This is a genomic window from Actinophytocola xinjiangensis (assembly GCF_001921215.1).
GTDB lineage: Bacteria > Actinomycetota > Actinomycetes > Mycobacteriales > Pseudonocardiaceae > Actinophytocola > Actinophytocola xinjiangensis.
The window spans coordinates 1-56,381 of sequence record NZ_MSIF01000023.1 but is presented as its reverse complement, the minus strand read 5'-3'; the positions used below and the strand labels follow the sequence as shown (position 1 = coordinate 56,381).

Genomic DNA, 56,381 nt, shown 5'->3' with positions numbered 1-56,381 from the left:
GCGGCCCGCGACGACCCGCCCGTCGGCCACGACCGGCGCGGCCACCGGCACCCCGACCTCCACCTCGAACTTCTCCGTCAGACCGCCCACGACCACGTGCCGGTAGAACAGGGCGCCGGCGGGCGGGATGTTCCGCTCCGCCAGCCAGCCGTACACCTCGGGGATCAGGGCGTTGACCGAACCCCACTCCCGCAGCGTCGCCCGGATCGGGATCGCCGCGTAGTGCTGCTCGGGTCGTTCCACGAAATCACTCATGCTCGTTGGTACGGATCGGCGCCGGCAAACTCATCGGCAGGCCGTAGAGCGGGAACGCGTGCGCCAGGTCGAGGTAGGTCGTGCACGAGGTGATCGACTCGGCGGTGACCTCCAGCACCACCAGCGCGAACGGCTCGTGTTCGGCGCCCGTCCAGCGGTACTGGCCGAACGCGGGCGACCCGCTGGCCATCGTCGGCACCAACCGAGCGTTGTCACACGTACCGTCACTGTGGCTGAGCGCCGCCGCGATGTGCTCACGGCCCCGCAGCCACCAGGCGAACGGCGGCATCGACATCGTCGCGTCCTCATGCATCAGAGCCACCAGCGCGGGCACGTCGTAGCGTTCGAAAGCGGCGACATACCGACCCAACAACTCGTGCTGTTCAGGTCCCAACGGCTCCGCCGGCGCCGGCGCCCGCACCGACAGGGTCGCCCGCGCCCGCTGCAACGCGCTGTGCACCGACGCCACCGTCGTGTCCAACAGCCGGGCGACCTCGGCCGCCGGAAACCGCAACACCTCCCGCAGGATCAACACCGCCCGCTGCCGCGCCGGCAAGTACTGAAGCGCCGCGACGAACGCCAACCGGACCGTCTCCCGCAGCACCGCGACCTCCGCCGGATCGCCCGCCACCGCGCGACCGTCCGGCACCGGCTGCACCCACGCGCCCTGCGGCAACGGAGCGCCCAGATCGGGCCCCGGCTCACTGGCCGGCCCGAGATCCATCGCCAGCGCACGCCGCTGCGCACTCCGCAGCATGTCGACACAGACGTTCGTGGCGATCGAGTACAGCCACGCACGCAGCGAGCCCCGCGCCGGGTCATAGCCGGCCCGCAACGCCCGCACCAGGGTCTCCTGCACGGCGTCCTCGGCCTCGAACCCGGAGCCGAGCATGCGGTAGCAGTAACCGGTCAGCTCCACCCGATGGGTGTCGAGCCACTCACCAGTGTCAACCGCCATGGGCCCGAGCATCGCACACGGTCAGCCCACACCCACAATGCCTGGTGGGCCGGGGCCGGCCAGGCGGGACCGGGGTGCGGGTGGAAGGTGCGACGGTCTCGGGTGGGCGGCCGTCAGCCGAACCCACGGAAGAGTGGTTGTCGCCAGGACGGGGCGAGGCCCAGGTGGTAGACGGCGGCGCCGGTGGCGCCGGCCGCGCGCAACCGTCGCCAGTGGTCGGTCAGTGCCGCCGGTTCGGTGGGTGACAGCACCGTCACGTACGCCTCGACCGGCGCCGAGGTGCGGCGCGCGCGCACGATCAGGTCGGTGGTCGCCGGGTCGGTGGGCCAGGCGGGCACCAGCAGGGCAGCGACGTCGCCGGCGGTGGACGGGGTGAGGCCGGGGGCGGCGCCGGTGGCCCACGGGTCGGGGTGGGCGTGCAGGGTGACCGGCACGTCCACCTCGGCGAGGACCTCGGCGCGCAGGGCGTCGGTCGCCGCGTGGCGGGTGGCGAGCAGTTCGGCGGCGAAGGGGACCTCGGCGCGGGTGCGGATGGCGTGCCGCAGGGTGGCGGTGACCTCGTCGGGGTCCAGGCCCCGCGCCGCCCACGCCTGACGGCACGCGGGGCAGCAGCACACCGACAGCCAACGCTCGGTCGCCGGGGAGAACGCGCCGTCGGTCTTCTCGTGGTGGGACAGGTGGGTGACGCCCAGCTGGCCGCAGGCTTCCAGGGACACCGCGTCGGCGCCGGCGGCGGCTTCCCTGGCGAGGGTCGCGGCGTACTCACGGACCTCCGCCGAGGACGGGCACAGCGCGTACGGGTAGGGCTCGCCGAAGCAGTTGACCACGGCGAGGTCCGGGAACTCGGTGCCCAGCCGCGTGTTGTGCGTGAGCACGACCCACGCCGAGACGCGTAACCCGGCCGCACGTAAGGTTTCCGCCGCCTCAGCAAAGGAGTCCTGTGTGGACATCCACTCAGGACCGAGTGGCCGGAGTCGCCGCGAGGCCCAGACCTGCTGGCGGACCGGCCGGTACAGCGCGGCGTAGCGGGCGTGCACCAACTGGTGGTCGGGGTGCAGCGGGGTGGCGGCGCGGGTCGAGTGGTAGGCCGCCGCGAGGGCCACCGCCGACACCCCGGCGGCGATCGCCCGGCCGGCGAACGACGGGTCGCCGAGGACGTCCCAGGGATAAGCGTGTCCGGTGATCACTTCGCCTCCGGCCCAAACGCGCAGAAGTCGCCACCCAGGAAGGTTTTCTGCGCGGCGGTGGCCGGGGTGACCGAGTCGGCGAACACCTCGGCGTCGTCGCGCGGCTCGTAGCCCAGGGCGCGCGCCCCGTCCAGCGACCACCGGGCCCTGGTGTTCGCCGAGATCCCCCACACGACACGGAAACCGGGCTTCGGCGCGCTGATCGCGGCCTCGACGAGCCGCCCGCAGTCGTCGGGGGACAGCCAGGTGCCCAGGCCGCGTTCGTCGCCCGGGTGTTCGGCGCAGGTGCCGATCCGCAGGCAGACGACGTCCAGGCCGTGGCGGTCGTGGTAGAGACTGCCGAGCGCCTCGCCGGCGGCCTTGCTGACGCCGTAGAACGTGTCGGGGCGGGGCACGAGGTCGTCGGGGGCGTCCTGGCCGGCCGGGTGGTAGCCGACGGCGTGGTTGCTGGAGGCGAACACGACGCGCGGCACCCCGGCCTGCCGCGCGGCCTCGAACACGGTGTGCGTGCCGTCGATGTTGACGGCGAGGATCTCCGGCCAGGTGTTCTCGCCGGGGTGTCCGGCGAGGTGCACGACCGCGTCGACCCCGGCGCTGGCCTCGAGCATGACGTCGGGGTCGGTGACCGAGCCCGTCACGACCTCCTCGCCGGCCCCGGCCTCCAGGGGTCGGCGGTCGAGCAACCGGAGCACCCGGCCGTCCCTGGCCAGGCGCGGGCGCAGGATCGCGCCCACCCTGCCGGCGGCTCCGGTGATCAGGACGCGTTGGGTCATGCTGGCTCCTTCAGCCTGGTGACGAGCTGTGTCGGGTTCACGAATCGCAGCGCGATCACCAGTAGTACCAGCATCGAGCCGGTGTAGATCACGGCCATGGCGTCGACCGCCTGCTGGGCACGGATCCCGGCGGAGAACATGGCCTCGTAGAGCGACACGACGAGTGTCTGGCTGCCGGGCCCGGCGGTGAGGAAGGTCAGTTCGAACATGCCGACGGTGCGCACCAGCACCAGGATCGAGGCGGCGAGGATGCCCGGGACCAGCAGCGGCGCCAGCACGCGGGTGAACACCGACAGCGTGCGCGCGCCACACATCCTGGCGGCGGCCTCGATCCTCGGGTCGATCTGCTCGATGAACGGCGTCATGGTGAGCACCACGAACGGCACCGACGGCACCAGGTTCGCGACGATGACGCCGACGATCCCGCCCGCGAGGTCGAACTTGTAGAGCACGGTGGCCAGCGGAATCCCGTAGGTCATCGGCGGCAGCATGATCGGCAGCAGGAACAGCAGCGTGACCAGACGTTTGCCGGGGAAGTTCCGCCGGGCCAGCGCGTAGGCGGTGGGCACCCCGATCGCCACCGACGCGACGACCACCGCGACCGAGACCTGCACGGTGACCGCCAGCACCTCCAGCAGGTTCATCTCGCGCCAGGCGGTCGCGTACCAGGCGGTGGTGAGCCCGTTGGGCCACCACGTCCCGAACCACTCGACGGACAACGAGTTCACCACGACAGCCAGCACGAGCCCGAGCAGGTTGACCAGGAAGAACCCGACCAGCCCCCAGACGAGCCAGGCACCGGGCCTCATCCCTTGCCTCCCGTCGCTCCCCGGTAGAGCGTGGACCGCCACAGCAGCACCAGCCCCACCACGACCACCATCACCACCGCCATGATCATCGCGATCGCCGAGCCGAGCGGGTAGTCACTGTCCCGGAAGGCGGACTCGTAGGCCGCGATCGAGATGACCCGCGTCTCCCCCTGGGGAAGGCCCACCAGATAGGCGGAGGGAAACACGGAGAACGCGAGCACGAACGTCAGACAGAACGTGATGGCGAGCCCGGGGGCGAGCAGCGGAAGCGTCACGTACCGGAATCGGCGCCACCAGTCCGCGCCCAACGTGGCCGCCGCCTTCTCCAACGACGGATCAATTCCCGACAGATAGGACAGGGTCAACAGGAACGCGAACGGAAATCCGGTGATGATCAGCGAGAACAGCACACCCCAGTAGTTGTGCACCAACCGCAGGGGTTCATCGATCAGCCCGATCCCCAGGAGGATCTTGTTGAACCAACCCACCGGCCCCAGGTATCCGATCAACCCTTCGGCCGTCAACACGGTCCCGAGAGTGATCGGCACCACGAGAACAGTGGTGAGGAAGCGCTTTCCCCGCACCCGTCCGCGCAACCGGTAAGCCACCGGAACAGAAGCCACCACATTGATCAACGCCGCCGGCAACGCCAACCGCAACGTGATCCAGATCGTGTCCCGCAAATAAGGATCCGCGAAGAACCGGACGTAGTTCTCAAAGAACCCGCCGCCTTCCTTGGGCTGGAAGGAGAGCTGCAACCCGTACAACACCGGATAGGCGAACAATCCCACCACGAACACGAGGCCGGGCACCAACAACAGCAGCACCCGGTCCACGCCACGCTCGGCCAACCAGTGCCGCCCCTTCACGACGCGAACACCAGAACCCGCTGGGCCGGCACGGTCAACGCGACCGGATCCCCCGGCGCCAACCGTGTCCCGGTGCGCACGTGAAACGCGGTGCCGTCGTCCAACCGCACCTGAACGGCCTGCTCCCGCCCGTGGTACTCGACGATCTCCACCACGCCCCGCAGCGCGTTCTCCCCCTCCCCCACCGCCACGTCCGAGGGTCGAACGGCCACCACCACGTCCACGCCACCCCCGACCCCGCCCTGGGCGACGCCCCGCAGCAGGGCGCCCGCCGCCCGCACCACCACCCCGCCGCCGGCCACGGCCGACACCGCCGCCGGAATCACGTTCCGGTAGCCCATGAACCCGGCGACATACCGGTTGGCCGGCGACGCGTAGACCTCCTCCGGGGTCCCGATCTGCTGCACCTCGCCCTCCCGCAGGACGACCAGGCGATCGGCCAGCGCCAGCGCCTCCTCCTGATCGTGCGTGACGTACACGGTCGTCAGCCCCAACTCCTGGTGCAGCCGCCGGATCTCGGTCCGCATCTCCAGCCGCAGCGCGGCGTCCAGGTTCGACAACGGTTCGTCCATCAACACCACGCGAGGCTCCACCACGATCGCCCTGGCGATGGCCACCCGCTGCTGCTGGCCGCCGGAGAGCTGGGCCGGGAACTTGTGGGCGTGGTCGGTCAACCGCACCAACCGCAGTGCCTGTTCGACCCGCCGTTCCCGTTCCCCGCGCGCGACCCGTCGCATCACCAGACCGAAACCCACGTTCCGGCGGACGGACATGTGCGGGAACAGCGCGTAGTTCTGGAACACCATTCCGAAATCCCGCCGCTCGGGCGGTAACAGGTCGATCCGCCGCTCGTCGAGAAAGATCTGGCCGCCGGACAGGGGCAGCAGGCCGGCCAGACAGTTCAACGCGGTCGATTTGCCGCAGCCCGAAGGGCCCAGCAGAGCGACGAATTCGCCGCCCGAGATGCTCAGGTCAAGTCCTCGTAGCGCCGTCTGTTCCCCGAAGACCCGTCGGACGTTCTCCATCCGCAACGAGGCGAACCCATCACTCACCCCTACCACCGCCTTTCACGGAGCGACAGGACACGATCTCGGGTTTGGTCGTGGCACGTCGGGCCTGGTCCTCGGTCGTGGGTTCAGGTTGGGTCGCGGACTCTTCGCGAGGTGGGTCACGGGTGCTTCGAGTTGTCCACAGGCAGAGCCCGAAGCGGGCCCCCAAGACCGCCTTCCGAGTAGAATGGGCCTGAGGGGTGCCCCCGGGAGGGTGGGGGTCTACCTACCTGTTGGGCGGGGTTGGGTTTGTTGGGATTGTGGGTGTTTGAGGGTCTTGGTGGTGGGTGTTGCGCGGGGTGGGTTGGGGGTTGTCGGCGGACTGCTGCGGTACCTACCGGGAATCACCGGGTCTTCCCGCTTCCGATTTCTCGATCCCAGCGTTGGAACGCGGCGACCTGCGCCGGCGCCGGCAACGAGGTCTCCTGCGGATTGTCCGCGATCAACTCGTCGTACTCGTCCCGGCCGAACTCCTCGATGACCTTCCGTGATTCTTCGGGGGCCATCTCCAGTGTCACGCCGTCCACCGCCGGGCCGGGGTAGAAGTACCCGCTGTCGAAAGCCTTCGCCTGCTGTTCGGGGCGCAGCATCCACCGCATCAGAGCCAGGTCGGCCGACAGCACATCCGGCGAAACCCCCCGGGGCACCACCGCGTAATGCGCGTCCGTGACCCAGTGAAAACCTTCCATCGTCGCCACCGACATGCGCGCCGGGACCGTTCCCAGAACGCGAGGGTTGATGTCCCAACCGGTGGTCGTGGCCACCATCGACACGGTTCCGTTGGCCAGGTTCTTCATGGTGTCCGTGGTTCCCGTGGGGTAGTAGTCGACGTACTTCCCCAGTTCGGCCAGATAGGCCCACGTCTTGTCCCACCCGTTGACCGGGTCCTTCGGATCGGAATCGCCAAGCAGGTAGGGCAGCCCCATGATGAACGTCCGGCCCGGCCCCGAGTTCGCCGGCTGCGCGTACTGGAACTTGCCCGGGTTCGCCTTGGCCCAGGTCAGCAGTTCCTCGGCCGATCCTGGCGGATCGGACACCGTTTCCGGGTCGTACTCCAGCAGCGGACCGGACGGGTAGAACGTCACCGTGATCCCCTGCCCCTGCGCCAGCGCGTGCATGTCGGCCGCCGCCGGGAGGTAGTTCTCCTCCAGGGAGGGGAACCGGGCGTCGAACTCGGGCAGCAGCGTGAGGACCAACTCCTGCTCGATCACCGAGGCCAGGCCGTCGGTGCCGGTCAGGACCAGGTGGGTCTGCGACGTTCCGCCGCGCTGCTCGGCCTGTAACTTCCCAGGCATCTCCGGCGCCGTCGCCTTGGTGTAGTTGACCTTCGACACGATGTCCGGGTTCTCCGCCACGAACTCGTCGATCATTCCCTGCGTCAGTTGCAGGTTGCCGGCCACGTCCAGGATGTTCAGCTCCACCGGCGCGGACGGCCTGTCCGGCACCTCCCCCGGCGCGTCGGCCGACGGCGTGTTGTCCTCCGGCGCCCCGCACGCCCCGACCACCAGCGCGGCCGCCATCGCCATCAGGAACGTCCTGCGCATCGCGTACTCCCTCCCGAACGGACCACGAACGCACCGAACCGTCGCGTCAGGACAGAAAGCGACACCACCGTGGCGGTGTTGATCGCGGGCAGGCGTCCACCGAAGTGACGGGACGGTCACACCGATCCATGTCGCACTCCCTGCGTCGGGATGTATTCGGAGCGTAACGAGCGGATCCGACGCCTGGCAAGACCTCAACGGCCGCCCGCCCCCTGAGGAAAACCCTTTCCCCAGCAGGTCCCCGGTCTTGGCCCGCAGCCCGCCGAAAGTCTCGGTTAGATTTCCGCTGGGAGGGTGTCCTCGCCGGCGAGTCGGCTCCGACGTCCCAGTACAACCGAGTCGAACAAGGAGTTGACCATGAGGTATCTGATGCTCGCCTACACCAACGCCCAGGCCTGGGAGGACGCGGTCACGAACTGGGACCCCAACGCCCCGATGCCGGCCGACGTGCAGGAGGCCTGCGAGTTCTACGAGGTCCTCGGCAAGGAACTCACCGAATCGGGTGAATTCGTGACTACGGAGGGTCTCGAACAGCCGTCGCACACCAAGACCATCCGCAAGCGCCCCGACGGCCCCGAGGTCACCGACGGCCCGTACGCCGAGCTCAAGGAGGTGCTCGCCAGCTACGCGATCATCGACTGCCAGAGCTACGACCGGGCCGTCGAGATCGGCGCCAGGATCGCCGACGCGACCGGCGACACGATCGAGATCCGCCCCACCTCGGCCGGGTTCGGTTCCTGACCGTGCGTGACACGGCCATCGAGGACCTGCTGCGCGAACTGGCGCCGCGGGTCCTCGGTGCGCTGGTCCGCCGCTTCGGCGACTTCGCCGCGGCCGAGGACGCCGTCCAGGAGGCGCTGCTCGACGCCGCAATGCAGTGGCCGACCGAGGGCCTGCCGGACAACCCGCGCGGCTGGCTGGTGCGGGTCGCCCACCGGCGGATGACCGACCACCTGCGCAGCGAGATCGCCCGCCGGCGCCGCGAGGACACCGAAGGCGTGCGGATCCCGCGCGACCAGTACCTCGCCCCGCCCGCCGACGCCCCCGACGCGCCGGCCGACGACTCGCTGACGCTGCTGTTCCTGTGCTGCCACCCGGCGCTGGCCCCGGCGGCGCAGATCCCGCTGACGCTGCGCGCGGTCGGCGGCCTGAGCACCGCCGAGATCGCCCGCGCGTTCCTGGTGCCCGAGGCGACCATGACCAAACGCATCACGCGGGCCAAACAGCGGATCCGCGCGTCCGGGATCGGTTTCCGCACCCCGCCCGCCGCCGAACTGCCCGCGCGCCTGTCCGCGGTGCTGCAGGTGCTGTACCTGATCTTCAACGAGGGTTACACGTCCACCGAGGGCGAGGCCCTGCACCGCCCCGACCTGACCACCGAGGCCATCCGGCTGACCCGCCTGGTCCACCGCCTGCTGCCCGGCGACCACGAGGTCGCCGGCCTGCTCGCGCTGATGCTGCTGACCGACGCGCGCCGCCCCGCCCGCCTGTCCCCCGACGGCTCACTCGTCCCGATGGCCGAGCAGGACCGCACCCGCTGGGACCGCGACGCCATCGCCGAAGGCACCGGCCTGGTCGCGGCGTCCCTGGCCGCCACCCCCCGCTTCGGCCCGTTCCTGCTCCAGGCCGCGATCGCCGCCGTCCACGACGAGGCCCCCAGCGACGCCCGCACCGACTGGCGACAGATCCTCGGCCTCTACCGACTGCTGCGCGCCCTCCACGACAACCCGGTGATCGTCCTGAGCCAGGCGGTGGCCGAGAGCAAGGTGCACGGCGCACCGGCGGGCCTCGCCCTCATCGCCGAAGTCGCCGACGACCCGCGCCTGGCCGGCCAACACCGGGTGGACGCCGTGCGCGCCCACCTCCTCGAACAGGCCGGCGACCCGGCCGCCGCCCGCACCGCGTACCTCACCGCCGCCAACGGCACCCTCAGCGAGCCCGAACGCCGCTACCTGCGAGAACGCGCCAACCGCTGCGGTGACGACGGGCCGGCGTAACGTTTCCGTGGCGTGTGACCCGGAGCTGGCACCGATCGATCGAGCCGACCACCGGCGAACGTCCACGCCATCGCCCGGTTGCGGAACCCGCCTAGGACCTGGCCAGCCCCCGAACCACGGGCCCACAACCGCCCCTTTTGCAGCCCTCGGCCCGGCGGGGGCCCCCCGCTTTCCAGGCTACTGCGGAGGACCGACAAAAACTGGGGGTGAGCGGGTGGGCTGTGGATGGGGTGGGCGGCTGCGTCGGGAGCCGGCCGATCTGACGTCTAGAGCCGGCGGACCGACACGATGGCCGCGCCAATCACACGCCATGACCTCATTGCCCCCGAACCGCACGCCCCGATCACCACAGGCACGCCAACCGCACACCAACACCCCACCGCCCGAACCGCACACCCCAACCACCACAACCACGCCAACCGCACACCAACACCCCATCGCCCCCGAACCGCACACCCCGGTCACTACCGCCACGCCGATCGCATGCCATGACCTCATTGGTCCCGAGCAGGACGCCCCGGTCACGACGGTCCAGGCACCGCTGAACACGGCCGCAACCCGGGATCCACAGCCACCCCGCCGACCCCGGACCCGCGGGGGCCCCCCGCTTTCCAGGCTACTGCGGAGGGCCGACAGAAACTGGGGGTGAGCGGGTGGGGTGTGGATGAAGTGGGCGGCTGGGAGATGGTCGTTCTGGCCTGGCTCGAGGTGGGCTGTCGTTGGTGCGGTCCGGGCTTCGGTGATCGGCTTCTGTTGTCGTCGACAACGGACTACCCGAACGTCGCTACCTGCGGAAACAAATGAACCAGGTGGTCTCGGTGGGTCGGCGTAGGGTCGGGGCCATGGACTACCGGTTGGAGCTGGTCGCCGTTCCGGTGACCGATGTGGACCGTGCGATCGCGTTCTACACCGAGAAGGTCGGGTTCATCCTCGACCATGACCACACCGTGAGCGACGATCTGCGGTTCGTGCAGCTCACCCCACCCGGGTCGGCCTGTTCGATCGCCCTGGGCAAGGGGATCGTCGACTCGGAGCCGGGGTCGTTGGCGGGGGTTCAGCTCGTCGTCGAGGACATCGAGGCCGCTCGGGCCGAGTTGGCTGGGCGCGGGGTCGAGGTGAGCGACGTGTCGACCGGGCCCGGTGGCGCGTTCGTCTTCTTCGCCGATCCGGACGGCAATCGGTGGTCGGTTCAGGATCCGCGGCCTGCCTGACCACCTGTCGGCGGGTGGTCCCGGGTGCTGTGCTGGGGTTTCTTTCCACGGCCGTGACCTTTGCCGGGTTTGGTGGTTGGTGATTTTCCCTTACCCGTTTCTGGTGGTGAGTCCTTTGGCCAGGGGCGGCTGATGGTCTCGGGGCCGTTGCCATTGGTGTTGCGATTTTCCGATGCGTTGGCATCAGGCCCGCGATTCGGGGTTCCGTTGCCGGTTTTTTTCGCGGTTTCGGCATCGATGCCGATCGTTGGCAATGGAGGCAGAACCGTGGGCGTCGGCGGCGTCGGCACAGTGAGGGTCGCCGTTCGTTCGCCGTCGACGACTCGTATCCTGGTCGGCTCGCGAGCGGGCACCAGGGCCGGGCCGGCCGCCGTCGTCGTCAGTGCCGTCACCGCCACCAGCGCCGCCGCGCCGGCCTTGAGGACGGTCGCCTTCATCGCCAGCACGCCGGTCGTCAGGCCGGTCAGCCCGGACTCCGCGGCGGCGATCGCCGCCGTCACCACCGCCGGAGTGGCCTGCAGGTAGGCCGCGGCCAGCGGCGCGCCGAGCACCAGCGGCGCGATCAGGCCGGCGATCTCGGAATTGATACTGGTCAACACCTCCGCCCTCGCCCGGCAGTCGCGGCACTCGGCCAGGTGCCGGCCGATCTTGTCCGACAGCGGCGACGGCAGGTTCCCGCGCACGAACCCGGCGAGCTTCTTCACCGTCTGCGCGCACTGCGGCCGGGGCGTCGACCCGTCGTGCATCCGCAGGTAGGCCTGCCGCAGACCCTCGCGCGCCCGGTAGGCCAGCGCGGCCACACTGTTGGGGCGCATGCCCAGCAGCGTCGCGATCTGCGCCGGCGACTCCTTCTCCACCTCGGTGTGCCAGAGCACCACCCGCCACCGCTCCGGCAGGCTGGCGAACGCGGTCGCGGCCAGCCCGGCGTTCCAGCGGTCGATCACCGGATCGCCGCCGTCCTCGGCGACGACGATGCTGTCCGGCAGGTCCGCGTAGAGCGCGACGGGTAACCCACGCGTGGCACTGTGGATGGCGGTGTTGCGCAGGGTCACCAGCAGGTAGGGCCGGAACTCCTCGACCGGGCCGCGCCCCTCCCGCAGGATCCTCAGCACCCGCGTGAACGCCTCGGCGACGAGGTCCTCGCGCTCGGCCGGGGTGCGGGCCAGGTAGCTGGCCGCGCGTTTCGCCGAGGTCAGATGACGTTCATACAGTATTCCGAACGCCGCGATGTCGCCCTGCCGGACCGCGGCGATCAATTCCGCGTCCGCCTGTTGACCGAGAGCCTCCGTCACCGAACTCCCTTTCGGACCCGAACACGGTTTTGTCCCGTTGAAACGTGAACGAGTGAAAGGGGTCCGGCGTTACGGGGTGAATCAGCGCCAGTCGACGACTTCCTGCATCAGTCCTGGATGGCGGCGTTTCACCTGGGCGACGTAGTCCTCCATGTGCGAACGCATCAACCGTTCGGCCCGGTCGGGGTCGCCCTGCGCGATGGCCGTCCCGATATCACTGTGGACGGTAAGGATCTCGCGGCGCCGGGACTTCGGGAACAGCGTGTCCTGGAGCCGGTCGCGTAACACGTCGGCCAGCGACTGGCCGAACAGGCTCATGATCCGGTTGCCGGACATGACCGCGACCAGCTGGTGGAAGTCGGTGGCGTTGCGTGCATATTCGTCGTCGCCGTGGCCGCTTCCGTCGAACCGTGCCAGTTCGTGCACGAGTTGCGGGTCCTGCTGCTGGGCGGCGGCCCGCGCGAGCATCGGCTCCATGTGCAGGCGGGCCTCGATCAGCTCGCGGATGGTGACCCCGTCCATCTGGAAGAACAGTGAGGCCATCCGACCGAAGCTGCGGGTGTCGACCTGGTCGACGGTCGGTCCGCCCCGAGGGCCCGGTTTGATCGAGATCAGCCCGTGTACCTCCAGAATGCGCAGGGCCTCCCGTAACGAGCCCCGCCCGACCCGATACTCCTCCAGCATCTTGGCCTCGGGCGGCAACTGCGTACCAGGAGAGAGCCCCTCCGCTCCAATCCGCCGAACAATATCCCGCGCGATCGCCTCAGAGACCTTGTCGCCACGCCTGACTGGTCTGTGCGGCGTCGCCGCGTTGCCCGCGCCTGTTGCTGCCACCAGCACATGTTAGCGATGGGTGACCAGGGCTTCACCCTCGGCGTCCGGAATTCAACGGCATCCGAACGTGTACGTCCACAGTAGACGGACTGGATATTTCCCCTACCGGCAACGAGTTGGTTCGTTCGCCGTAGATCAGTGGTCCGGACGGCCGCGTCCATCCGGGTGGTCTGGACAATTACCGACCGCCGGTATTCGGGTCATTTCCGCAACCACTTCCCGTCACCACCACCCGAACGGACTATCGCCGGCCGGGGCGCGTGACCCGGCGCGGGGTAGGTTCGTGATCGTGATGACGGACGTGGTACTCGACGCCCGGGCGGTCCTCGGTGAGGGCCCGGTCTGGGATCCGCGCGAGCGGGTCCTGCGCTGGGTCGACATCGAACCAGGCCTCGTGCACCGGTTCGACCCGGCCACCGGCGAGGACACCGCCTTCGAGTTCGGTGAGCCGGTCGGCACGGTCGCCGCGCGGGCGGGCGGCGGCCTGGTGCTGGCGACCCGCAGCGGCCTGTGGACCAGCGCGGCCGACGGCGGCGACCGGGTCCGCCGGTACGAAGTGGACACCGACCCGCCCGGCGGCCGGTTCAACGACGGCAAGGCCGACCCGTGGGGCCGTTTCTGGGCCGGCACGATGCTGGAGGGCACGACCGGCGCCGCCCTCCACCGGCTCGACCCGGACGGGTCGCTGCACCGGGTGCTGACCGGCGTGTCGATCTCCAACGGCCTCGGCTGGTCCCCCGACGGCGCGACGCTGTACTACGTGGACACCGCGACCGGCGGTGTCGACGCCTTCGACCACGACCCGGACACCGGCACGCTGAGCAACCGCCGCCGCCTGGTTGACGTCGACCGGGGGTCCCCCGACGGCATGACGGTGGACGCCGACGGCTGCCTGTGGGTGGCGCTGTGGGACGGCTGGGGCCTACGCCGCCACGCCCCCGACGGCCGACTGCTGACCACCGTCGAACTACCGGCCCAACGCGTCACCAGCTGCGCCTTCGGCGGCGAGGACCTGTCCACCCTCTACATCACCACCGCGCGAACTGGACTGTCCAATATGGACGACAAAGCCGGTGCTGTCTTCGCCTGCGCCCCAGGGGTTTGTGGCCTGCCGCCCGGGGAGTGGGCAGGATGAGCTGGCCGACCCGGCTGCGCGAGTCCGGCGAGGACCCCGACCCCCGCTTCAGCTTCGCCAACGAACGCACGTTCCTCGCCTGGATCCGCACCGCGCTGGCCCTGCTGGCCGGCGGCATCGGCCTGGAGGCGTTCGCCCCGCCGCTGGCGATTCCCGGCGCCCGCCAGGTGATCGCCGCGTTGCTGGTCCTGGCCGGCGTGACCACCAGCGCCCTGGCGTTCCGCCGCTGGCTGCGCAGCGAGGCCGCCATGCGCGACCACCGGCCGCTGCCCCCGCCCCGCGTCGCCCCGTGGCTGTCCTACGGGGTCGCCGTTCTCGCCCTGGCCGTGTTCGTCCTGGTGATGGTGGCCAACCTGTGAGGGCGGCATGACACCGCCCGCCGACCAGAACGAACGGACGTCACTGGCCTGGGTCCGCACCGCGCTGGGGCTGGCCGCCTGCGCGCTGCTGGCCGGACGGCTCGCGATCGTGCGGGACTCGCCGTGGGCGGTGATCGCCGCGTTGGCGGCCGGAGCCCTGGCGTTCGGCGCGCTCGGGTGGTCGCACGACCGGTACCGCCGGACGGTGCGGGCGTTGCGGGAGGAACGACCGGTCGACTTCGCACTCCCGGCCCTGCTGATGACCGGTGCCACCGTCCTACTCGGTGTGCTGGGTCTGGTGCTGATCGTCGTCGGCTGACCGTATTCTGGCGGGACGGAGTCAGCGAAGAGGCGGGAACATGCGGGTCACGATCGCCGAAGTCGCCCGGCGGGCCAGGGTCAGCAAGACGACGGTGTCGCGGGTACTGAACAACAAGGGTGACGTCGACGCGACCACCGCCATCCGGGTCCGGGAGGTCATCGCCGCCACCGGGTACACGCCCAGCGCCGGCGCGGTCGGGCTCGCGCGGGGGCGCACCCAGACCGTCGGGATGCTCGTGCCCGGGTTGACCTGGCCCTGGATGGGCGACGTGCTCCAGGGCGTCGCGGACGTGCTGGAGGCCCGGGGTTACGGGTTGCTGCTCAACACCATGAACCGGGGGCCGGACTCGCTGGCCCAGTTCGCCCGGCACGTGTCGGCCAACGCGTTCGACGGGCTGCTGCTCGTCGAGCCGCCCGACACCCTCAGCTACATCACCAGCCTGCACGAGTCCGGGCTGCCGGTGGTCATGATCGACGACCGGGGGCACCACCCCGGCTTCCCGTCGGTGGCGACCAGCAACCACGACGGCGCCGCCGAGGCCGCCGCGCACCTGCTGGCCACCGGCCGGACCAGCATCGCCATGGTCACCGGGCCCACCGAGTTCGGCTGTGTCCGCGACCGCGCCGCCGGGCTGCGCACCCACCTCGCCAGCACCGACCATCCGCTCGACCCCGGCCTGCTCGTCGAGGGCGACTTCACCCGGGGCGGCGGACAGGCGGCGGTGAGCGACCTGCTCACCCGCGACATCCCGTTCGACGCCGTGTTCGCCCACAACGACCTGATGGCCGTCGGTGTCCTCGACGGGCTGCGGGCCGCCGGGCGCGCCGTGCCCGAGGACGTCGCCGTGATCGGGTTCGACGACATCTCCATCGCCGCGCACACCCAGCCGGCGCTGACCACCGTCCGCCAGCCCTCCCGCGAGATGGGTGAGGCCGCCGCGACGATGCTGCTGGACAACCTCACCGGCACGGCGCTGCCCGACGCGCCGCACGTCGTGCCCACGTCGCTGGTGGTCCGCGAGTCCGCGCCGGCGTGAGCGCTTGACGTCGCCGTAACGCGTCTGTTAAATCCATCACAAGTCCGGAACCGGTTCCGGAACCGGTTCCGGAATGTCTGGATCGATCCATCCCGCTGGCGTCGACAGCTAGGACCCCGCATGAAACTCACCCTGCGCCCACCGAAACCCCCGAAGAGTTGGCTCACGGCGACCGTCATCGCCGCCCTGGCCACCACCCTGACCCTGCCCACCGCGAGCGCCGCCACCGAAGGCGCCACCCCCGTGACCAGCGCCGCCGCCACCACCGCCACCGCGACGGCGGCGGCCTGCGGGTCGACCAACGTCGCCCTGTCCCGGCCGGCGACGGCGTCCTCGACCGAGAACGCTGGGACCCCCGCGTCCGCCGCCGTCGACGGGAACGCCGGCACCCGCTGGTCGAGCGCCTTCAGCGACCCGCAATGGCTCCAGGTCGATCTCGGCTCCTCCCAGCAGATCTGCCGGGTCGGCCTCACCTGGGAGGCCGCCTACGGCCGCTCCTTCCAGCTCCAGGTCTCCGACAACGGCACCACCTGGAACACCGTCCACTCCACCACCACCGGCACCGGCGGCACGCAGAACATCGACCTCACCGGGACCGGGCGCTACCTGCGCGTGTACGGCACGGTCCGGGCCACCGGCTACGGCTACTCCCTGTGGGAACTGAGCGTGTTCACCACCAGCGACGACACCGGCCCCGGCGTCCCCGACACCGACCCGTACAACCCCAACTTCGGGCCCAACACCTACGTCTACGACCCGTCCACCCCGGCGGGCACCATCCAGAGCCGGCTGGACCAGATCGCCGCGCAGATGAAGACCAACCAGTTCGGCACCCAGCGACACGCGGTGCTGTTCAAGCCCGGCAACTACAACGCCGACGTCAACCTGCGCTTCTACACCCAGGTCGCCGGGCTGGGCCTGTCGCCGGACGACGTGAACCTCAACGGGCACATCAGGGTCGAGGCCGACTGGCTCCAGCAGGGCGACAACCCGGACAACCTGGGCAACGCCACGCAGAACTTCTGGCGCTCGGCGGAGAACCTGTCGGTCACCCTGCCGGCCGGGCAGATCGAGCGGTGGGCCGTGTCCCAGGCCGCGCCCTACCGGCGGATGCACCTACGCGGCCAGGTCCAGCTCTGGAACGGCGGCGACGGCTGGGCCTCCGGTGGGCTGATCGCCGACTCGCGCATCGACGGTGTCGTCGAATCCGGTTCGCAGCAACAGTTCTTCACCCGCAACAGCGAACTGCGCGGCGGCTGGTCCGGTTCGGTGTGGAACATGGTGTTCACCGGGAGCACCGGCACTCCGCCGCAGAACTTCCCGAACCCGTCGCACACGGTCGTCGACAACACCCCGAAGATCCGGGAAAAGCCTTTCCTGTACATCACCGGCGGCGGCGAGTACCGGGTGTTCGTGCCGGCGCTGCGGACCAACGCGCGCGGCACATCCTGGGGCGCTGGCGCACCGGCCGGTGAGTCGATCTCGCTGGCGGACTTCTACGTCGTGCAGTTGGGCACCCCGGCGGCGACGATCAACGCCGCACTGGCCGAGGGCAAGCACCTGCTGTTCACCCCGGGCGTGCACCACCTCAACGACACCATCCGGGTGACCAACCCGAACACGGTCGTCCTCGGGCTCGGGATCGCCACGCTGGTCCCGGACACCGGTCTGCCGGCGCTCACGGTGTCCGATGTGGACGGTGTGAAGCTGGCCGGTTTCCTGGTCGACGCCGGCGCGACGAACTCGCCGGTGCTGATGGAGATCGGGCCGTCGGGGTCCTCGGCGAGCCACGCCGCCAACCCGACCTCGCTGCACGACGTGTTCTTCCGGGTCGGCGGTGCGCACGCCGGCAAGGCGTCGGTGTCGTTGCGGATCAACAGCGACGACGTGATCGGCGACCACATGTGGCTGTGGCGCGGCGATCACGGCACCGGCATCGGCTGGAACACCAACACCGCCGCCAACGGCCTGGTGGTCAACGGCGACAACGTGACGATGTACGGGCTGTTCGTCGAGCACTACCAGGAGTACAACACGATCTGGAACGGCAACGGCGGCCGGACGTACTTCTACCAGAACGAGATGCCCTACGACCCGCCGAACAACGCGTCGTGGTCGGCCGGCGGCGGGAACCTCGGGTGGGCGGCCTACAAGGTGGCCGACTCGGTGACCAGCCACGAGGCGTGGGGGGTTGGGGTGTACTGCTTCTTCAACACCAATCCCTCCGTCGTGGCCAGTCGCGGGTTCGAGGCGCCGAACCGGTCGGGGGTGCGGTTCCACGGGCTGGTGACGGTGTCGCTCGGCGGGGTCGGCACGATCAACCGGGTCATCAACGACACCGGGGAGACGGTCAACCAGCCGCACCAGGTCAGCTACGTGCAGAACTACCCGTGATCACAGCTGTTTGATCACCCGCGCCGGGTTGCCAACGGCGACGACGTTGGGCGGTAGGTCCTTGGTCACCACCGCGCCCGCGCCCACCACGGTGTTCTCACCGATGGTGACGCCGGGCAGGACGATGACCCCGCCGCCGAGCCACACGTTGTCGCCGAGGGTGATCGGCTCGCCGGCCTCCCACTTGGCCCGCCTGGTCTCCGGGTCGAGTGGGTGGGTCGGGGTGAGCAGCTGCACGTTCGGTCCTATTTGGACATCAGCGCCGATGGTGATCTTCGCGACGTCGGCGAAGATCCCGCCCCAGTTGACGAACGTGCGCGGCCCGATCGAGATCTGGTAGCCGTAGTCGACCTGGAAGGGCCGCCGGATGGCGACGTCCTCGCCGAGATCGCCGATCAGCTCGGCGAGGACGTCCCGGTCGCCGGTGGCGTTGTACCGCTCGCTGAGCCGCGCGGCACGCCGCGCGTCGGCGACCAGCTCGGGATCCTCGGCGAGATACAGCTCGCCGGCCAGCATGTTTTCCTTGTGGCTTGGCACCACGCCATCCTAGGCGGACCCGCGCACCACCAGGGCTGGCTCGAAGATCACCGGCGTCGGCGCGCGGGCCGGGTCCTCGATCCGGGCGAGCAGCAGGCGGGCCATCTCCGCGCCCATCTGTTCCACCGGCTGGCGCACGGTGGTCAGCGCGGGCCGACAGGACCGGGCCGGGCTGGAGTCGTCGAACCCGACGAGGGCGACGTCCTCGGGCACCCGCGCGCCCGCGCGGTGCAACACCCCCAGCGCGCCGGCCGCCATCAGATCGTTGGCGACGAAGACACCGTCGAGATCGGAATGGGCGGCCAGCAGCCGGGCCATCGCCGCCTCCCCGCTCTCGTGCGTGAAGTTGCCCTCCTCGTTCGGAACCCGGGCGCCCGCCACGTCCCGGAACCCCGCCAGTCGATCCCGACTGGCCGGCACCCCCAACGGCCCCGAGACCGTGCCGAGATTCTTCCGGCCCTGCTCCAGCAGTCGCCGGGCCGCCAGCCGGGCGCCGGCACGGTGATCGAGATCGACATAGCTGATCGGCAACGACGAGGCCGGCCGGGCGAACAACACCGCCGGCAACCGGGCCCGCACACACCGGGCCGGCAGATCGTCATCGGCATGTGTCGACACCAGCAGCGCGCCGTCGGCCCCGCCCTGCCGCAGATGGGCGATCACGTCGGCCCGCGCGTCCTCGGTGTCGGCGAGCATCAGCAACGGATGCATCCGATGCCCCCGGAGGAAGTCGACGACCCCGGACACGACCCGACCGAAGAAGGGGTCACCGAAGACCTGGTCGGCCGGCGACCCCGCACCCGAGACCACCAGGGCGATGGCACCGGTGCGCCGGGTGACCAGGGACCGGGCGGCGCGGTTGGGGGCGTAGCCGGTCTGCTCGATGGCGGCACGGACGATCTTCTGGATCTCGGTGTCGACGTTGCGGATGCCGTTGATCACGCGAGAGACGGTCGCCCGGGAGACCCCGGCGACCCTGGCCACGTCCTCGAGCGTTGGGGCGGCGTCGGTCATGGCGACATGGTACGGGAGAGCGCTCTCCCTGGGGACTACTCGCTACGGCCGGCACGTTTCACCAGGCCCCGACTGCCACCGATGACGCCGTTGAACCCCGCCCACCCGCTCAGCCCCCAGAACTGTCGGTACCGCTCGATAGACTGGAAAACGGGGGGATCCCCACGGCCCTGACCAGGCAAAACAGGGGAAATCGCGGCATCGGCGCGGGTGTCCGGCGGTCGGGAGCGCGCGGTCCGCGGTGCGGGACGGCCTCGGTCGCGGTGGTCCCGGTGCCGGTGGCAGGCGGTCCCGGTCGCGGCGTTGGTGCCGGCGGTCCCGGCGGCGGTCCCGGCGGTGGGTCCCGGTGCCGGCGGCGGCGGCGGCCGTCCCAGCGGTGGCGGCGGTCCCGGCGGCGGCGGTGGCGGTTCCGGCGGTGCCAGTCGCGGTGGCGGTGTGGCGGTGGCGGTGGTCAGGAGACGACGCGGCGGGCCCGGGAGTCGGCGCCGCTGCTCAGCAGGGCCTCCACCGGGAGGGTCGCGGCGCCGACGGCGACCGCGTCCGATCCGAGTTCACACAGCACGATGCTCGTCTGCTCGTAGGCGTGTCTGAGCGCGTGCGCCGCGGTGGCCACCCGGATCTCGGGCAGCAACCGGCTTCCCAGCGCCAGCCCGGCCCACCCGCCGAGCACGATCCGTTCCGGGTTGAACAGGTTCACCAGGTTGGCGATCCCGGCGCCCAGGTAGCCGACGGTCTCCTCCAGCACCCGTCGCGCCGTGGTCGAGCGTTCGGCCGCCGAGAGCAGGAAGTCGAGTTGGGACTGCTCGTCGGGCCGGGGCACCGCCCGGCCACCGCGTTCACGCCGGAACCGGTCCAGGATCCCCTCCGCACCGACATAGGCCTCCAGGCAGCCTTTCGCGCCGCAGCGGCACGTTCGGCCGTCGAACATCAGGGTGGTGTGGCCCCACTCCCCCGCGCTGCTGGTCGCGCCCCGGTAGGTCGTTCCGTCGGTGATCACGGTGGCGCCGACGCCGGAGCCGATCAGGGCGATCACCGCGTGCCGCGCCCCCCGGCCGGCGCCGAACCACATCTCGGCCTGGCCCTGGGTCTTGGCGCCGTTGTCGACGAACAGCGGTGCGGTCACGCCGCTGGCCCCCAGCAGCTCGGCCACGGCGATGCCGTCCCAGCCGATGGCCTGGGCGTGCACCCGCACGGTGTCGCCCTGTTCGACCGTTCCCGGCACGCCGATGCCGATGCCGATCAGGTCCTGTTGGGTGACGCCGGCGCCGGCGAGCAACTCGGCGAGACCTTCGGCGATCAGGGGGGCGACCAGGGCCGGGTCCGGACGCGGTGGGGGCAGGGGGCGGGCGTGGGCGGCCAGGCGGGTCATCCCCAGGTCGAACAGCTCCATCGTGACGCCGGTCTCGCCGACGTCGACGCCGATCACGTGGCCGTAGGAGGGGTTGACGCGCAGCAGCACCCGGGGGCGCCCGCCGTCGGACTCGACGAGGCCGGCCTCGACGACCAGGTGGTCGTCGACCATCTCGCCGACCACGTTGCTGACCGTCGCCGCGGACAGGCCGGTGCGCTGGCCCAGCTCGAAACGACTCAGCGGGCCTTCGAAGAACAGTGTCGACAGTAGCGTCGACCGATTGCGTCGCCGCAGGTCGCGAACGGTGGCGCGCTTCACCTCCATCACACAGGTCCCTCCACTTCAGACCGAACGGCGACTCCCGCGCCAACCGGCACAGCCTAACCACGGGCCACGATAGTTCACCGCACGGCTTAATTCGCGGCTTAAAATTAGTCTAAATTCGTTATCTGGGTGTTATTGACGTGATGGTGGTCACCCCGGTTGACTCGTTGGCGGCCTGAACTTGTCGTCCGGTCGTTTCCCTTGTCCCCGAGGAGGATCTGATGCGACTCAAGCGCACCGCCGCGTTGGTCGCCGCGCTCACGATGTCCCTGTCCACCCTGGCCGCGTGCGGCAGCGGCGAGAGCGGGGAGCCCGGCAACGCGGCCGGCGTGCTGAACGTCGGCATGCCCAACGGGCCGCAGACCGAGAACCACAACCCGTTCCTGCCCTCCTCCGCCGGCGCCTCGCTCGGCTACCGCTGGATGATCTACGAACCGCTCGTCATGACCAGCCAGATCAAGCCCGCCGAGGAGGGCAAACCCTGGCTGGCCACCGAATGGACCTGGTCGGACAACTACCGCGCCCTCGAACTCACCATCCGCGACGGCGTGACCTGGGCCGACGGCAAGCCGATGACCGCCGCCGACGTCGCCTACACCTACACCCTGCTCAAGGACACCCCGGCGCTGAACATCAACGCCATCCCGTTCGCTACGATCGCCGCCGAGGGCAACAAGGTCAACGTGACCTTCGAGAAGTCCCAGTTCGTCAACCAGGTCGACATCCTGAGCACGATCGTGGTCCCCGAGCACCTGTGGTCGCAGATGACCGACCCGGCCACCGACACCGTCGCCACCCCGATCGGCACCGGGCCCTACGAGCTCAAGACCTTCACCCCGCAGACGGTCACCCTCACCCGGCGCAGCGAGTACTGGCAGGACCTGCCCGAGGTCAAGGAGCTGCGCTACACCTCCTACAACGACAACAACGCGCAGACCACCGCGCTGGCCAACGGCTCGTCGGAGTGGGCGTTCACCTTCATCTCCAACTACGAGACCGTCTACGTCAACAAGGACCCCGAGCACCACAAGCTGTGGTTCCCGGCGACGCTGGCCGTGCACGGGCTGTTCCTCAACACCGAGCACAAGCCCTTCGACGACCCGGCACTGCGCCGCGCGATGAGCAAGGTCATCGACCGGGGCGACGTGTTCGAACAGGCCGAGGCCGGCTACTTCTACCCCGAGATCACCTCCGTCACCGGCATCCCAACCCCGGCCGGTGAGTCGTTCATCGCCGACGAGTTCGCCGACACCGAGCACGAGGTCGACGTCGAGGGTGCCAAGCAGGAGCTGACCTCGGCCGGCTACCGCTACGACGGCGACACCCTGCTCGACAAGGCCGGCGAGCCGGTGAAGATCACGCTGTCCAACCCGGCCGGCTGGTCGGACTACATCACCACGCTGGAGATCATCAAGGACAACCTGTCCGAGATCGGCATCGCCGCCACTGTCGACAAGGCCAACGCCGACGCGTGGACCACCAACGTCGACACCGGTCAGTTCGAGGGCGCCATGCACTGGACCAACTCCGGCGCGACGCCGTTCGACATCTACCAGTCGGTGATGGACGGCGCGCTGTACAAGCCGGTGGGCACCGCCGGGGTGAACGGCAACTGGGGCCGCTACCGCAACCCGGAGGCCACCGCCGCGCTGGAGACCTACGCCAACGCCGAGACCGACGAGGCCCGCACCGAGGCCATGCACGAACTGCAGCGGATCTTCGTCGAGGAGCAGCCGGTGCTGATCACCGGTGCGGCCAACGCCGGCGCCGAGTACAGCACGAAGAACTGGGTCGGCTGGCCGAGCGAGGAGGCCCAGTACGCGCCACCGCAGCCGACGCTGCTCAACTCGCTGGACGTGGTGCTGCACCTGCGTCCCGCCGCGTGATGGTCGCTCCCACCGAACCGGCCGCTTCCGGCACCACCGACGTGGTGCTGGAGGCGGTCGGCCTCACCAAACACTTCCCGGTCCGCCGCCGGGCCGCCGAGCTGCTGTCCCGGCGGCGGCGGGCCGTGCGCGCGGTCGACGACGTCGACCTGGTGCTGCGCCGGGGCCGGGTGACCGCCATGGTCGGCGAGTCCGGCTCCGGGAAGTCCACCGTGGCCCGGCTGCTCTCCCAGCTGGTGCACCAGACCGCCGGCCGGATCACGCTGCACGACGAGGTCGTCGACGCGCGCCGGGGCCGGCGGTTCCGCGCGCACTGCCGGCGGGTGCAGCTGGTCTTCCAGGACCCGTTCGCCTCGCTGAACCCGATCCACACCGTGCGCTACCACCTGACCAGGGCGCTGCGCATCCACCACCGCGACGGCGACCTGACACAGGGCCTGCACGACCTGCTGACCAGGGTCTCGCTCACCCCGCCCGAGCAGTTCCTGGCCAAGTACCCGCACGAGCTGTCCGGCGGACAACGCCAGCGGGTGGCGATCGCGCGGGCGTTGGCCGCCGGCCCGGAGGTCCTGCTGGCCGACGAGCCGGTGTCCATGTTGGACGTGTCGATCCGGCTCGGGGTGCTGAACCTGTTGCGGGACCTGCGGGACCGGCTGCACCTGGCGATCCTCTACATCACCCACGACATCGCCTCGGCCCGCTACTTCGCCGACGAGGTGCTGGTGATGTACGCCGGCCAGGTCGTCGAGGGCGGCGACGGCGAGGCGGTGACCCAGCGGGCCGCGCACCCCTACACGCGGCTGCTGATCGCCTCGGCGCCCGACCCGGACCGGATCGCCGGCGAGCAGACCGAGGACGCCGCGCAGGCCGGTGGCGAGCCGCCGAGCCTGATCGACCCGCCGGCCGGCTGCCGGTTCCACCCGCGCTGCCCGCACGCGATGGCCCGCTGTTCGACCGAGGCCCCGCCGAGCTTCGCGGTGGGCGACAACGGTTCCGGGCACTGGGCGGCGTGCTGGCTCTACGCCGGGGCCGGGTCGTGACCGCCGGGAGGGGACGCGTGTGAGCTATCTGCTGCGGCGGATCGGGTTCTACGCGTTCACCGCGTGGGCCGCGATCACCATCAACTTCTTCCTGCCGAGGGCCATTCCCGGCGACCCGGTGCAGTCGCTGATCGCCAGGGCGCAGGGGCAGCTGTCGACCGACGCGATCCAGTCGCTGTACATCCTGTTCGGACTCGACGACGAGCAGAGCCTGGTGTCCCAGTACTTCGAGTACTGGGGCCAGCTGCTGAGCGGCGATCTGGGGCTGTCGTTCACGTTCTTCCCCAGCCCGGTGTCCGACGTGATCGCCGACAGTCTGCCGTGGACACTCGCGCTCGTCGGGTTCACCACGGTGATCAGCTTCCTGCTCGGCACCGCGCTGGGCGTGGTGGCCGGCTGGTGGCGCGGGACGTGGGCCGACCTGCTGATGCCGGTCACCACGTTCCTGTCCTCGATCCCCTACTTCTGGCTCGGCCTGATCGCCATCACGCTGTTCGCCGACCAGGGCGGCGCGTTCCCGTCCTCGGGCGGCTACGACCCGGGCGTGGTCCCCGGCTGGGACCTGGACTTCATCGGCAGCGCCATCCACCACAGCCTGCTGCCGGCGATCACCATCCTCATCACGTCGATGAGCGGCTGGGTGCTGTCGATGCGGAACATGATGCTGACGGTGGCGGCCGAGGACTACATCACCGTCGCGCACGCCAAGGGCCTGTCCCAGCGGCGGGTGATGGTCAGCTACGCGGCCCGCAACGCGCTGCTGCCCAACGTGTCGGCGTTCGCGCTGTCGCTGGGGCTGATCGTCGGCGGCACGCTGCTGGTGGAGATCGTGTTCTCCTACCCGGGCATCGGTTTCCAGCTGTTCTCCGCCGTCGGCGCCAAGGACTATCCGCTCATCCAGGGCATCTTCCTGATCATCACGCTGTCCGTGCTGGTCGCGAACCTGGTGGCCGACCTGGTCTACCTGCTGCTCGATCCCCGCACCAGGAAGGAGGGCTGAGGCGTGGCACTGCCCACCTCGGAGGTGCTGACCGTCCCGGCGCCGGCCAGGCGGCGTCGCCGCTCGGGGCTGCTGGCCAACGGGAAGGCGGTCACCGGCCTGGTCATCCTCGGGTTCCTGACGGTGTTCGCGGTGATCGGCCCGTGGATCGCCCCCTACGACCCCGGTGAACGCGGCGACGACCTGCTGGTCGGGCCGAACGCCCAGCACTGGTTCGGCACCACCCACCTCGGCCAGGACATCCTCAGCCAGATCCTCGACGGCACCCGCAGCGTGATGCTCGTCGGGATCGTCGCGGGGCTCGTGGCCACGGTGCTGGCGATCGTGTTCGGGGTCAGCTCCGGGTACTTCGGCGGCACCGGCGGCGAGGGGCTCTCGGCGCTGTCCAACGTGTTCCTGGTGATCCCCGCGCTGCCGCTGATCCTGATCATCACGCTGTCCCTGCCGGAGACCAACGACCTGACGATCGCGCTGGTCATCGGTTTCACGTCGTGGGCGTGGGGCGCGCGGGTGCTGCGGGCGCAGACGCTGTCGCTGCGCCGGCGGGACTACGTGGAGGCGGCGCGGGCGACCGGCGAGTCGACCTGGCGGATCCTGGGTTTCGAGATCCTGCCGAACCTGACGGCGGTGATCGCGGCCAGCTTCGTCTCGACGGTGATCTTCGCGGTGCTCTCCGAGATCACCCTGGCGTTCATCGGGGTGCCCGGGGTGTCGGAGTGGAACTGGGGCGCGATCCTGTTCTGGGCGCAGAGCCAGCAGGCGCTGGCGCAGGGCGCGTGGTGGTGGTTCGTGCCGGCCGGCCTGGCGATCGCGCTGCTGGGGACCGGGCTCGCGCTGGTCAACTTCGGGATCGACGAGTACGTCAACCCCCGGCTGCGTGGCGGGCACCAGCGGGTGCGCGGGGTCCGGATGCGGGTCGGGTTCACCCCGGTCCTGCCCGAGGAGGCACGATGAGCGGCGAGCCGGTACTGGACATCCGGGGCCTGTCGGTCGACTACGGCCTGGGGGACGCGGCCGTGCACGCGGTGCGGGACGTGAGCCTGACGCTGCACCGCGGCGAGGTCCTCGGCCTGGCCGGGGAGAGCGGCAGCGGGAAGTCCACCCTGGCCTACGGGATGCTGCGGCTGCTGCCCCCGCCCGGGGTGGTGCGCTCGGGCCAGGTCTTCTACCACCCGGGGGACGACGAGCCGGTCGAGTTGATGTCGTTGTCCGCCAAGCGTTTGCGCCGGTTCCGGTGGGCCGAGGTGGCGATCGTGTTCCAGGGGGCGATGAACTCGCTCAACCCGGTGCACACGGTGGCGACCCAGCTGACCGACGTGATCGCCGCGCACGAGCCGAGGACAACGCCGGCCGCGCGCCGGGCCAGGGCGGTGGAGCTGCTGACGCTGGTGGGGATCAACGCCGACCGGCTCGGCAGCTTCCCCCACCAGCTCTCCGGCGGCATGCGGCAGCGGGTGATGATCGCGATGGCGTTGGCGCTGGAGCCGCGCGTGGTGGTCATGGACGAGCCGACGACCGCGCTGGACGTGGTGATGCAGCGCCAGATCCTGGCCAAGCTGGTGGAGCTGCGGGAGCGGATCGGGTTCTCGGTGCTGTTCATCACCCACGACCTGTCGCTGCTGGTCGAGTTCTCCGACCGAATCGCGATCATGTACGGCGGTCGGATCGTGGAGGACGCGCCGGCCGGCCAGCTCTACCGCGACTCGCTGCACCCCTACAGCGACGGCCTGCTGCACTCGTTCCCCGCGCTGCGCGGCCCGCGCCGCGAGCTGACCGGCATCCCCGGTTCGCCGCCCGACCTGCGGGCGATGCCGTCGGGGTGCGCGTTCCATCCCCGGTGTCCGAAGGCGTTCGACCCGTGCGCCGAGCGGACACCGACACTGCTGGCCCCGGACGGGCGGGAGGACCAGAACCGGACAGTGGCCTGCTGGCTGCACACAGCCGACCGGGCCATGACCTGACACGACGGAGGATGGATCTTGGACACGACAGCGACGATGGAGGCCGCGGCGGAGGCGGATCTGATCTCCGGCCTGCCCGCGTCATTCCGTTGGGGGGTGGCGACCTCGGCCTACCAGATCGAGGGGGCGACCACCGCCGACGGACGCGGACAGTCCATCTGGGACACCTACTGCCGGGTGCCCGGCATGGTCGACGGCGGCGACAACGGTGACGTGGCGTGTGACCACTACCACCGCATGCCGGCCGACGTCGAGCTGATCAGCTCGCTCGGGGTGGACGCCTATCGGTTCTCGGTGGCCTGGCCCCGGATCCAGCCCGACGGCCGGGGCCCTGGCAACGCCGCCGGGCTGGGCTTCTACGACCGGCTGGTCGACGAGCTGCTGGCCAGGGGCGTCGACCCGTGGGTGACGCTCTACCACTGGGACCTGCCCCAGCGGTTGGAGGACGCCGGCGGCTGGCCGGCCAGGGACACCGCCTACCGGTTCGCCGACTACGCGATGCTGGTGTTCGACGCGCTGCGCGACCGGGTCAGCACCTGGACCACGCTCAACGAGCCGTGGTGCTCGGCGATGCTCGGCTACTACGAGGGCCGCCAGGCCCCCGGCCGCCAGGACTTCGGCGACGCGATCCACGCGGTGCACCACCTGCTGCTGGGCCACGGGCTGGCGGCGGGGCGGATGCGGGCGGCGGAGCCGTCGATCCAGCTGGGGATCACGCTCAACATGGGGACCTCCACGCCGGCCACCGACTCCGAGGCCGACCGGGAGGCGACAAGGCGGGCCGACGGTCTGGGCGTGCGGATCTACCTGGACCCGTTGCTGCGCAAGCGATACCCCGAGGACGTGGTGGCCGACCTGGCCGCGCGCGGCGTGCGCCTGCCGGTGCTCGACGGCGACCTGGAGATCATCGGCGAGCCGATCGACGTGCTGGGCGTGAACTACTACTCCAGCCACCAGGTGTCCGGTGTGGACGACCAGGGCCGAACCGTCGGCGACGACGGGAACCCGGTGGAGACGATCGTCCCCATGGGACGACCGGTGACCGCGATGGACTGGGAGATCGTGCCCGAGGGCTTCACCGAGCTGCTGGTGCGCCTGTCCCGCGACTACCCCGGCACACCGATGGTGATCACCGAGAACGGCGCCGCGTTCGACGACACCGCGGCCACCGACGGCGTCGTCGCCGACGCCGACCGGCAGGCCTACCTGTCGGCCCACCTCGCGGCGGTGGCCGCGGCCCGGCAGCGGGGGGCGGACGTGCGCGGCTACTTCGCCTGGTCGCTGATGGACAACTTCGAGTGGTCCTACGGCTACGCGAAACGGTTCGGGCTGGTGCACGTGGACTACGAGACCCAGGTGCGCACGCCCAAGCAGTCGGCCCTGTGGTATCGGGACACGATCCGCCGGGTGCGCGGGAGCTGAGAACGGGGAGAGCCCCGCGAGGTCATCTCGCGGGGCTCTCCCGTTGGCGGACGTTCAGCGGCGGTAGACGCCGAACTCGTAGAGCGAGTAGCCCCAGCCGGTCCCGCGCGCCGTGGCGTGCACGCGCACGTACCGGCCCGAGCCCGACACGTCGATCGAGTCGACGCCGCCGTCGCCGGTGGTGGTGGCGGTGACCGTGCGCCAGTTCGCGCCGTCGTCGGAGGTCTGGATCTCGTAGGCGCGGCCGAAGGCGGTCTCCCAGACCAGTTGGACGTGGTCGAAGGCGGTCACCGAGCCGAGGTCGACGGCCAGCCACTGCGGGTCGCTCCAGTCCGACGCCCAGCGGGAGGTCAGCGAGCCGTCGGTGGCCAGGGTCGGCAGGAACGGGGCGCCGTCGCCCTGGGCCTGGTAGGACGACGCGGTCGTCGGCCGGCCCTGGGCGAGGTTGGTGCCGGGCACGGTCGGCGGGACGACCCGGATGGACCGTGACTCGATGCCGACGTTGCCCCGGCCGTCCCTGGCGTACACGTACAGCTTCCACACCCCGAGCCGGTCGGGGGCGGTGACGGTGAACGGCCCGGTGCCGGTGAACGAGGCGGGCACCAGTGCTCCGGAGTTGTCGATGTACTTGCCGTTGAGCATCACCGAGTAGGCGATCGGGTCGCCGTCGGGGTCGCTGGCGGCGACGTCCACGGTGAACCGGCCGCCGGCCGGGACGTCCTGCGGGGCCGACATGGACGTGATGACCGGCGGGGTGTTGGCCGGCTGGGCGCCGCCGTAGGCGCGGGCCACCGAGTAGTACGACAGGCGCTTCTCGTTGCCGGGCAACAGGTTGAACCAGACGCCGCCGAAGTCCTGTTCGGTGCCGTAGTGGAACAGGGTGGCGCCGAGGGCGACGCCGTCGTGGGCCATCAGGCAGTTCCAGGCGGCCGGGTAGCCGTCGCGCTTCTGCACGTCGGTTGGCTCGGCCGGCACGCCGTTGGCGTCGTCGGGAACCTCCCACTCGCCGGCCGGGCCGCCCTCGGTGAGGATGTAGGGCTTGGTGTAGCCGCCGTCGATCCAGGTCTGGCGGATGTCGCAGACGGCGCCGTAGGAGTTGACCGCGTACAGGTCAAGGGCGGGCGCGTGGTCGCGGTAGTAGGGCCAGGAACCGGTCCAGGCGTCGGTGGAGGTGACCGGGTGGTTGGGGTCGGCGGCGTGGATCGCCTCGGCGACCTCGTTGACGAACCGGGTGTAGGCGACCCGCTGGGTCTCCAGTTCGGCGCCGGAGAAGCAGTTCTGCATGCCGAGGATGGACTCGTTGCCGACGCTCCACATCAGCACACCGGGGTGGTCGCGGTACTCGGTGACCCAGCGGAGGAACTCGGTGCGCATGGTTGTCTTGTAGGTGGAGTCGGTGACGTAGTTGACGCAGCCGCCGCTGCCGGGTCCGCCGCCGGGCTGGAGCCAGAAGCCGTTGATCACCCGGATGCCGTTGGCGGCGGCCGCGTCCAGCAGCGGGCGGGTGGTGCCGTCGGTGCCCCAGGTGCGCACGGTGTTCACGCCCATGGCGCGCAGGTCGGGCATCCGGGTGGCGGCCTCGCCGATCGGTGGGCCCCAGGTCAGGCCCTTGACGGTGTAGGGGGCTCCGTCGACGGTCAGGGTCCAGTCGCCCTGGGAGCCGGTCACCCGGACCACGCTCGCGGCGGCCTGGGCGGAGAGGGCGGGAACGCCTAACAGCAGAGCAAGGATCGCCACCAGGACGGTGGCGCGAACGCGCGTCATTGCGGTCTCCTCAGCAGGGGCGAGTGGGTTCGGAGAGCGCTCTCCCACTCACGTCGAGTGTCTCGACGTTGACCGGGCGTGTCAAGGGAGGCCTTGACAGGGGACGCCCGGTTCGTCACGCTGCCTGGGAGAGCGCTCTCCCTCGAACCCCTGCCGAGGAGGAGTCCCACCGTGAGAACCCCACTCGCACTGACGGTGTCCGGTCTGGTCACCGCGGCGCTGTTCACCGTCGCCCCGGCCAGTCAGGCCGCCGACGAGGTCACCCACCACGAGTTCCAGGTGAACTGTTCGGTGACCCACCGACTGCCCGACGACCCGATCGTGTTCCCGAACCTGCCGGGCGCGTCGCACGAACACAGCTTCACCGGCAACACCACCACCAACGCCCACACCACCCTGGACTCACTGCGCGACGCCGGCCTGGGCGCCACGTCCTGCCTGGCGCCCGACGACCTGTCCGCGTACTGGTTCCCGACCATGTTCGACGGCGACGAGCCGGTCATCCCGATCGGCAAACAGGTCATCTACTACAAGTCCGGCGTGCTCGACTACACGACCGTGCGCCCGTTCCCGCCGGGACTGCGCTACGTCGTCGGCAGCCCGGTCGCGTCCCTGGACGAGTTCCGCACCACCCCCGGCCGGGTCGAGGGCTGGGAATGCGGCAACAGCTTCTTCAACTGGGACTTCCCGACCCACTGCCTGGAGGGCAGCCAGCTCAACATCCGTTACCAGGCCCCGAGTTGCTGGGACGGCGTGCACCTGGACACCGCCGACCACAAGAGCCACATGGCCTACCCGGTCAACGGCTCCTGCCCGACGAGCCACCCGCGCCCGGTGCCGATGCTGGAGTTCAAGATCGCCTTCCCGGCCGACGGTGACACCTCCCAGGTGCGGCTGGCCAGCGGACGCGGCTTCTCCTGGCACTACGACTTCTTCAACGCGTGGGACGAGCCGACGCTCGCCGCCCTGGTGAGCCACTGCATCAACGGCGGCCTGCAGTGCGACCCGCGTGGCTACGACCAGTACAAGCCCCACCGTGGTGCCGCGCTGGGAACGAACTACCGCCTTCCCGGCCGGCCCTGACCGACCCCGCCGGCCGGCCCCACCGGGGGCGGCCGGCGGTACGGGTCAGCTGGCCAGGGCGTAGCCCGCCTCGTCGACCATGGCGCGCACGTCGTCGGTCGAGAGCGGGTCGGTGCTGGTGACGGTGACCTGGCCGGAGTCGAGGTCGACGGTGACGTCGCTGACGCCGGGCAGCCGGCCCAGTTCCTCGCGCACGGCGCCGACGCAGTGCTGGCAGGTCATTCCGGTCACCGTGTAGGTGGAGGTGGTCACCACGAACTCCCGTGTTCAGAGCAGATCAGACGGTCGTACTCTACCCCAGCACGGTATTTACCGCCGGCTCAGAACAGCGTCGGCGGGCTGGCCGCCTCGAACGGGTCCATCGTGTTCAGCTCGGAGGTCGGCAGCGGGCTGAACGTGATCGACAGCGCCGAGTGGTCCGACAGCCGCGTGGTGCGCGGCTCGTGCACGTACTCGCACTCCTCGATCTCGGCGGCCAGCTTCTTGCCGCAGTGCACGTGGTCGTAGCGGTAGCCGTCGCCCGTGCGGCCGATCCAGCTGTGCTCGATCCGGTCCGGCTCGGTGTGGCGGAACGCGTCGACCAGGCCGTGGCGGTCGGTCAGGCCACGGTAGAAGTCGTACTCGAACCAGCGGAAGGTCGTGTAGCTGGGCTCATGGTCGGGCTCGATGATGTTCAGGTCGCCGAGCACCACGGTCTCCGTGCCGGACTCGGCCAGCCCGCTCGCGCCCAGCGCCACCGAGAACTCCGAGAGCCAGCGGCGTTTGCGCTCGGTGCGCTCGGCGGTGGCGTCGCGGGTCGGCGCGTACACGCCGACCACCCGGACCAGCCCGAGCGCGGTGGAGATCAGCACGCTGGTCACCCGCTCCGGCAGGAACGAGAGGTTCTCGGCCATCGGGTCCAGCAGGATCGGCAGCCTGCTGACGAGCATCACGCCGTACTCGGACGGGCCGGGCTTGGGGTAGACGACCTCCCAGCCGGCCATCCGGAACGCGTCGGCCAGGTGTCGGCAACCGTCGGACTGCCGGGTCTCGGTCAGCACGAACACGTCCTCGTGCCGTGTGGCGAGCCAGGCCAGCTGGCGGTGGGCGCGCTCCTCGGAGGGGCTGCCGATGTTGAAGGTCATCAGGCTGAGACCGGACATGTGGCCAAATGGTAGAGGTGACCGTCGTCCACTTCCGTGTCCGGTCGCCACCCGACGCGCCAGTTGATCACTCAACGTGCTGGTCAGGCCGGTGGACGCGACATTGAGACGAGCTTGGTGACCGTGTTCCAGTTGCGCACCGTGGCCACGTCACCCTTCTGTTGGGGGAACGCGGTGAGCAACCGCGAGTGACGGATACCGTCGGGCACCCAGAAGTAGACCTCCCGCTCCCCCACCGCGAACAGCTCCGGCGCGTACGCGTCGGCCGCGAACTCCGGCGCGGTCGCCGGGCCGTGCAGGAACGACACCAGGTAGCGCGACGGGTCGGTGGCGACCGCGCCGAACGGGTCCCGGGCGGCGACCTCGGCCAGCTCACCGGCCGTGCGCAGCACGCAGTCCACGGCGAAACCGGCGCCCTCGGCCAGCCTCGTCTCGAGTTCACGCCGCACGGTCGCCGCCGACCGGCCGGTGCCGAACACGGCGTTGCCGGACTGGAGGTGGGTGCGGACGTCGGTGTAGCCGAGGTCGTCGAGCCAGGCGCGCAGGTCGGCCATGGCCACCCGCCGCCGGCTGCCCAGGTTGATCCCGCGCAACAGGGCGACGTAGACGGTCACGGCGCCTCGACCGAGGAGATCACGTAGCGGGCGACGTCGGCGTCGAGGATCTCGGCCTGCTGGGTTGCCGGCGGGCCGGCGCCCCGGAACGCCTCGACGGTCTCGCCGGACTCCCAGCGTTCGTAGACGTTGACCCGGCCGGGGTCGACCGCATCGGCGGTGATCGTGAAGTCCAGGCAGCCGGGGGCGGCCCTGGCGGCCTCGACGACCGGGCGGCAGCCGGCGACGTAGGCGTCGCGTCCGGCGGGGTCGACCGCGAGGTGTCCGGCGACGATGATCATGGGGACCTACCGATCAGGGATTGACGGCCAGGAACAGGAACGCGGCCAGCAGCACCAGGTGCACGCTGCCCTGTAGTCGGGTCGCCCGGCCGGGCACGATGGTCAGCACGCTGACCACGACGGTCAGTGCCAGCAGCACGAGCTGGGTCGGACCGAGGCCCAGTACCAGCGGGCCGTCCAGCCAGATCGACAGCGTCGCGATCGTCGGGATGGTCAGGCCGATGCTGGCGATGGCCGAGCCGTAGGCCAGGTTCAGGCTGGTCTGGATGCGACCCAGGCGGGCCGCGCGCACGGCGGCCAGTGTCTCGGGCAGCAGCACCAGCAAGGCGATCACCACGCCGACGAACGAGTGCGGGAAGCCGACCGCCGACACCGTGTCCTCGATGGTCGGCGACTCGACCTTCGCCAGCCCGACCACGGCCACCAGCGCCACCATCAGCAGCCCCGCGCTGTACAGGGCGTCCCGGTTGCTCGGTGGGTCGGCGTGCGCCTCCTCGTCGATCCGCTCGCCCTCCTGGGCGACGGGCAGGAAGAAGTCGCGGTGGCGGATGGTCTGGGTGAGCACGTAGGCGATGTAGAGCACCAGCGACATCAGCGCGGCGAAGGTCAACTGGGCCGGGGAGAACTCCGGGCCGGGCTGGCTGCTGGTGAAGGAGGGCAGCACCAGGCTCATCGTGGCCAGCATGGCCACGGTGGCCAGGGCCGCGCCCGAGCCCTCGGCGTTGAACAGGGTCGTGCCGAAGCGCAGCGAGCCGACCAGCAGCGACAGGCCGACGATGCCGGTGGTGGTGATCATGACGGCGGCGAAGACAGTGTCCCGTGCCAGTGACGCGGTCTCCGGGCCGCCGGAGACCATCAGCGTGACGATCAGACCGACCTCGATCACGGTCACCGCGACCGCCAGCACCAGCGAACCGAACGGCTCCCCCACCCGGTGCGCGACGACCTCCGCATGGTGCACCGCCGCCAGCACCGCCCCCGCCAGCAGCAGGGTCACGACGATGATCGGGATGATGGTGAGCGTGCGGCCCCAGGTCAGGGCGAGCGCGACGATCGCCAGCGCGGGGACGTAGGTCGTCCAGGTCAGCAGGCGGTTCATCGGCGGCTCGCGATCAGACCGGCGAGGAAGCTGTCCAGGCCGGCGTCGAACAGCGCGTCCCAGTCCTGCTCGGCGAGGTGGCCGGTGGCGGCCAGGGTCGGATACTCCTCGGCGTGTGCGCGGACGTGCTGGTCGGCGGCGTTGAGCGTGCCGCCGCCGACCCTGGTCAGCGCGGAGCCGATGACGTAGTTGGCCAGGCCGTGGGTGGCGACCGCCAGCGCGGTGCCGGCGAAGCCGCCCCGGGCGAGCGCGGCCTGGAGGAACTCGGTGCGGGCGAGCACGTTGGGGCCCAGCATCGGCCGGCCGAGCAGGCCCGGTGCCCAGCGGTGGCGCAGCATCACCGCGTACCAGTCGCCGATGAGCGCACGCACGTCGGCCGTCCAGTCGCCGGACGCCGCCGGCAGGCCGACGTCGCCGAAGATCGTGTCGAGGGCGAGGTCGAGTACGTCGTCCTTGGTCCGCACATGCCAGTAGAGAGTGGTCGGTCCGGCGCCGAGGCGCTCGGCGAGCCGGCGCATGGTCAGGCCGAGCGCGCCGTCCTCGTCGAGCAGGGCCACGGCCTCGGTGACGATCCGGTCCCTGGTCAGCGGTGGAGCCGCGCGGTGGGGACGCGGTGTGCGTAGCCAGACCTCTCCCGCGACCCCACTGCTCCGACCTCCGCGACCACCGACCCGTGCGTCATTCACTCCTCAAGTCTAGTATTACGCTCGATTACTAGACCAACGTTCGAGAAAGGGACCAACGTTCGTGGGTCATGTCGAGGTCTCCCACCTCACCCAGACGCTCCCCGACGGCCGCCCGCTGCTCGACGACGTGTCCCTGCGCGTCGGCGCCGGGGTGGTCGCGGGCGTGGTCGGCCCCAACGGCGCCGGCAAGACGACGTTGCTGCGGCTGATCGCCGGCGAGCTGACGCCGACCGAGGGCGAGATCAGCGTCAGCGGCGGGGTCGGCGTGCTGCGCCAGTTCGTGGCCGGGCCGTCGACGACCGTCGGCGAGCTGCTGCTGTCGGTCGCGCCGGCCAGGGTGCGCGCGTCGACGCTGGCGCTGGCCAAGGCCGAACGCGCCCTGTCCGTCAACGAGCACGACGAACGCGACCAACTGGCCTACGCCACCGCGCTGGCCGAGCACGTCGACGCCGGCGGCTACGACATCGAGGTCGTGTGGGACACCTGCACCACGCTGGCGATGGGCCTGCCCTACGGCGAGGCGGCCGCCCGGACGGTGTCGACGCTGTCCGGCGGCGAGCAGAAACGGCTGGTGCTGGCGGCACTGCTGCGCGGGCCCGACGAGGTGCTGCTGCTCGACGAGCCGGACAACTACCTGGACGTGCCGGGCAAGGAGTGGCTGGAGGCGGCGCTGGCGACGTGCGCGAAGACCGTGCTGCTGGTGTCGCACGACCGCGCCCTGCTGGCCAACGCGACGACCAGGGTGGTGTCGGTCGAGGACCGCGACGTGTGGGTGCACGGCGACGGTTTCGCCACCTTCGCCCAGGCGCGGGCCGAGCGGGTCGCGCGCATCGACGCCCGCCGGCGCCAGTGGACCGACGACCACCGGCGGCTGCGCGCGCTGACCGACACCCTGCGCCGCGGCGCCGCCCGCAACGACTCGGTCGCCTCCGCCTACCGGGCCGCCCGCACCCGCCTGGACCGGTTCGAGCGGGCCGGGCCGCCGCGCCGCCCGCCGAAACCGCAGCGGGTGCGGATGCGCCTGTCCGGCGGCCGGACCGGCAAACGCGCGCTGACCTGTGACGGCCTGTCGCTCACCGGCCTGACCGGGGAGTTCGGCCTCGAGGTGTGGTTCGGCGAGCGGATCGCCGTGCTGGGCGCGAACGGCACCGGCAAGTCCCGTTTCCTGTCCCTGCTGGCGGGTGAGCCGGTCCCGCACGAGGGCGGCGTCACCACCGGCGCCCGGGTCCGCCCCGGCCACTTCGCGCAGACCCACACCCGGCCGGACCTGCACGGCACCACCGCGGCGGAGCTGGTTCGCTCACTGGACGAGGAGGACGGCATGGCGGCACTCGCGCGCTACGAGCTGGCGCCGGCGTGGAACCAGCCGTTCGAGACGCTCTCGGGCGGGCAGCAGGCCCGCCTGCAGATCCTGCTGCTGGAGCTGACCGGCGCCACCCTGCTGCTGCTCGACGAGCCGACCGACAACCTCGACCTCGCCAGCGCCGAAGCCCTCCAGGAGGGCCTGCGCGAGTTCACCGGCACCGTCCTGGCCATCACCCACGACCGCTGGTTCGCCGCCGACTTCGACCGCTACCTGCACTTCACCCGCGACGGCCGGGTCCACGAGACCGACGGCCCCGTCTGGTACTAGGCCGCCCTGGCACCGACGTCGACCGCCGCCGACTCCAGCAGGTCGGACACGCGGGCCGGGGAGCCGGCGTCGGTGACCAGGGCGCGCACGGCCCGCGCCTCGGCGTGGGTGGGTTCGTCGACGGCGAGGTGGGACACCGTGCGGCGCACCGACTGCGGGGTCAGGCCGGTCCGGTCCAGCAGCACGCCCACGCCCAGGGCGACGACCCTGGCGGCGTCGCGGCGCTGGGCCGGGGTGCCGGGCACCAGGACCATCGGGGTGGCGTGGCGCAGGCCGGCGGTGATGCCGGCGAGGCGGCCGTCGGTGAGCAGGACGTCGGCGGCCGCGACCGGGGCCAGGCCGGGGCCGGCGGCCGTGACGTGGGGTGGCAGACCGGCGGTGTCGCTGTCGGTGTCGGTGTCGCGGTCGGTGTCGGTGTCGGTGTCGCGGTCGCACAGGACGACCTGCCAGTCGTGGGCGAAGTCCGCCAGCGCCGCCAGGGGGAACGCGTCGTGCGCGACCGCGAGGACCGGGCGGGAGTCGGCCGGGGACCACTCGCCGAACACGGTGCCCCGGCCGGTGGGGTTGACGTAGACGTAGTCGTCCTGGCCGGGGGTGCGCTGGTCGGGCCAGGCCAGGTTGGTGTGGGCGAGCACGACCGGGGCGCCCCAGCCGCGCGCGGCGTCCTGGCTGTCGGGGTCGCACACGACCAGGTCGACCGGGCCCTGGGCGCGGAACACCGGGCGGTCCCGCAGGGTGCGCGGGTCGCTGCCGTAGCGCAACAGCACCACGCCGCCCTCGGCGTCCTCGTCGGCGAACGGGTCACTGGTCGCGAACGTCACCGTGTGGCCCCGGCGGCCGAGTTCCTCCGCGACCGCGAGCGTCAGGTACAGGTGGTCGGTGTCGGGACGGCTGAGGAACAGCACGTGCCGGAACGACGTTGCCATGTCGGCCTCCGTTGGCTGGTCGACCTCCGACGCTAGGGCGGCGTTCTCGCGCATCCCTCAAGTCTCGGTACAGCGGACGTGCGCCAACGGCTCCGATGAGGTAGTGGACCGTCCACGGTCAACCGGTCAGCGAGAACCGCTCCAGCACCGCGTCGAAAGTGCCGGCCTCGTGGGCGTCCACCAGCTGTTGGGCCAGGTCGCGCAGCTTGATGTTGGCGTTCTGGGACGTGCCGCGCAGCGCGTCGAACGCGTGGTCGGACCCGTAGCCGAAGTGGCGCATCAGCATGCCCTGCGCCCGGCCGACCAGTGCCCTGGTGCGCAGCGCGGTCCGCAATTGGGTGACCACCTGGCTGCTGTCGTTGTACAGCGACGCGTTGTCGAACACCACGCCGGCGTGCAGCGTGAGCAGCATGACGACGTCGAACCCGAGTTCACCGAACTGGTTCGACTCGGGGGAGAACAGGGTCAGAACGGCGTTGTCGTCCCCGCCGGTGGACAACGGCAGCGCGAGGCAGCCGCCGAACCCGGAGTTCAGCAGTCGCGCGGAGAACGCCGGCCAGCGCTGGTCGTTGTGGGCGTCCTCGAGCCGGCGGGGCTCGACGAAGGTGAGCGCCTCGACCATCGGCCCCGGGTCGAGCGGGTCGAGGGTGGGCGCGGCGTGCTCGGCGACGGTCTCCACCGCGCCCTTGGAGCGCACGGTGATCGTCGCGCCGGAGCAGCCGGGGATGGTGCGCACGATGCGCGTCACGAACCGGTCGAGCGTCGCGCCGAAGTCGTCGGCCTCGACCAGGCGGGTGACCTCGGCGAGTTCGCGGGCCATCGTCAGGATGTCTTCTGCCATCACACCGCAGTCTGCTTCGCGCGGGGCACCTGGGCAAACCCACGGCCTACCGGGCGCCGCGACGAGAGGCTAGGGTGGTGTCATTCTCACGGTTACGCAGTCAGCCGTGTCCTCGCGACGTTCGCCGGAGGTCGGCATGACTGCTTTTCCGTTTCCGTTTCCGTCCCATCACGCCCGGTTACCGGCACTGGTGCTGCGCACCTGCGGGCTGGCCGAGGGCATCGTGGTCGTCAAGGTGATCGGTGACGTCGACCTCGCCACCCGGTCCCAGCTGGCCGGCGGGCTCGCCAGAGCCATCGCCCATCCGGCGCCCGCGCTGCTGGTGTGTGACCTGACCGGGGTCGACTTCCTGGCTTGCACGGGGGTTTCCGCGCTCGCCGAGGCGCGCTCGGAGCTTGCCGGGCGGGGCGGGACGCTGCGGGCGGTGGCGCCGGACCGGGCGGTCCGCCGGGTACTGCGGATCACCGGCCAGTTCGAGCCGCTGGGCACGGTGACGGACCTGCGGTCGGCGCTGGTGGGGTTCGCGCCGGTCGGGGCCACCCCGCTGGCCAGGAAGGCCCGCCGGGCCTGATGAATCCTTTGTGGACACAGGAACGTTCCGCCACCCGACCCGCCGGGCCGCCGCTAGGCTCACCGCGTGCTGTCCAGACTGCTGAGCCCGGCCGGCTTCACCCTGGTCGTCCTGCTCTTCCTGCTGCCGTTCGTCGGCGTGTCCTGCTCGACCGGGGAACTCGGATCGATGGAGGCCGAGTACACCGGGTTCGACCTGATCACCAACGGCGACCCGACCTTCGAGACCACCAGCCCGATCGCCGACATGGTCGCCTCCGACCAGGCCGAGATGCCGACCACCGGCGTGGTCGTGCCGGCGGTGTTCGTGCTGCTCGCCCTGATCGCCGGGGCGGCGAGCGCCCTGGTCAGGCGGCCGAGGACCCGGCTGCTGGCCGCCGGCGCCGCCGCCGCGCTGGCCGCGCTGCTGCTGGCGCTGACCCAGCTGTTCGCCGAGTCGAACCTGGCGTCGAGCATCACCGACAACGCCGAGGTCATCAGCCAGTCGACCGGGTCCAACCTGGCCGGCGTGCTGAGCGAGGACTACCTCGGGGACGCGATCGGCAGCCGGATCGGCCTGTGGTTCTGCCTGGGGGTGCTGGTCGTGGTCGCCGCCGGGAACCTGGTCGCCGCCGCCCGCTCGCGAGCGCCGGCACCTTGACGGGCAGGCTGGTCGGCGCGCGAGAATCCTCCTGGCCCACCCGAACTGGAGGACACATGGCGTCGGCGGTCGAACGGATCCGGGAACGCGGCGAGCGGGCGCGCGCGAAGGAGATCGTCGAGGTGCTGGTGGACGCCTTCGACGAGCTCATGCGCGCCGACCCGGTCGCCTTCCGGCGCAAGTTCCGCAAGATGGCCGCCGCGCCGTTCGCGTTCTACCGGGGCACCGCCTGCCTGTTCTACGCCGACATGGTCCACGACGACGACCCGTGGGCCGACGAGCGGACCAGCCGGGTGTGGATCCAGGGCGACCTGCACGCCGAGAACTTCGGCACCTACATGGACTCCTCGGGCACCCTGGTCTTCGACGTCAACGACTTCGACGAGGCCTACCTGGGGTCGTTCACCTGGGACCTCAAGCGGCTGGCCGCGAGTGTCGCGCTGATGGCGTGGAGCAAGGCGATCTCCGACCGGGACATCGCCGCACTGATCGGCACCTTCCTGCGGACCTACGTCAGCCAGGTGCGGGCCTTCGCCGAGAACCCCGGCGACGAGAAGGTCCGCCTGCACCTCGGCTCGACCGACGGCATCGTCCACGACGTGCTGCTGCGCGCGCGGCTGCGCAACCGGATCGAGCTGCTGGACACGATGACCACGGTCCTCGACTACGAACGCCGGTTCACCAGGGGTGTCGGGGTGCGGGAGCTGGACGAGGCCGAGCGTGCGGCCGCCCAGGCCGCCTTCGAGTCCTATTTGGACACGATTCCGCAGGCCAAGCGGTTCGGCGCGAGCACCTACTACGTCAAGGACATCGTCGGCCGGTCCGGGTTCGGCATCGGCTCGGCCGGCCTGCCGGCCTACAGCGTGCTGGTCGAGGGCCGCACCCAGGCGCTGGAGAACGACGTGCTGTTGTCGATGAAGCAGGGCAACGTGGCCGCGCCGAGCCGGATCGTCGACGAGGCCCGTATCCGGGAGTACTTCGCGCACGAGGGTCACCGCACGGCGGTGTCCCAGCGGGCGTTGCAGGCCCACGCCGACCCGTGGCTGGGGCACACCGAGCTGGGCGGGGTCGGTTTCGTGGTCAGCGAGCTGTCCCCCTACACCGCCGATCTGGACTGGTCGGAGCTGACCGAGCCGGCCGAGATGGCACCGGTGCTGTCCTACCTGGGGCGGGCCACCGCGAAGATGCACTGTGTCTCCGACTCCGACTCCGAACAGTCCCTTGTGGACTTCCAGGTGGAGGAGGCGATCGCCGCGGTGATCGACGACGAGGACGCGTTCGTCGGCGCGGTGACCGAGTTCGGGATGGCCTACGCCGAGCAGACCCGCCACGACCACCGGCTTTTCGTCGACACCTTCCGTGGTGGCGGAATTCCGGGGATCAGTTCGGCCGACCCGGCCTGAGCCGGTGTGTGCACGAGCAACTATCATCGGGCGTCCCCGTAACCCGGGACCGGACGCGCTCGTTGACACGGATGTGCGCTTCGCTGACTTTCCGAGTCTCATGCTCGCGACAGTGACCGACCGCCGTTTCACCGACGACGACTGGATCTTCGAGCGCGAGCTGGACGGCCTCCGCACGTTGTCCACAAGAGACGGTTGGCGGCCGAGGCTGTGGAACCGCAAGCAGCGGTCCATCGACCTGGAGTTCCCGGAGCTGGTCGACGCCCTCAGCGAGTTCGGCGGCCCCCGGTTCGTCGCCGACGGTGAGATCGTGACGGTCACCGACACCCCGAGGCGGGTGCACTACTACCTGTTCGACCTGCTCGCCCTCGACGGCGAGGACCTCAGGAGCCAGCCACTGATCCGGCGCAAAGCGTTGCTACGCAACGCTTTTCGTTTCCACGACCCGCTGCGCTACTGCGAGCACCGGGCACGCGACGGTGAGGCGTACTACCAGTACGCGCGCGCCCAGGGCTGGGAGGGACTGATCGCCAAACGCGCCGACTCCCCCTACCTCGGCGGCCGGTCCGAACACTGGCTGAAGTTCAAGTGCGTGCGTGGCCAGGAGTTCGTGGTCGGCGGGTTCACCGACCCGCAGGGATCGCGGGCCGGTTTCGGTGCGTTGCTGGTCGGCTACCACGAGCACGGCCGGCTGCGCTACGCCGGCAAGGTCGGCACCGGCTACGACCACGCCACGCTGCGTACCCTGCGGGCGCGGCTGGACCTGATGGCCCAGGCCGAGAGCCCCTTCGCCGACGAGACCCGCGAACCGACCGCGCACTGGGTGCGACCGGAACTGGTGATCCAGGTCGGATTCAGCGAGTGGACCACGCAGGGACGGCTGCGCCACCCGCGTTTCGGTGGCCTGCGCGGTGACCGGCCGGCCACCGACGTCGTCCGCGAACCCAGCTGACAGTCCTGAGTGGAGTCGCTCGATCGGCTGGCGGACTTGAGTTGTCCACACCGGGCGCCTACCGTGGAGCGCAGCGCGGCCGCTGCCGGCCGCACCCCAGCAGAGTGCGTCTATCGCTGCTCGTCACCAACGAGAAGAGGCGTTCGCGATGCACGACAGCTCACTGCGTGACGCCCACGTTCCCCCGCCGCGCGACCCCGGGTCGCGCCACCCGCGGTTCTTCGAGATCGACGTCGAACGGCGGCCGGGCCAACCGGTCGTGGTGCACGTCGTCGGCCCGGTCGACCTGCTCACCGCGCCCGCCCTGCGCCTGTGTCTGGAGGACAACCTCGACGACGACCGGGGCCTGGTCCTGGACCTGGGCCGGGTCGACTTCCTGGCCGCCTCCGGTCTCACCGTGCTCACCGACACCGAGACCCGCGCCCGCCGCGAACACCTCGTCTGGGCCCTGGTCGCCAACACCCGCCCGGTCATCCGCCCGCTCGACCTGCTTGGCCTGCGCCAGCGACTGCCGACGTACCACTCGGTGCCCGGGGCGCTGCGGGCGGTCGCCGGCGCCCGGGTCTAGAAACGGTCGGGGCGGCAGCCGGCCAGGGCGGGCTGCGCCACGCCGTCGACCACCTCCCGGGCGATCAGCCGGCCCATCGCCGGGGCCAGCGTGACCGCCGCGTGCATCACCGCCACGTACAGGCCGGGGACCTCGGCGACCGGTCCGACGATCGGTTCGCCGTCGGCCGGCATCGGGCGCACGCCGATCCGGGTGTCGAGCAGGTCGACCTCACCCCGGAACGTGGCGCGGACGGCGTCGACGGTGCGCCGCGCCGAGTCGGCGGCGGCGATCAGCCGGTCACCGGCGACCTGGCGCAGGTCGAAGTCCTCGGTGTTGACCACCGTGCGGACCAGCCCGGCCGGCGCCCGCAGGCCGAACAGCGGGCACGGCGACGGCTCGACCGGCACCGGCACCCCCACCGACGCGCCCAGCGCGGCCGTCGCGACCCCGGCCGCCAGGACCACGGTCGTGGCGGCCAGCGGACCCGAGGGGGTCTCGACCCCGGCGGCCCGACCGGCCGCGTCCCGGCGCACGGCCGTGACCCCGGTGTCCAGGTGGACGCGGGCGCCGTGCTCGCGCGCGCCGGCGACCAGCCGCTCGGTCACACCCACCGGGTCGACCGCGCCCTCGCCGGGGGTCCACAGCGCCCAGTCCGGGGACCGGCGCAGGTTCGGCTCCAGGGTCAGCGCGTCCACGATGTGCTGGCCGGGGCCCGGTTCCGGGGCGGCGCCGGGACGCCAGCTCAGGGCGCCGGACCAGGCCACAGGCAGTCCTGGCAGCTCGGCCTCGACGCGGCGGTACTCGACGGTCGCGGCGGCGCGCACGGCCGAGGCCGGGCCCGACCGCACCCGGGACGCGGCGATCCAGGCGAACGAGTCGGCCGTCACGCCCGCCCCCGGGCGGCCGGCGTCGACCAGCGTGACCTCGGCACCCGCCCTGGCCGCGTGGTAGGCCACCGACGCGCCGACGATGCCCGCTCCGACGACCAGTACCGCCACGCCGACGAGCCTAGCGGCCGCCGAGCAGCTCGATCGCCTTGGTACGCAGGCCCTTGGTGATCATCTCCCAGGCGTCCGGGTCGCCGCGCAGGACCGCCTCGGTGGTGGCGCGCAGCTGGTCCATGGTGGTGTGCGGCGGGATCGGCGGAATGTTCGGGTCGCAGTGCACGTCCAGCACGACCGGGCCGTCGGCGGCCAGCGCGCGGTCCCACGCCGGGCCGAGGTCGTCGGGGTCGTCGACGGTGATGCCGACCAGGCCGATGGCCCGCGCGTAGTCCGCGTAGGACATGTCCGGCAGGGCCTGCGACGGCGTGAACTTCGGCGCGCCGCCCATCGCCCGCAGCTCCCAGGTGACCTGGTTGAGGTCGTTGTTGTGCAGCACGCACACCACCAGCCGGCGGTCGGCCCACAGGTGCTGGTGGTGGCGGATGGTGAGCAGCTCGGTGAGGCCGTTCATCTGCATCGCGCCGTCGCCGACCAGGGCGATCACCGGGCGCGTCGGGTCGGCGAACTTCGCGCCGACCGCGTAGGGCACGCCGGGGCCCATGGTGGCCAGCGTGCCCGACAGCGACCCGCGCATCCGGCCGCGCATCCGCAGGTGGCGGGCGTACCAGTTGGCCGCCGATCCGGAGTCTGCGGTCACCACCGCGTTGTCGGGTACCCGCCGGGACAGCTCGGCGACGATCCGCATCGGGTTGACCGGGTCGGCCTCGACCATCGCCTGGCGGTCCAGGACCTCCCACCAGCGGGCCACGTTCGCCTCGACCCGGTCGCGCCACGAGCGGTCCTCGTTGCGGGCGAGCAGCGGGACCAGCCTGGTCAACGTGCTCTTGGCGTCACCGACCAGGTTCACCTCGGTGGGATAGCGCATTCCCACCATCCGGCCGTCGACGTCGATCTGCACGCCGCGCGCCGAGCCGAACTCCGGCAGGAACTGCGAGTACGGGAAGTTCGAGCCGACGATCAGCAGCGTGTCGCAACCCGACATCAGGTCCCAGCTCGGGCGGGTGCCGAGCAGACCGATGGCGCCGGTCACGTAGGGCAGGTCGTCGGGCAGAACATCCTTGCCCAGCAACGCCTTCGCCACCCCGGCGCCGGTCAGCTCGGCGACCTGGCGCACCTCGTCGGCGGCGTTGCGCGCGCCCTGGCCGACGAGGATCGCGACCTTCTTGCCGGCGTTGAGCACCTCGGCCGCCCGCCCGATCTCGTCCTCGGCGGCCACCGCCACCGTCGACGGGTGGCTCGGCGGGCTGGAGGGCACCTGCTTGAACTCGTGCCGGGGCGGCTGGTACTCCTGCTCCTGCACGTCGGCCGGGATGATCAACGCGGCCGGCGCGCGGGCCGCCTGCGCGGTGCGCATCGCCCGGTCCAGCGCGTTGGGCAGCTGCTCGGCGACGTTCACCTCGACCAGGTACTCGCTGGCCACGTCCTTGAACAGCGACTGGAGGTCGACCTCCTGCTGGTAGGCGCCGCCCATGGCGCTGCGCGCGGTCTGGCCGACGATCGCCACCACCGGGACGTGGTCGAGCTTGGCGTCGTAGAGACCGTTGAGCAGGTGGATCGCCCCCGGCCCGGACGTCGCCACGCACACCCCCACCCGGCCGGAGAACTTGGCGTAGCCCACGGCCGCGAGCGCGGCCGTCTCCTCGTGGCGCGTCTGCACGAACCGGGGCCGGTCCCCCGCCGCGCCGAACGCGACGACGATGCCGTTGATCCCGTCGCCCGGGTAGCCGAACACCTGCTCGACACCCCAGTCCCGCAACCGCTCCAGCAGGTAGTCGCCCACCGTGGTACCCATCGGAAACCTCCCGTCCAAGCCGGCTGGCTACCCGGTGCGGGCCGTGACTATGCGGCCCGGTCGTGGGTACCCGACCGGTATGGAGCGACCGAACGCCTTCCAGTGGGTGCACTACGCCTTCGGCGGCCGGCTGCCCGAGCGGTACCGGGACTGGGTGCTCCACGACACGACCTCCCGCACCTGGGTGGTCCGCTTCGTGGTGCGGGTCCTGGCCGAGACCGTGCCGTGGCTGGTCGCCGGGTTCGTGCTGCTGGAGCTGCTGACGCCGCTGCCGGCCGGCCTGATCCTCGGCGCGCTGGCGATCGCCCTGGTCACGACCCTGTACTTCACGATCACCAGCGCCGACGAACTCACCGAGGCCCGCCTGGTCAAGCACGGCTTCCCGGCCGGAACGGGCAAGGCCACCCGCGCCGCGCGGCACTAGGCGGCACCACCGAGCAGCGACAACAGGAGAGCGACAACAGGAGAAGGAGACATGATCAGGAACCTGCTCGACCGCCTCCGCCGGCGACTCGGCGGCGGGTCCGGTGACCTGCCCGCCGACACGCCGCGACGGTCGGCCGGGGACGACGACTTCGCCCAGGAACACAGCCGCCCGACCTTCGCCGACGAGCCGTCGACCGAGGGCCCGGACGAGTCGGTGCCCCGGGGTCGCGGCGGTGCCGGGGGCATGGACCCGCGCTAGGCGGGGATCGGCAGGGCGCCCAGGGCCAGTTCGGTGTTGAGCATCGCGGCGGTGGTCGCGGCGGCACCGGCCGAGGAGATGACGTTGGCCATCGGGTCGACGACGTTGCCCGCGGCCCAGACCCCGGGGACCGAGGTGCGGCCCACGGAGTCGACCTCGACCCAGCCACGGTCGGTGACCGCACAGCCCAGGGCGCGCAGCAGGCCGTCGACCGGGACGAAGGTCGGGGCGGCGAACAGCGCGGTACGTGGGACCAGCCGGCCACCGGCCAGTTCGACGGCCCGCAGGCGTCCGCCGGCGGCGACCACGCGGGTCACCGTGGCGGTCTCGACGGCGATGCCCTTGCCGGCCAGGCGGGCCAGGTCGTCGGGGCCGGGCTGGTAGCCGTCGGTGAACAGGACGGTGTCGCGCGACCAGCCCTGGATCAGGACAGCCTTGTCCACGCCCTGCGGCCCGCTGGCCAGCACGCCCAGCGGCTGGTCGGCGACCTCGTAGCCGTGGCAGTACGGGCAGGCGACCACGTCGGTGCCCCACAGCGGCGCCAGACCGGGGATGTCGGGCAGGTCGTCACGCAGGCCGGTGGTGACCAGCAGGCGGCGCGCGGTCAGCGCCGGCCCGGCGCCCAGGTCGACGGTGAAGCCCTCGGACACGGCGTCGATCTCGCCGTCGATCTCGCCGACGATCTCGCCGACGATCACGCCGACGACCTCGTCGTCGATCAGATCGACGCCGTAGCCGGCGACCTCGCGGCGGCCGATGGCGCGCAGGTCGGCCGGGGGCAGGCCGTCGCGGGACAGGTAGCCGTGCATGGCGGTGGCCGGGGCGTTGCGCGGGTGGCCGGCGTCCACCACCGCCACCCGTCGCCTGGCCCGGCCGAGCATCAGGGCGGCGGACAGGCCCGCGGGGCCGCCACCCACGATCAGTACGTCGTACATCGACGATCACCTCCACCGACACCCTGCGCCACCCGTTTCGACAATGACAACCTTTGTTGCCGATACTGGGAACATGGACCAGATCGAGAACACCCTCGCCGAGGTCGGCCGCCGGCTGCGCCGGATCCGCGCCGAACGCGGCGTCACGCTCACCGAACTGGCCGCGTCGACCGGCATCTCCAAGTCGACCCTCTCCCGGCTGGAGTCCGGCCAGCGCCGGCCCAGCCTGGAGCTGCTGCTGCCGATCTCGGCCGCCCACCAGGTCCCGCTCGACGAACTGGTCGGCGCGCCCAAGGTCGGCGACCCGAGGGTCCGGATGGACCCGCGCCGGGTCGGCGACCGCACGGTCGTCGCGCTGACCAGGCAACCCGGCGGGCCCCAGGCATACAAGATGATCATCCCGCCGAGCCGGACCGCGCCCGAGCCGCGCACCCACGAGGGCTACGAGTGGCTCTACGTGCTCTCCGGCCGGCTGCGGCTGATCCTCGCCGACCACGACGTCGTGCTCGCCCCGGGCGAGGCCGCCGAGTTCGACACCCGCCTGCCGCACTGGTTCGGCGCCGCCGACGACACCCCGGCGGAGATCCTCAGCCTGTTCGGCAAGCAGGGCGAACGCATGCACGTCCGCGCCCGACCAAAACGGGACTAGGCGCTGTCGAGGAAGTCGAGATCGACCAGCGGGCCGTCCGGCATGACGGCCGGACGGCCCGGTGCGCGCGGGTCACGCGAACAACGTCAGTCCTGTTCGGCGCGGACACACGCCTCACGGGCGGTGGCCGGGGGAACCTGCGTCCACGTCAGTAGGTTGCGATAGAAATCCTGATTCCCCTGTTCTGCCGCGTCGCAGGCGTCGACGCGGGGTTGGTTGGGCGGAACCCTGCGCCTTCCAGGTACTCCAGGCAGTCCGACGTGGTGGCGCTGGCCGGGGCGGCCACCAGGACGGGCAGGACGGCGGCGGCCGCGGTGACCACCGCGACGGCGAAACCTCGAACACTCAAGGACATCACGTTTTTCCTTCGCGAATTCTCCGCCGGGGAGCGTTCCCACCGGCGGACGGTTCGGTTCGAACACGTCGAGTGTCAGGCGGCAGAGGCGCCGACCACTGTGGACGGCGGAGTGAATCCGGTGTTCGATCAGGTAGACACCGCGCGGCCCGTTCTCTGGCCAGAAGGGTGCCGACGATCCGCTCGGTGACCAACGCGAGCGTCGCACCCAGGGTGAACCCGCCGAGCGTGCCGAAACCGCCGTAGCGGCCGCGTCCGCGGTCCGGTGCGTACGGCCCAACCTCCTGCCGAGCCGTCCAGCTGCCGAAGCGTCAAGCACTCGGCGGACTACCCGACAGGAGGTTGGGCGAAACGTCACGACGTGTAGACCTCGAACTCGTAGAGCCGCGCCGCGGGATCGGTGTCCTGGGTGGGATCCAGGACGCTGACCCGCACGTATCTGGCGCTGGTCCTGGTGACCGCGTGCGTGCTCACGTCGGCGGTGTTGCCGCGCACCGCCGCCACGGTCGTCCAGTCCGTCCCGTTGGTACTGACCTGGAGGTCGTAGTCCCGGGTGTTGAACTTCGCCGGTTCACCGCCCGCGCCGGCGTGGCGCAGCACGAACCGCCCGACCTCGCGGGCCGCGCCGAGGTCGACCCGCAGCCACGGCGACGCCCCGAGCGAGCACCACTTGTCGGCGTTGCCACCGGACACGCTGCCGTTGACCGCCTTGGCCGCGCCCTCCGACGCCGCACACGCGCTGTCGGCGGTCGCCGGCTGGTTGAGCGCCAGGTTGACCACCGCCGGCGCGTCGTCCCTCGCCTGCTCGAACCGCTCGGTCCAGTAGGCCGTGCGGTCCAGGTAGGCGGTCTCGGCCTCGGCACCGGTCCTGCCGTAGGCGCCCTCGAAGGTCTGGTACCCGAAGCCGGCCGGCGGGGTGCTGCTCGCCGGTTCGATCGTCGAGCCCTCGTGCCACTCGTTGAACGAGGTCACCGAGACCCAGGTGGGCACGCCGCCCTTGGTGGGGTCCAGGGCGTTGCCCCACTGCTGGTCGTACATCCCACCGTTGGCCCGCCCGACGGTCGGCGTGGTGTTGCCGGGCACCGCGCGGTCGTCGATGTAGCCGGGCGCGACCGACGGCGACCAGACCAGGCCGTTGGCCTTGGCGTACTCGCCGGCGTTCTCCCAGCCCGGCGCGGTCGCGCCGGCGATCCCGTCGTAGGTGTACAGGCCGGAGAAGTGGGCGATCCGGGAGGTGTCGGTGGTCTGCGCGAGCACCACCGCCTCGTCGGTGACCTCGTCCAGCGCCGCCCAGTCCGCGTCGGGCACCGACAGGCTGGAGAACACGTAGAAGGCGTTCTTGTCGCCGTGCTCGGCCGACCGGTAGAACGCCGGATGGTTGCCGTAGGTGGCGTTGATGTACTCGATGTCGTCCACGGTGGACGCGGCGGACCGGCCGGTGTAGGGCTCCAGGTGCCAGGCGACCTTGATGCCGTGGCGCTGCGCGGCGTCCATCACGCCCCGGGCCAGACCGTCCTCATAGGACCCCTGACCCCACCAGCTGTACACGATCACCCCGGCACCGGAGCGGACCACCCACTCCATGTGCCGCTCGACCACCCCGGTGAAGTCCCCGGAGTCGTACGGGCCGGCCGTGGGGTAGAAGTCCGCGCCGATGTCGTCGGGGGGCGTGCGCCCGCCCTGCTGCCAGTGCCGCCAGCCACCGTTGACCTGCGGGCTGCCGTACCACGGGTAGTAGAACAAGTGCACGTTCGGCGACAGCTCCGCCGCCGGCTCCTCCGGGGCGGTCACCCCCGGCCCGACGAAGTCGACCCAGTTGACGTTGAACAGCCCGCCGCCGTTCTGCGTGCCCTCCGGCGGCCGGGCCACGAAGTACACCGGCGCCGAGGCCGTGCTGGCGGTGAGGTTCGCCATCACGTCGGCGTAGACCTGCCAGCCGGCGGTGACCGGCACGGTCGCCGTGCCCAGCAGGGTCCCGGTCGGCGAACCGGAGCGGATCTCCACCCGCCCGCCGACACTGCCCGACGCCGCGCGCAGCCGCACCGAGGTGACGCCGGACAGGTTCGCCGGGGCGAAGGACCACCAGTCGCCGTCCTCGACGAAACCGATGTTCTGGCCGCCGCCGGCGGTGTCACCGGTCGCCTCGGCCACCACGCCCGGGTCCCCGCCGGCACCCGAGCCGTCGACCCGGCCGGTGTCGGTGAAGTACTCCGCCTGCTTGCGCTTGGGCTGCAACCGGATCAGCGAGCTGCCCGGCAGGCCGCCGGAGTCGGTGTAGCTGGCCTCCAGCACGGCGAACAGGTCGGCGTCGGCGCCGTGCCCGTCGCCCATCGAGGTCTCGATGGTGCCCGAGCAGCCGTGGGCCTGCTGGATCGGGTGGGCGTGCTCGTCGTGGCCGAGGAAGTACTGCACCAGCACCCGCGAGCAGTCGATCTGCCCGTCCTCGGGGTCGGTGACGTCCACCGTGAAGGCGACCTCGTCGCCCCACTCGAAGAACCCGCCGTCGGGCGGTGCGGTGAGCCGCACGGCCGGCGCGGTGTTGCCGACGGTGATCGGCACGTTCGCCACGCCGGTCAGCCCACCGGGGTCGGTCACCGTCAGCTGCGCGGTGAAGGTCCCCGTGGCGGTGTAGGTGTGTGACGGGTTCGCCGAGGTCGACGTGGCGCCGTCACCGAAGTCCCAGCGGTAGGTGATCGGCTGGCCGTCCGGGTCGCCGGAGCCCGCGCTGGAGAACTGGACGGCCAGCGGCGCCGAACCGCTGGTCGGCTGACCGGTGGCGACCGCGACCGGCGACCGGTCGGAGCTGCTGTGGTCGATGCGGTACACGCCGGAGTCGTCGTTGTTGCCGCCGAAACCGGTGCCCCACTCGATCAGGTACAGCGCGCCGTCCGGGCCGAAGTCGAAGTCCATCGGCCGGATGGTGGAGATGTCGGGCAGCAGCCGCTCGATGCCGTCCAGCGTCGTGCCGTCGTCACCGACGTCCAGCGCGTACAGCTTGGACTGGTTCCACTCACCGAAGATCGCCTTGCCGTCCAGGTCGGCCGGCCACTTGCGGTCCGAGGACAGGTTCGGGTCGTAGCGGTAGACCGGGCCGGCCATCGGCGCGCCGCCCCCGCCGATCTGCGGGAAGTCCGGGTTGCCGTCGTAGTCGTAGTGCACGGTCGCCGGGATGGCCGGCGGCAGGGTGCGCTGGCCGGTGTTGTTCGGCGAGTCGTTCACCGGCGCGGCGCAAGTGAACGCCGGGCCGGACGGGCCGTCGGGGAAGGTGTAGTCCCGGTAGGCGGCGTTGTTCCCGGTGCAGTAGGGCCAGCCGTAGTTGCCGGGCCGGTCCACGATGTTCCACTCGACGGTGTTGCCGGGACCCCGGTCGGGGTTGGCCTGGCCGGCGTCCGGGCCGTAGTCGGCGACGTAGAGGGTGTCGGTGCCCGGGTCGACGCCGATGCGGAACGGGTTGCGCAAGCCCATCGCGTAGATCTCCGGGCGGGTCGACGCGGTGCCCGGCGCGAACAGGTTCCCGGCCGGCACGGTGTAGGTGCCGTCGGGCTCGGGGTGGATCCGGATCACCTTGCCGCGCAGGTCGTTGGTGTTGCCCGAGGAGCGCTGGGCGTCGAAGTCGGCGCGGCCGGAGCGTTCGTCGATCGGCGTGTAACCGCCGGACTCGAACGGGTTGGTGTTGTCACCGGTGGCCAGGTACAGGTTCCCCTGGGTGTCGAAGGTCATCGTGCCGCCGGCGTGGCAACAGGTGTTGCGCTGGGTGGTGACCGTCAGCAGGGCCTTCTCGCTGGCCAGGTCGAGGGTGTCGCCGCTCATCGTGAAGCGGGACAACAGGTTCCTGGGCGCGCCACCGGCGGGCGCGTAGTAGAGGTAGACGAACTTGTTGGACGCGAAGCCGGGGTCGAGGGTGATGCCCAGCAGGCCGTCCTCGTTGCCGGTGAACACCGGCAGGGTGCCGGCGGTGACGGTGGTGTTGGTGTCCGGCTTGATGATCCGCAGCCGGCCGTCGCGCTCGACGTAGAAGACCCGGCCGTCGGGCGCGACGTCGAGCTCCATCGGGTTGTTGGTGTTGCTGTCGAGGGTGACCTTCTCGAAGCCCTCGGCGCGCGGCGCGCCACCGCACTCGGCGCCGGGTTGGCCGGCCGCCGAGCGGATCCCGCCGAGCAGGTGGGTCAGGAACTCGGGTTCGGCGTAGGACTGCTGGGTGTGGCCGCCGCCGGTGTACCAGGAGCGGCCGCCGTCGTGGCCGTGGCACCAGGCGATCGGGTGGTCGCCCATCGCGCCGCCGCCGGGCGAGTACGTCGACTCGTCCAGGCTGGCCAGCACGTGCACGTCGGCGCGCGGGTTGTCGCGGAAGTTGTACCACTCGTCGTGGCGGGTCCAGCGGGCCGGCAGGTGGGCGGTCGAGGCGTGCTGGCGGTCCTCGACGTCGATGGTGGCGTTCTGGTTGGCGGGGTGGGAGGCGAAGTAGGCGCCGACGAGGTCGCCGTACCAGGCCCAGTCGTACTCGGTGTCCGAGGCGGCGTGCACGCCGGCGTAGCCGCCGCCGGCGCGGATGTAGCGCTCGAAGGCGGCCTGCTGGGTTCCGTTGAGCACGTCGCCGGTGGTGGACAGGAAGACCACTGCGTCGAAGCGGCCGAGGTTGGCGTCGGTGAAGGCGCCGGCGTCCTCGGTGGCCTCGACGGTGAAGTCGTTCTGGGCGCCGAGCTGCCGGATGGCGGCGATGCCGGTCGGGATGGAGTCGTGCCGGAAACCGGCGGTCTTGCTGAACACCAGGACCGAGAAGGCGGCGCGGGGCGCGGCCGACGCGGCGGCGAACTGGCTCGGGGTGAGGACGAGGGTCAGGACCAGAGCAAGGATGGCGATCGGATGTATGCGGGGGCGGATACGACGTCTGTGTCGCAGCATGAAGGTCTCCGGCTTCGTGCAGGGGAACGGACAGCCGAACGATTACGTCGAGCCTAGCCCCGATATCCGCAAGAAGTCTATGCGTTCATAGTAAGAATGCGACTTACATACGCAAGTAAGACTCCTGGCCATTCGGCTTGTGCATGATCGGCCGATCGGCCGAGGCGCACCGGGTCCCAGTGGCCATCTGCCCGAAGTGCCGAGGTGCCGCACTACTCCAGGCTGTGCCCCCACGGACATCGGACCATTGGCGAAGGGGAGAAGCAAGGTGCACACGGAACCGCCGCTGCTGAGCGGCCGGGGGCTGGTGAAGCGCTACGGCAGTCAACGCGCCCTCGACGGCGTCGACATCGACATCGCCGCCGGTGAGGTGCTGGCGATCGTCGGCCCGTCCGGCTCGGGGAAGACCTCGCTGCTGCACGTACTGGCCGGCATCCTGCGTGCCGAGGAGGGCGAGATCAGCCTTGCGGGGCAACGCATCGACCAGCTGGGCGAGACCCGGCGCAGCGAGTTGCGGCGCAGCGAGTTCGGCTTCGTCTTCCAGTCGGGGATGCTGGTGGCCGAGCTGACCGCGCGGGAGAACGTGGCGCTGCCGCTGCTGTTGGGCGGGCGCCCCAAGGAGACGGCGATGGCCGCGGCGACCGAGTGGCTGGAGCGTCTTGGCCTGCGCGGCAAGGAGGACCGCCGGCCGGGCGAGCTGTCCGGCGGCGAGGCGCAGCGGGTGGCGATCGCGCGGGCGATCACCCACCGCCCGAAGGTGATCTTCGCCGACGAGCCGACCGGCGCGCTGGACACCCGGACCGGCAAGGACACGGTGAGCGCGTTGATCGACTCGGCCAGGGTCACCGGCACCGCGGTGATCATCGTGACCCATGACCGCGAGCTGGCGGCGTCGCTACCGCGCACGGTGTCATTGCGTGACGGGCGGATCGAGGCCCAGCCGGTGGCGGCCCGGTGAACCCGGTCGCCCTTGCCCTGCGGGTGTTGCGCGCCGACCGGCGTACCCAGGTCGCCACGCTGCTCACCGCCGCCGGGGTCGCCGTGGCGACCGCGCTGGTGCTGCTGCTGGCGAGCCTGCCGACGGCGACCGAGACCCGGGCCGAACGCGCACTGTGGCAGGACCCGTCGGCGGACATGTACTCCGCCGACGGCGGCCAGGTCAGCTGGCGCGCCACCACCGACGAGATCGACGGCCAGCCGATCACCCGGGTCGACGTGGCCCCCCTGGTGGACGTGGCCGACGTGGACCTGCCGCCCGGCGTCGACCGTCTCCCCGGCCCCGGCGAGATGCTCCGCTCCCCCGCCCTGGCCGAGCTGGCCGACAACCGCCCGGCCACCGAGTTGGCCGACCGTGTCGCCGCCACCCCGGTCGGCCTGCTCGGCGACGAGGCCCTGCGCTTCCCCGAACAGCTCGTGGTGCTGGTGGGCCACACCCCCACCACCATGCCGTCCTACCCGGCGAACCTGACCGCGCTCACCGGCGGCGACGCGCAGGCGGACCCGTTGCTGTCCCTGCTGTCCGGGGTGGGCCTGGTGGTGCTGCTGGTACCCAGCCTGGTGCTGGTGGCCTCGGCGTCGCGCCTGATCGCCGCCCGCCGCGAACGCCGGCTGGCGGCGCTGCGCCTGGCCGGCGCGACCCCTGCCCAGGTCACCGGCATGGTGGCCGCCGAAACCGGCCTCGCCGCCGTGGCCGGCGCGGTGCTGGGGGTGGCGATCTCCCCCCTGCTGCACCGCCTGGCGACCCTGGTCCCGTGGAGCGGCGGCACCTGGTACCCCGGCGACTTCGCCCTCGGCCCGCTGACCGTCGCGCTGATCGCGGTGCTGCTGGTGGCCCTGGTGGTGGCGGCGTCCGTGGCCGGCCTGCGCCGCGTGGTCCGCACTCCGCTGATGGCGGCCGGCGGCCACACCCGCCGCCCCCTGTCGGTGTGGCGCCTGTTGATCGTCCCGGTGGCCGTGGCCCTGTTCTTCCTGGCCCTGACCTATGCCGGCGAGTCCAGCACGATCCTGCCGGTACTGGCGGCCCTGGCCGTCCTGATGTGGTCCCCGACCGTGGTGGGCCCGTGGCTGACCTCGGCGTTGGGCGGCGTGTTCGTCCGCGTCTGGCGCCGCCCGTCGGCGCTGCTGGCCGGTCGCCGCCTGCGCGACGACCCGAAGGCGGCCTACCGCGCGTCCGCCGGCGTGGTCCTGGCCACGTTCGCCGGCTCGATGGCCCTCACGGTCATGCCGAACCTGGAGAACGAGGCCGGCTACTACAGCCAGTTCCGCGACGACGTCACCTACCTGAACACCACGGAAGACCGCGCCCCCCAGATCGTGGCGGCGGTCAACGACCGGCTGGCCCCCCTGAACACCCAGGTGTCCAGAGTGGACGAAGGCCAACTGGCCGACGGCAGCGTCGCCACCATCGCCACCTGCCAGGACGCCAAGAGGGTGTTCGACGGCCTGGAGTCCCTCCCCTGCCAGGACACCCCCGCGATCTACACCGGCGGTCCCACCGTGGAACTGGCCGAAGGCCAACTGCCCCCCGATGCCCCGGTGGTGCCGCTGGACACGAGCCTGACCCTCATCGACCCCGCCCTGTGGCCCGAGTCGACGCCGCGACTGGCGGTGAGCGTCGCCGTCCCCGCCACCGAATCCACCCGAACCGCCATCCGCACCGCGTTGCTGGCCGGCTCGGACGGCGAACAGGTCATCAGCCGAGAGATGGACCGCAGCGACGAGAACACCCAGCTGTCCGACCTCCGCCGAGTCACGATCATCGGCCTGGTCACGGCGTCGCTGCTGGCAGGCGTCAGCGCCGCGATCGCCACCGCCGGCTCGGTGATGGACCGCCGCCGCACCTTCGGAGCACTGATGGCCGCCGGAACACCGGTCCGAACACTGGCCAGAGCCCTGCGAGCCGAAGCCGCCCTACCGGCCCTGGTGGCCACCATCGGCGCCGGCACCCTGGGCACCATCGTCGGGGTGGGCCTGTTCGGCCTGGTGTCCAGCGCCCCGGTGGTCCTCAGCCCCTGGCTGGCGGCCCCCATAGCCCTCGGCGCGCTGGTGGCACTGATCGCGGCCTCGGTCTGCTCCCCCGCCCTACGCCGAGTCCGGGCGGAACCCCTGGCCGAGGAATAACAGGAGACAAGCTCCAGGTGGCGGTGGGCTCTTGTCGGGAACCGCCGCCACCAGTCACCCACACCTCACAAATCCACAACCCAAACACAAACCCCGGTACACAAACCCCCGCCCACTCCGGCAGGGGGTCGGCAAAGTCGATCACCCAGTTGATGGGGCGGGCACGGTCTCGTTGATCATGTGATTGCTGATGTCC

Annotated in this window: 53 protein-coding genes (1 of these 53 running past the window's edge); 26 read left to right on the top strand and 27 right to left on the bottom strand. The window is 71.1% G+C overall.

Annotated features, from left to right (window positions below; all coding sequences use genetic code 11):
• The 8 genes from BLA60_RS32950 to BLA60_RS32915 all read right to left on the bottom strand — a co-directional run.
• Nucleotides 1-255 carry the 5' portion of a GyrI-like domain-containing protein gene (locus tag BLA60_RS32950; protein ID WP_075136955.1) on the bottom strand. 216 nt of this gene lie to the left of the window's left edge, so 255 of the gene's 471 nt are visible here — the first part of the coding sequence; its start codon is at nt 253-255; its stop codon lies off the left edge, out of view.
• Nucleotides 248-1,213, bottom strand: a complete 966-nt coding sequence (locus BLA60_RS32945) for a sigma-70 family RNA polymerase sigma factor (protein WP_075136954.1) — start codon at nt 1,211-1,213, stop codon at nt 248-250. Before BLA60_RS32945 ends, BLA60_RS32950 begins: the two co-directional genes overlap by 8 nt.
• A 113-nt stretch (nt 1,214-1,326) precedes the next feature.
• On the bottom strand, nt 1,327-2,400 hold the full coding sequence (locus BLA60_RS32940; protein ID WP_154814781.1) for a hypothetical protein: 1,074 nt from the start codon (nt 2,398-2,400) through the stop codon (nt 1,327-1,329).
• The gene (locus BLA60_RS32935) at nt 2,397-3,173 is read right to left on the bottom strand and encodes an NAD-dependent epimerase/dehydratase family protein (protein WP_075136953.1); all 777 of its coding nucleotides are present in this window, start codon (nt 3,171-3,173) and stop codon (nt 2,397-2,399) included. The genes BLA60_RS32940 and BLA60_RS32935 overlap by 4 nt, the downstream gene beginning before the upstream one ends.
• Entirely contained in the window at nt 3,170-3,982 is an 813-nt protein-coding gene (locus BLA60_RS32930; RefSeq protein ID WP_075136952.1) for an ABC transporter permease, read from the bottom strand. The genes BLA60_RS32935 and BLA60_RS32930 overlap by 4 nt, the downstream gene beginning before the upstream one ends.
• Nucleotides 3,979-4,818, bottom strand: coding sequence for an ABC transporter permease (locus BLA60_RS32925; protein WP_245812302.1), 840 nt, complete (start codon nt 4,816-4,818; stop codon nt 3,979-3,981). Before BLA60_RS32925 ends, BLA60_RS32930 begins: the two co-directional genes overlap by 4 nt.
• Before the next feature lie 29 nt (nt 4,819-4,847).
• A complete protein-coding gene (locus BLA60_RS32920) occupies nt 4,848-5,903 on the bottom strand; it encodes an ABC transporter ATP-binding protein (RefSeq protein ID WP_245812300.1) in 1,056 nt (351 codons plus the stop codon).
• Nucleotides 5,904-6,244: 341 nt separating this feature from the next.
• Entirely contained in the window at nt 6,245-7,444 is a 1,200-nt protein-coding gene (locus BLA60_RS32915) for an extracellular solute-binding protein (protein ID WP_154814780.1), read from the bottom strand.
• A 357-nt stretch (nt 7,445-7,801) separates the two neighbouring features.
• Between BLA60_RS32915 and BLA60_RS32910 the strand changes: the two genes are divergently transcribed.
• The 3 genes from BLA60_RS32910 (at nt 7,802) to BLA60_RS32900 (ending at nt 10,652) form a co-directional block, all read left to right on the top strand.
• A complete protein-coding gene (locus tag BLA60_RS32910) occupies nt 7,802-8,185 on the top strand; it encodes a YciI family protein (protein WP_075136949.1) in 384 nt (127 codons plus the stop codon).
• Between the two features lie 2 nt (nt 8,186-8,187).
• Nucleotides 8,188-9,441 carry an RNA polymerase sigma factor gene (locus BLA60_RS32905; RefSeq protein ID WP_075136948.1) on the top strand — a complete coding sequence of 418 codons (1,254 nt, stop codon included), beginning with the start codon at nt 8,188-8,190 and terminating at the stop codon, nt 9,439-9,441.
• Nucleotides 9,442-10,283: 842 nt separating this feature from the next.
• Complete coding sequence (locus BLA60_RS32900) at nt 10,284-10,652, top strand: VOC family protein (protein WP_075136947.1); 369 nt, start codon at nt 10,284-10,286, stop codon at nt 10,650-10,652.
• Here the strand turns inward: BLA60_RS32900 and BLA60_RS32895 are convergent.
• Together BLA60_RS32895 and BLA60_RS32890 are read right to left on the bottom strand one after the other, a co-directional pair.
• Nucleotides 10,631-11,908, bottom strand: a complete 1,278-nt coding sequence (locus BLA60_RS32895; RefSeq protein ID WP_075136946.1) for a sigma-70 family RNA polymerase sigma factor — start codon at nt 11,906-11,908, stop codon at nt 10,631-10,633. The genes BLA60_RS32900 and BLA60_RS32895 overlap by 22 nt on opposite strands.
• Before the next feature lie 117 nt (nt 11,909-12,025).
• Nucleotides 12,026-12,784: a FadR/GntR family transcriptional regulator gene (locus tag BLA60_RS32890; protein ID WP_084735594.1), complete on the bottom strand. Its 759-nt coding sequence runs from the start codon at nt 12,782-12,784 to the stop codon at nt 12,026-12,028.
• Nucleotides 12,785-13,070: 286 nt separating this feature from the next.
• On the opposite strand from BLA60_RS32890, the gene BLA60_RS32885 reads away from it, so the two are divergent.
• The 5 genes from BLA60_RS32885 (at nt 13,071) to BLA60_RS32865 (ending at nt 18,024) form a co-directional block, all read left to right on the top strand.
• A complete protein-coding gene (locus tag BLA60_RS32885) occupies nt 13,071-13,913 on the top strand; it encodes an SMP-30/gluconolactonase/LRE family protein (RefSeq protein ID WP_075137040.1) in 843 nt (280 codons plus the stop codon).
• Nucleotides 13,910-14,272, top strand: coding sequence for a YidH family protein (locus BLA60_RS32880; RefSeq protein WP_075136945.1), 363 nt, complete (start codon nt 13,910-13,912; stop codon nt 14,270-14,272). The genes BLA60_RS32885 and BLA60_RS32880 overlap by 4 nt, the downstream gene beginning before the upstream one ends.
• Nucleotides 14,273-14,279: 7 nt before the next feature.
• Complete coding sequence (locus BLA60_RS32875; RefSeq protein WP_075136944.1) at nt 14,280-14,591, top strand: DUF202 domain-containing protein; 312 nt, start codon at nt 14,280-14,282, stop codon at nt 14,589-14,591.
• Between the two features lie 40 nt (nt 14,592-14,631).
• Nucleotides 14,632-15,630: a LacI family DNA-binding transcriptional regulator gene (locus BLA60_RS32870; protein ID WP_075136943.1), complete on the top strand. Its 999-nt coding sequence runs from the start codon at nt 14,632-14,634 to the stop codon at nt 15,628-15,630.
• A 120-nt stretch (nt 15,631-15,750) separates the two neighbouring features.
• A complete protein-coding gene (locus BLA60_RS32865; RefSeq protein WP_084735593.1) occupies nt 15,751-18,024 on the top strand; it encodes a discoidin domain-containing protein in 2,274 nt (757 codons plus the stop codon).
• Here BLA60_RS32865 and BLA60_RS32860 read toward each other — a convergent pair whose 3' ends face one another.
• The 3 genes from BLA60_RS32860 to BLA60_RS32850 all read right to left on the bottom strand — a co-directional run bounded on the left by BLA60_RS32860 (nt 18,025) and on the right by BLA60_RS32850 (nt 21,250).
• Nucleotides 18,025-18,561 (bottom strand): sugar O-acetyltransferase, encoded by a 537-nt coding sequence (locus BLA60_RS32860; RefSeq protein ID WP_154814779.1) that lies wholly within the window; start codon nt 18,559-18,561, stop codon nt 18,025-18,027.
• 9 nt (nt 18,562-18,570) lie between these two features.
• A complete protein-coding gene (locus BLA60_RS32855) occupies nt 18,571-19,575 on the bottom strand; it encodes a LacI family DNA-binding transcriptional regulator (protein WP_075136941.1) in 1,005 nt (334 codons plus the stop codon).
• 451 nt (nt 19,576-20,026) lie between these two features.
• Complete coding sequence (locus BLA60_RS32850; protein WP_075136940.1) at nt 20,027-21,250, bottom strand: ROK family transcriptional regulator; 1,224 nt, start codon at nt 21,248-21,250, stop codon at nt 20,027-20,029.
• Nucleotides 21,251-21,471: 221 nt separating this feature from the next.
• Between BLA60_RS32850 and BLA60_RS32845 the strand changes: the two genes are divergently transcribed.
• The 6 genes from BLA60_RS32845 to BLA60_RS32820 are packed head-to-tail and all read left to right on the top strand — an operon-like array spanning nt 21,472 to nt 28,559.
• Complete coding sequence (locus tag BLA60_RS32845; RefSeq protein ID WP_075136939.1) at nt 21,472-23,136, top strand: ABC transporter substrate-binding protein; 1,665 nt, start codon at nt 21,472-21,474, stop codon at nt 23,134-23,136.
• Complete coding sequence (locus BLA60_RS32840) at nt 23,136-24,176, top strand: ABC transporter ATP-binding protein (RefSeq protein ID WP_075136938.1); 1,041 nt, start codon at nt 23,136-23,138, stop codon at nt 24,174-24,176. The genes BLA60_RS32845 and BLA60_RS32840 overlap by 1 nt, the downstream gene beginning before the upstream one ends.
• Before the next feature lie 19 nt (nt 24,177-24,195).
• On the top strand, nt 24,196-25,176 hold the full coding sequence (locus tag BLA60_RS32835) for an ABC transporter permease (protein ID WP_075136937.1): 981 nt from the start codon (nt 24,196-24,198) through the stop codon (nt 25,174-25,176).
• A 3-nt stretch (nt 25,177-25,179) separates the two neighbouring features.
• Nucleotides 25,180-26,130 carry an ABC transporter permease gene (locus BLA60_RS32830; RefSeq protein WP_075136936.1) on the top strand — a complete coding sequence of 317 codons (951 nt, stop codon included), beginning with the start codon at nt 25,180-25,182 and terminating at the stop codon, nt 26,128-26,130.
• On the top strand, nt 26,127-27,137 hold the full coding sequence (locus BLA60_RS32825) for an ABC transporter ATP-binding protein (RefSeq protein WP_075136935.1): 1,011 nt from the start codon (nt 26,127-26,129) through the stop codon (nt 27,135-27,137). The genes BLA60_RS32830 and BLA60_RS32825 overlap by 4 nt, the downstream gene beginning before the upstream one ends.
• A gap of 36 nt (nt 27,138-27,173) precedes the next feature.
• Entirely contained in the window at nt 27,174-28,559 is a 1,386-nt protein-coding gene (locus BLA60_RS32820) for a GH1 family beta-glucosidase (RefSeq protein ID WP_075136934.1), read from the top strand.
• 54 nt (nt 28,560-28,613) lie between these two features.
• Here BLA60_RS32820 and BLA60_RS32815 read toward each other — a convergent pair whose 3' ends face one another.
• Complete coding sequence (locus tag BLA60_RS32815) at nt 28,614-30,323, bottom strand: discoidin domain-containing protein (RefSeq protein ID WP_075136933.1); 1,710 nt, start codon at nt 30,321-30,323, stop codon at nt 28,614-28,616.
• A gap of 171 nt (nt 30,324-30,494) precedes the next feature.
• Here BLA60_RS32815 and BLA60_RS32810 point away from each other — a divergent pair, with 171 nt between their 5' ends.
• Nucleotides 30,495-31,406, top strand: coding sequence for a DUF1996 domain-containing protein (locus BLA60_RS32810; protein ID WP_075136932.1), 912 nt, complete (start codon nt 30,495-30,497; stop codon nt 31,404-31,406).
• Between the two features lie 45 nt (nt 31,407-31,451).
• On the opposite strand, the gene BLA60_RS32805 is transcribed toward BLA60_RS32810, so the two are convergent.
• The 6 genes from BLA60_RS32805 to BLA60_RS32780 form a co-directional block, all read right to left on the bottom strand.
• A complete protein-coding gene (locus tag BLA60_RS32805) occupies nt 31,452-31,658 on the bottom strand; it encodes a heavy-metal-associated domain-containing protein (protein WP_075136931.1) in 207 nt (68 codons plus the stop codon).
• A gap of 68 nt (nt 31,659-31,726) precedes the next feature.
• Nucleotides 31,727-32,548 carry an endonuclease/exonuclease/phosphatase family protein gene (locus BLA60_RS32800; RefSeq protein ID WP_075136930.1) on the bottom strand — a complete coding sequence of 274 codons (822 nt, stop codon included), beginning with the start codon at nt 32,546-32,548 and terminating at the stop codon, nt 31,727-31,729.
• Nucleotides 32,549-32,631: 83 nt separating this feature from the next.
• Nucleotides 32,632-33,162: a DUF1697 domain-containing protein gene (locus BLA60_RS32795; RefSeq protein WP_075136929.1), complete on the bottom strand. Its 531-nt coding sequence runs from the start codon at nt 33,160-33,162 to the stop codon at nt 32,632-32,634.
• Nucleotides 33,159-33,443 carry a putative quinol monooxygenase gene (locus tag BLA60_RS32790; RefSeq protein WP_075136928.1) on the bottom strand — a complete coding sequence of 95 codons (285 nt, stop codon included), beginning with the start codon at nt 33,441-33,443 and terminating at the stop codon, nt 33,159-33,161. The genes BLA60_RS32795 and BLA60_RS32790 overlap by 4 nt, the downstream gene beginning before the upstream one ends.
• A 13-nt stretch (nt 33,444-33,456) precedes the next feature.
• Complete coding sequence (locus BLA60_RS32785; RefSeq protein ID WP_075136927.1) at nt 33,457-34,542, bottom strand: calcium:cation antiporter; 1,086 nt, start codon at nt 34,540-34,542, stop codon at nt 33,457-33,459.
• A complete protein-coding gene (locus BLA60_RS32780; protein ID WP_075136926.1) occupies nt 34,539-35,228 on the bottom strand; it encodes a TetR/AcrR family transcriptional regulator C-terminal domain-containing protein in 690 nt (229 codons plus the stop codon). The genes BLA60_RS32785 and BLA60_RS32780 overlap by 4 nt, the downstream gene beginning before the upstream one ends.
• Nucleotides 35,229-35,289: 61 nt before the next feature.
• Between BLA60_RS32780 and BLA60_RS32775 the strand changes: the two genes are divergently transcribed.
• The gene (locus BLA60_RS32775) at nt 35,290-36,861 is read left to right on the top strand and encodes an ABC-F family ATP-binding cassette domain-containing protein (protein WP_075136925.1); all 1,572 of its coding nucleotides are present in this window, start codon (nt 35,290-35,292) and stop codon (nt 36,859-36,861) included.
• Here the strand turns inward: BLA60_RS32775 and BLA60_RS32770 are convergent.
• Nucleotides 36,858-37,787, bottom strand: a complete 930-nt coding sequence (locus BLA60_RS32770; protein ID WP_154814778.1) for a glycosyltransferase — start codon at nt 37,785-37,787, stop codon at nt 36,858-36,860. The two genes, BLA60_RS32775 and BLA60_RS32770, sit on opposite strands and share 4 nt — an antisense overlap.
• A 118-nt stretch (nt 37,788-37,905) precedes the next feature.
• Nucleotides 37,906-38,628 (bottom strand): GAF and ANTAR domain-containing protein, encoded by a 723-nt coding sequence (locus tag BLA60_RS32765; RefSeq protein WP_075136923.1) that lies wholly within the window; start codon nt 38,626-38,628, stop codon nt 37,906-37,908.
• A 136-nt stretch (nt 38,629-38,764) separates the two neighbouring features.
• Between BLA60_RS32765 and BLA60_RS32760 the strand changes: the two genes are divergently transcribed.
• The 5 genes from BLA60_RS32760 (at nt 38,765) to BLA60_RS32740 (ending at nt 42,761) form a co-directional block, all read left to right on the top strand.
• Nucleotides 38,765-39,199 (top strand): STAS domain-containing protein, encoded by a 435-nt coding sequence (locus tag BLA60_RS32760; RefSeq protein ID WP_084735590.1) that lies wholly within the window; start codon nt 38,765-38,767, stop codon nt 39,197-39,199.
• 66 nt (nt 39,200-39,265) lie between these two features.
• Nucleotides 39,266-39,838 carry a hypothetical protein gene (locus BLA60_RS32755; RefSeq protein WP_075136921.1) on the top strand — a complete coding sequence of 191 codons (573 nt, stop codon included), beginning with the start codon at nt 39,266-39,268 and terminating at the stop codon, nt 39,836-39,838.
• A 56-nt stretch (nt 39,839-39,894) separates the two neighbouring features.
• A complete protein-coding gene (locus BLA60_RS32750) occupies nt 39,895-41,241 on the top strand; it encodes a DUF2252 domain-containing protein (RefSeq protein ID WP_075136920.1) in 1,347 nt (448 codons plus the stop codon).
• Between the two features lie 100 nt (nt 41,242-41,341).
• Nucleotides 41,342-42,193: a non-homologous end-joining DNA ligase gene (ligD, locus tag BLA60_RS32745; protein WP_075136919.1), complete on the top strand. Its 852-nt coding sequence runs from the start codon at nt 41,342-41,344 to the stop codon at nt 42,191-42,193.
• 148 nt (nt 42,194-42,341) lie between these two features.
• Complete coding sequence (locus BLA60_RS32740; protein WP_084735587.1) at nt 42,342-42,761, top strand: STAS domain-containing protein; 420 nt, start codon at nt 42,342-42,344, stop codon at nt 42,759-42,761.
• Here the strand turns inward: BLA60_RS32740 and BLA60_RS32735 are convergent.
• Nucleotides 42,758-43,741, bottom strand: a complete 984-nt coding sequence (locus BLA60_RS32735; RefSeq protein WP_075136918.1) for an NAD(P)/FAD-dependent oxidoreductase — start codon at nt 43,739-43,741, stop codon at nt 42,758-42,760. The two genes, BLA60_RS32740 and BLA60_RS32735, sit on opposite strands and share 4 nt — an antisense overlap.
• A 10-nt stretch (nt 43,742-43,751) precedes the next feature.
• Nucleotides 43,752-45,539 carry a thiamine pyrophosphate-requiring protein gene (locus tag BLA60_RS32730; RefSeq protein WP_075136917.1) on the bottom strand — a complete coding sequence of 596 codons (1,788 nt, stop codon included), beginning with the start codon at nt 45,537-45,539 and terminating at the stop codon, nt 43,752-43,754.
• A gap of 79 nt (nt 45,540-45,618) precedes the next feature.
• Between BLA60_RS32730 and BLA60_RS32725 the strand changes: the two genes are divergently transcribed.
• Nucleotides 45,619-45,963: a DUF5313 family protein gene (locus BLA60_RS32725; RefSeq protein WP_075136916.1), complete on the top strand. Its 345-nt coding sequence runs from the start codon at nt 45,619-45,621 to the stop codon at nt 45,961-45,963.
• Between the two features lie 51 nt (nt 45,964-46,014).
• Entirely contained in the window at nt 46,015-46,224 is a 210-nt protein-coding gene (locus BLA60_RS32720) for a hypothetical protein (protein WP_075136915.1), read from the top strand.
• Here the strand turns inward: BLA60_RS32720 and BLA60_RS32715 are convergent.
• On the bottom strand, nt 46,221-47,159 hold the full coding sequence (locus tag BLA60_RS32715) for an NAD(P)/FAD-dependent oxidoreductase (protein WP_075136914.1): 939 nt from the start codon (nt 47,157-47,159) through the stop codon (nt 46,221-46,223). The genes BLA60_RS32720 and BLA60_RS32715 overlap by 4 nt on opposite strands.
• A 73-nt stretch (nt 47,160-47,232) precedes the next feature.
• Here BLA60_RS32715 and BLA60_RS32710 point away from each other — a divergent pair, with 73 nt between their 5' ends.
• A complete protein-coding gene (locus BLA60_RS32710) occupies nt 47,233-47,808 on the top strand; it encodes a helix-turn-helix domain-containing protein (RefSeq protein WP_084735582.1) in 576 nt (191 codons plus the stop codon).
• A gap of 148 nt (nt 47,809-47,956) precedes the next feature.
• On the opposite strand, the gene BLA60_RS32705 is transcribed toward BLA60_RS32710, so the two are convergent.
• Together BLA60_RS32705 and BLA60_RS32700 are read right to left on the bottom strand one after the other, a co-directional pair.
• On the bottom strand, nt 47,957-48,163 hold the full coding sequence (locus tag BLA60_RS32705) for a hypothetical protein (protein WP_075136912.1): 207 nt from the start codon (nt 48,161-48,163) through the stop codon (nt 47,957-47,959).
• A 354-nt stretch (nt 48,164-48,517) separates the two neighbouring features.
• On the bottom strand, nt 48,518-53,065 hold the full coding sequence (locus tag BLA60_RS32700) for a ThuA domain-containing protein (protein ID WP_075136911.1): 4,548 nt from the start codon (nt 53,063-53,065) through the stop codon (nt 48,518-48,520).
• Nucleotides 53,066-53,333: 268 nt separating this feature from the next.
• Between BLA60_RS32700 and BLA60_RS32695 the strand changes: the two genes are divergently transcribed.
• Both BLA60_RS32695 and BLA60_RS32690 read left to right on the top strand, forming a co-directional pair.
• On the top strand, nt 53,334-54,023 hold the full coding sequence (locus BLA60_RS32695) for an ABC transporter ATP-binding protein (protein WP_245812298.1): 690 nt from the start codon (nt 53,334-53,336) through the stop codon (nt 54,021-54,023).
• Nucleotides 54,020-56,185, top strand: a complete 2,166-nt coding sequence (locus BLA60_RS32690; RefSeq protein ID WP_075136910.1) for an FtsX-like permease family protein — start codon at nt 54,020-54,022, stop codon at nt 56,183-56,185. The genes BLA60_RS32695 and BLA60_RS32690 overlap by 4 nt, the downstream gene beginning before the upstream one ends.
• Nucleotides 56,186-56,381: the final 196 nt, after the last annotated feature.

Excerpts from the sequence above, each read along its gene's own strand:
- BLA60_RS32945 (WP_075136954.1), bottom strand. The coding sequence starts at position 1,213 with ATGGCGGTTGACACTGGTGAGTGGCTCGACACCCATCGGGTGGAGCTG.
- BLA60_RS32935 (WP_075136953.1), bottom strand. The coding sequence starts at position 3,173 with ATGACCCAACGCGTCCTGATCACCGGAGCCGCCGGCAGGGTGGGCGCG.
- BLA60_RS32930 (WP_075136952.1), bottom strand. The coding sequence starts at position 3,982 with ATGAGGCCCGGTGCCTGGCTCGTCTGGGGGCTGGTCGGGTTCTTCCTG.
- BLA60_RS32915 (WP_154814780.1), bottom strand. The coding sequence starts at position 7,444 with ATGCGCAGGACGTTCCTGATGGCGATGGCGGCCGCGCTGGTGGTCGGG.
- BLA60_RS32910 (WP_075136949.1), top strand. The coding sequence starts at position 7,802 with ATGAGGTATCTGATGCTCGCCTACACCAACGCCCAGGCCTGGGAGGAC.
- BLA60_RS32900 (WP_075136947.1), top strand. The coding sequence starts at position 10,284 with ATGGACTACCGGTTGGAGCTGGTCGCCGTTCCGGTGACCGATGTGGAC.
- BLA60_RS32885 (WP_075137040.1), top strand. The coding sequence starts at position 13,071 with ATGACGGACGTGGTACTCGACGCCCGGGCGGTCCTCGGTGAGGGCCCG.
- BLA60_RS32880 (WP_075136945.1), top strand. The coding sequence starts at position 13,910 with ATGAGCTGGCCGACCCGGCTGCGCGAGTCCGGCGAGGACCCCGACCCC.
- BLA60_RS32875 (WP_075136944.1), top strand. The coding sequence starts at position 14,280 with ATGACACCGCCCGCCGACCAGAACGAACGGACGTCACTGGCCTGGGTC.
- BLA60_RS32870 (WP_075136943.1), top strand. The coding sequence starts at position 14,632 with ATGCGGGTCACGATCGCCGAAGTCGCCCGGCGGGCCAGGGTCAGCAAG.
- BLA60_RS32865 (WP_084735593.1), top strand. The coding sequence starts at position 15,751 with ATGAAACTCACCCTGCGCCCACCGAAACCCCCGAAGAGTTGGCTCACG.
- BLA60_RS32855 (WP_075136941.1), bottom strand. The coding sequence starts at position 19,575 with ATGACCGACGCCGCCCCAACGCTCGAGGACGTGGCCAGGGTCGCCGGG.
- BLA60_RS32850 (WP_075136940.1), bottom strand. The coding sequence starts at position 21,250 with ATGGAGGTGAAGCGCGCCACCGTTCGCGACCTGCGGCGACGCAATCGG.
- BLA60_RS32845 (WP_075136939.1), top strand. The coding sequence starts at position 21,472 with ATGCGACTCAAGCGCACCGCCGCGTTGGTCGCCGCGCTCACGATGTCC.
- BLA60_RS32840 (WP_075136938.1), top strand. The coding sequence starts at position 23,136 with ATGGTCGCTCCCACCGAACCGGCCGCTTCCGGCACCACCGACGTGGTG.
- BLA60_RS32825 (WP_075136935.1), top strand. The coding sequence starts at position 26,127 with ATGAGCGGCGAGCCGGTACTGGACATCCGGGGCCTGTCGGTCGACTAC.
- BLA60_RS32820 (WP_075136934.1), top strand. The coding sequence starts at position 27,174 with ATGGAGGCCGCGGCGGAGGCGGATCTGATCTCCGGCCTGCCCGCGTCA.
- BLA60_RS32815 (WP_075136933.1), bottom strand. The coding sequence starts at position 30,323 with ATGACGCGCGTTCGCGCCACCGTCCTGGTGGCGATCCTTGCTCTGCTG.
- BLA60_RS32800 (WP_075136930.1), bottom strand. The coding sequence starts at position 32,548 with ATGTCCGGTCTCAGCCTGATGACCTTCAACATCGGCAGCCCCTCCGAG.
- BLA60_RS32790 (WP_075136928.1), bottom strand. The coding sequence starts at position 33,443 with ATGATCATCGTCGCCGGACACCTCGCGGTCGACCCCGCCGGACGCGAC.
- BLA60_RS32785 (WP_075136927.1), bottom strand. The coding sequence starts at position 34,542 with ATGAACCGCCTGCTGACCTGGACGACCTACGTCCCCGCGCTGGCGATC.
- BLA60_RS32770 (WP_154814778.1), bottom strand. The coding sequence starts at position 37,787 with ATGGCAACGTCGTTCCGGCACGTGCTGTTCCTCAGCCGTCCCGACACC.
- BLA60_RS32765 (WP_075136923.1), bottom strand. The coding sequence starts at position 38,628 with ATGGCAGAAGACATCCTGACGATGGCCCGCGAACTCGCCGAGGTCACC.
- BLA60_RS32760 (WP_084735590.1), top strand. The coding sequence starts at position 38,765 with ATGACTGCTTTTCCGTTTCCGTTTCCGTCCCATCACGCCCGGTTACCG.
- BLA60_RS32750 (WP_075136920.1), top strand. The coding sequence starts at position 39,895 with ATGGCGTCGGCGGTCGAACGGATCCGGGAACGCGGCGAGCGGGCGCGC.
- ligD (WP_075136919.1), top strand. The coding sequence starts at position 41,342 with ATGCTCGCGACAGTGACCGACCGCCGTTTCACCGACGACGACTGGATC.
- BLA60_RS32740 (WP_084735587.1), top strand. The coding sequence starts at position 42,342 with ATGCACGACAGCTCACTGCGTGACGCCCACGTTCCCCCGCCGCGCGAC.
- BLA60_RS32730 (WP_075136917.1), bottom strand. The coding sequence starts at position 45,539 with ATGGGTACCACGGTGGGCGACTACCTGCTGGAGCGGTTGCGGGACTGG.
- BLA60_RS32725 (WP_075136916.1), top strand. The coding sequence starts at position 45,619 with ATGGAGCGACCGAACGCCTTCCAGTGGGTGCACTACGCCTTCGGCGGC.
- BLA60_RS32720 (WP_075136915.1), top strand. The coding sequence starts at position 46,015 with ATGATCAGGAACCTGCTCGACCGCCTCCGCCGGCGACTCGGCGGCGGG.
- BLA60_RS32715 (WP_075136914.1), bottom strand. The coding sequence starts at position 47,159 with ATGTACGACGTACTGATCGTGGGTGGCGGCCCCGCGGGCCTGTCCGCC.
- BLA60_RS32710 (WP_084735582.1), top strand. The coding sequence starts at position 47,233 with ATGGACCAGATCGAGAACACCCTCGCCGAGGTCGGCCGCCGGCTGCGC.
- BLA60_RS32705 (WP_075136912.1), bottom strand. The coding sequence starts at position 48,163 with ATGTCCTTGAGTGTTCGAGGTTTCGCCGTCGCGGTGGTCACCGCGGCC.
- BLA60_RS32700 (WP_075136911.1), bottom strand. The coding sequence starts at position 53,065 with ATGCTGCGACACAGACGTCGTATCCGCCCCCGCATACATCCGATCGCC.